This is a genomic window from Nocardia amamiensis (assembly GCF_015477605.1).
GTDB classification, from domain to species: Bacteria; Actinomycetota; Actinomycetes; order Mycobacteriales; family Mycobacteriaceae; genus Nocardia; species Nocardia amamiensis_A.
In genome coordinates this window covers 1-53,908 of the sequence record NZ_JADLQX010000030.1, presented here as the reverse complement: position 1 = coordinate 53,908, position 53,908 = coordinate 1, and the positions used below count along the sequence as shown (strand labels likewise).

Here is a 53,908-nt window from a genome sequence, read left to right as displayed (position 1 = left end):
GCAAGCATGACATCGACTGGCAGGGGCGGATCGCGCTGACCTACGCGGGTCAAGTCGAGTTCCGGTACCGATTCCAGGCCCGGATACCGAGCGCCACCCTGGAATACATTCGCTTCCCCGCGGAGATCTCGGCCCAGCAAGCCTGCCGGCAGCTCAGCGAGGTACTCGACGCTCCCGAGCAATTCGAACTCGGCCTCGTCGACGGGCAGCCCGCCTGGGTGTCGCGGCTCCCGGCGTGATGCTCCGCGGCGTCCGGTCCTAGTGGTCGGCGGTGTGGCCAGGGAGTACGCAGACCGAGTCCAAGCCGAGGACGTGGTTGAGCCTGCCGAAGGCGAGCCATGAGCCGATGCTCATGCTCAGTTCGACCACTTCCACTTGCCTGTAGTGGGCGAACATGCGGGCGAAGAACTCCTCGTCGAGGTTGTGGTGATCGATGGCGTAGCGTTCGGCGTATTCGGCGGCGAGGCGGGTGCGTTCGTCGAACGCGTCGGTGGTGCGCCAGTTCGCGACGGCGTCGGCGAATTCGGGCCCGACCTTCTCGCCGTCGCGCTCGGTGCGCCAGTCCAGGCAGAACAGGCAGCCGTTGAGCTGGGCGATGCGCAGCCTGGCGGCCTCGAACTCGCGCAGGCCGAGGGTGCTGTGCGAATAGACCGATAATGAGAAGTTCGACGCGGCGATTCCGATGCCGGGGACCATTTCGCCCCAGACATAGCCGATCGGGTCCTTCCCCTCGGGAATGTCGATGATCATGGGCGCTTCCTTCCGAGTTTGCCGACTGCCGGTCGCAGCGGAATATCCAGGGCGTCATAAAGTCCGGGCTCCGCGGCTACCAGCCAGTCGATGGCGCCCACCAGGCGGCCGACGGCGGTGGCGTTGCCGCCCGCGGACCGGTTGCCGTCTTCATCGGTCGCCTCGACGGTCACTTCGATGCGCGGGTGGCCCTCGATGATCACCCGGTGCGCACCCGCGCCGCCGTCGGCGGGCGTGGGCCAGTCCGGAGCGCAGGACGGATGGATGCGGGTGACATGCTCCACGACCAAGCGCGGTTGCCCCTCCACGATCCCCTGGACCTCGAATCGCACGGCGCCCTGGGTACCCGCGGCGAACTCCCCCATGGACGAGGTGGCGACGGTCGTGTTCAGGGCGCGACGGTCCAGGGTCTCGCGGATCTCGTCGAGCTCGACACCCAGAGCTCGAGCCATGAGCCGAATCTGCCCGCCCCACACCATCGTCGGCACCGAGGGTGCGAGCATCGGCGGCTGGTAGTCCATCGGCTGGCCCATGCCGACCAGGTAACGCACCGAATCCGGTTGATCGTAGGTGGAATAGTCGAAGATCTCCTGACACCGGATCGTGTCCACCGTGCTGCCGAGCCCGCTGATCAGCAGTGGCAGCACGTCGTTGCCCCACCCGGGATCGATGCCGGAGACGAACAGTGAGCCGCCGCCTTCGGCGATGGCGTCCAGCACCGGCTCGCGCACCTCGGGCGCGGCGTTGCGCGGGTCGTACAACGCGTAGAGCGCGGGCGTGACGACCACCGCGCCCGTGCGCAGCGCCCGCACGATGTCGGCGAGCGCATCGTCGGGGCGGATATCACCGGAGACGGCATAAACGACGGCGCCCGGGCCCGCCGCGAGCACACCGTCGATATCGTCGGTCGCCGCGACGCCGACGATGTGGCCGAGGCCGCCGAGTTCGCCCGCGTCGCGGCCGATCTTGTCCGGATTGTGCACGAGCACGCCGGTCAGATGCAGCGCTGGATGGGCGTCGACGGCTCGGATGGCCGCTCGGCCGACATTGCCGGTGCCCCAGACCACCGTGGAGATCATCGATCGAGCGTAGCAAGCGCTTGGTCGGCTGTTCGGTGTTCCTCGAAAGCACTCGAAAATCCCTCTTTGTCTGCCGGCCGGGATTCCCAGCCGAACGGGCGGTTCGCGAACCACGTCGGCGATACGATGCCCCCATGGCGCACCCTGCCCCGGCTGTTCCGGGGGCGACGGTCGCATCGGGCCGCTCGCCGGTGGGATCGCGGGGCACCGGAGTCGCCGAGGTGGTGGCGCGCTTCGCCGACGCGTGGCGCACGGCTACGACACCGCCGGACTTGGCCGTCTATTTGCCCGACTCCCCCGCGATCCGCCGCGTTTCGCTGATCGAACTGATCAAGGTCGACCTGGCCAACCGCTGGGGCCGCGGAGCCGCGCCGAAACGGCTGGCCGACTATGTCGAAGAACTGCCGGAACTACGCACCTGGCCATTGCCACCGGACCTGATCTATGAAGAATTCCACGTCCGCAGGCACGCGGGCGGATCGGTCGAGGTCGCCGAGTACACCGCCGCCTACCCCGAGCAGGCCGGCCAGCTCTCGGAGATGCTCGCGACCGACGATTACCACAGCACGATGCTCACGGCCGCGACCGAACCGGCGAATCTCGACGACCTGGAGCCCGGCCAGACGATCGATGACTTCGACCTGATGACCGACCTCGGCCGCGGCGCCTTCGCCCGGGTCTTCCTGGCTCGGCAGCGGTCGATGCAGCGACTGGTCGCGGTGAAGATCTCGCACGACAAGGGCACCGAACCCCAGACACTGGCCCAGCTCGACCACGACTACATCGTGCGCGTCTTCGATCAGCGTGTGCTGGCGAGCCGGAAGCTGCGACTGCTGTATATGCAGTACGTGCCGGGCGGCACGCTGTTCACCGTGCTCGAGCGCGTCCGCGTCACACCGCAGGCTCAGCGCGGCGGCCCACTGCTGCTGGAGATCATCGACCACGTACTGGCCGCGAAAGGCGAGATCCAGCCCAGTGAATCGCCCGTGCGCGCGGAGCTGGCCGGGTTGTCGTGGCCGGAGACGGTGGCGTGGCTCGGGCGCCGCTTGGCCGACGCGCTCGACTACGCGGGCCGGGCGGGCGTGCTGCACCGCGACGTGAAGCCGGCCAATGTCCTGCTCACCGCCGACGGCGTGCCCAAGCTCGCCGATTTCAATATCAGCTTCAGCGGCAACGTCTCCGGCGCTAGCCCGGTCGCCTACTTCGGCGGCTCGCTGGCATACATGTCACCCGAGCAGCTCGCCGCGGTGCACCCGGATCTGCCGACCTCGGCGGAGGATCTCGATACCCGCAGCGATCTCTTCGCCTTGGCCGTCGTGCTCTGGGAGTTGCTCACCGGCCGCAAACCCTTCGAGGACGGCGCGGTGACCGGCGGCGACCGTACCGCGCTGGACGGAATGCTGGAGCGTCGATCCCACAGCCCGGAGGCACTGCCCTACGCGGATCTGCCGCCGGATTGCCCGGAGGCCTTGCGACGGGCCCTGGTGCGGGCGCTCGATCCTGACCCGGCCAACCGCTGGCCGTCCGGCGCCGACATGGCCCAGCAGTTCGCGGTGTGCCTCGATGCCCGCGCCCGCGACCTCGTCGATCCGCCGCCCAGCAGTTGGCGAATGCGCGCCCGCGTGCTGATGCACCCGATTCTCCTGCTTGCCATCGCCGTGCCGAACGCATTGGCGATCCTGTACAGCTTCGATCACCATCGCACGCTGATCATCGATAAACTGGACGCGCAGGCAGGGCATCGCTTCGATCAGATCGCGGTCCCGGGCGCCTCCACAGGGTTCCTGATCGGTTTCGTCGTCGTCAATCTGCTGCTCGCCGGACTTTGGTCGATCGCGCGCGGGCTGCGCAAGGGTAGGTCCTATGCCCCACGGACCCTTGCCCGGGCCAGAGCCAACACGCTGCAGCTCGGCACACGCTGTGTGCTCACCTGCTTCGCGCTGTGGGCGATCTCGGGCGTGGTGGTCCCGGTGTCGGTGCAGCTGTCCGGCAATCAGATCACCGCTGCCTCCTATGTTCATTTCTTCGTCAACCAGCTCGTGTGCGGTGCCATCGCGATGGCCTATCCCTACTTCCTGGTGACCTTCTACGCCGTCCGGTCGCTGTATCCGATGTTTCTCCCGCATGGCGGACTCGGCGCGGAAGACGCGCATCGCCTGAGGCAACTCGATGCGACCAGCACATACTTCCTGGCCTTGGCCGCCGCGGTGCCGCTACTGGGCGTGGCCGGCGTGACCTTCATTCCGGTCGAGGACATGCCTGCCGTGATCGTGCCGCTGCGGGTGCTGTGCGTCGGTAGCGCGCTGGCTTTCGTCGGCGTGTACTGGCTGTTCCGAATGCTCGAAAAGGACCTTGCCGCGCTGGAACGCCTCGCGGCCGCGCGGCGATAGCCGGGGGCGCAGGCCGACACCAGCACGACAGGTCTGACACCGCGTGACGCCGAAGCTTCGTGATGACCTCGGCTGGATCGCCGAGTGGGTCGTCGGTGGCGTTGTCGCACAGGGTGTTGCCGAGCGGCAGGGGATAGCGGCGCGGTTCCGGATCGCGGCTAGTACGGTATACGCTGGCCGCCCGGCGCGCGGGGGCGGCGGTCGGGATCGGGCGGAAAGGCGGGCGCGAGCATGAACGATCCGTATTCCTCGTGGGCTGCCCGGAATTCGTCCGAAAATCTGCCACTGGCCGCGCGCTATCAGAGTGCGGACCCGATCCGCTGGCACGGCAGCATGGTGTACCCGATGTACACCGAGCAGATCGGTCCTTCGCCGACTACCGTCACGGTGACAATGCTTTCCGCGGCGCCGCCCGCCGGGCTGCGCGGGCTGGGAATCGGTCTATCCGTCGTCGACGGCTACGTGGACTTGCATGGACGGTCGCTCGCGGGAGTCGATGCGTGGAGCGACGCACTAGCCGAGGGCGTCGGTTTCCATGTGACACCGACGGCCCCGAGCACGCTGGTGACGCTCACGCCGGTCTGGGTGGACGAATTCGGCACCCAGAAGTCCTGGACCGGCAATTACGGCATTGTCGTCGAGCACCGGCCCGAGGGACGAGTCGTCTTGTGGTGCAGCATCGGCGAGGGACCGGCCAACTTCGCCAACCTGGTCGTGGAGGTGTCCACCGCTCCCACCATCGTCGTGCCGGACATACCGGCCACGAACGCGCCCGAGACAACGCCGATGGCGATGAGCGCGCCGATCGCTGCCCCCGCATCGACAGAAGGCCCTCCCACCGCACCGACGATGCCGGTTCCCCGGATCGACGCCGCTGTGCGCGTGGGCGAACCCGCCACAACCGCCGGTGCGGCCGCCGGAGATTCCGCGCAGGCCGGTAACGGCCGCCCACCCGCCAACGGACAGTCGGCCTCGGCCCGACGCTCGGGCAGTCTCTTTACGAACCTACAGTCGTCACGGACCGCACGGCCTGACCCCGAAGCTCCGCGTTCCGCACCGGAATCGATGGGCGGCGACGCGCAAGCCCCAGTGGATCCGCCACCTCTAGCTCACCGCAGCCCGGTTTCGAATACCCAGACCACAGCAGATGCCTCCTTCGCCGCTGCCGGTCCACTGCTGACAAACCCACACTCCGGGGCAGATTCCCCGCTTTCAGCACCGAACACACAGCTCACAGCAGACGCCTCCGCCACTACCTCGGCCCCGGAGTTCGCGCCCACGCCCTCGGCGGCGGAAGTCCCGCGATTACCACCGCTCGACGCTCCCAGCCCGCGGCCCGCGCTCCCAGTAACGGACATCCCGCGCACTTTTTCCAGCTCACAGGTGTCGAACATGGCACAGCACACCGCGGATGCTTCGGAACCTCCCTTCGGCCCGCCGGTTGCGAATACACACCCTGCGCCGTACCCCTGGGACTCAGCTCCCAGCCCGCAGGCACCGAATACGCAGCCCGCAGGCGCGCCGGAGCGTTCGCTAGGCCCGCTGGTAACGACGACCATGCGGAGCGCCGCGAACAGCACGCACCCAGCTCCCGGTTCGCCGTCCCAGAACACGCAACCACCCGTAGGAACTGTCAGCTCCGCCCCTACCCCACCGGTCGATACCGCGACCGATCCGCCGTCGTCCCGGCAGGCCGGCGAACGACCCGCGGCAGTCGATCCGCCGCGGCCGGCGGCCGAGACCACGCAGTCGAGTGACCCCGGCTATCGCGGCGCGCTCTACGATCTCGGCGTCGCCATGTCCACCATGGGCGAGGAAGAACAAGCCTGTGGATTGTGGGTCCAGGCCGCCGAGGCCGGGCACGCGGGCGCCGCGTACGAACTCGGGATGGTCCGGTACCGGCACGGTGACCCGGCCGGGGCCGAATCATGGTGGCGCACGGCCGCCGAACGCGGCGAACCGCGCGCCATCGCCGGACTCGCCGACCTGCTCGACCAGCAGGGCAAGCACGCCGAAGCGACCTCGTGGCGGACCTACGCCGCCGAGCAGCAAGCCTCCGATGTCGTCGGTCAGCCGGCATCCAGCTGAACATATTCGGGTCGAGGAGGCGCGTGGCACCGGGATACCCTCGGCCGTTGCGGCTGCCCGAACGCGAAGGCCCGGAGGAGGACTCGATGGGCTCCGAACGCACCGTCCGCGAGGTCGTGGATTCGCAGTCGGAAAAGAATTGGCGCGCGAATGCGGGACTGCCGTAAGTTGCGGAGCATGTCGATCAGTGCGGGTGTGAACGCGCCGTACGCGGTAGGCGCGTACTACATCCGCCTGCGTGCGGAGGCCTGGGCTCTGCCAGCGCACCGTAGCACTTCGATCTACTGATTCCGTTCGATCGGAATCGACTCCCACGGGTAGCGGCCCCTATGCTCCGCTGTGCCCTGGCATGGGTCCGGGCGAATCACCTTCCTGATTCGACCACTCCGTTCGGAGGACACCCATGTCCCGCCATCGCTCTCTTCCGCGTGCCCGAGCCAGCAGGCTCGCCACCCCGAGCACGCGAATGCGGCTGTCGCAGAACTTTCTCACCGATGCCGGTGCCGCACGCTTGATCGTGTGCACCTCCGGTGTGGGCGCCGACGACCTCGTGTTGGAGATCGGCCCCGGCGACGGCATGCTGACCCGGCATTTGCTCGATACGGCAGGCCGCGTCCGCGCCTATGAGAAGGACCGCCACTACGCGGATCTGCTGCGCCGCAGGTACCCGAACGATTCCCGAATCCACTTGTACCACAGAGATTTCCGCACGGTGCAGGCTCCGCGGGAGCCGTTCGCCGTTGTGGCCGACGTGCCGTTCGCCATCACGACCGACGTCGTGCGCTGGTGCCTGGCCGCGCGGCGGCTCACATCCGCCACACTGCTGACCCAAATCGAGTTCGCCCGTAAGCATTCCGGTGAGTACGGCCGCTGGACCAAGCTCACCGTCAGCCATTGGCCGACGACGGCGTTCGAACTCGGCGCCCGCATCGGCAGGCGCAACTTCCACCCGGTGCCGCGAGTCGACACCGCCATCCTCCGGCTGCGCAACCGGCCCGATCCGCTGCTCCCCCGCGAACTGATCGGCGACTACCGCAGGGTGGTCGAACTCGGTTTCTCTGGAGTCGGCGGGTGCCTGGCCGCGTCACTGCGCCGGGAATTCCCGGCCGGCGCCGTACGCGCATCCTGCGCGGCGGCCGGAGTTCCGCTCGACCAGCCGGTCGGGCTGGTCTCCGCCGATCGCTGGCCGTCCCTTTACCGAGCACTGCGCACCTGACCGGACGGCGACCCCGCCGAACCGGCAGTGCCCGGTCGGCCGAGCGGAGGCCGAACACGGCGAGGCTCGCGCGACGGCCGAAGAAATGGGTACCCGCGGGATCCGCCCGCCGAATCACGAAGGCAGGCGGGCCGGCCGTGTCGTCTCGGCGATGAATATTCGCCGGAGATGACGCGGCCGGCCTACCCCTGCTGGTCGAATCCGGCAGCCACGATGATGCCGATATCGTCCAGCGGCGGACCACCTGCGCGGTCGAGCCCGAGCCGAGCGCTCGGTCAGGCCGACAGAGGCGTGAAGTCGCGGCTGCCGATGTAGCTCGGCCGCGGCGCGGGCGCGGCGAACGGCTCGACGAGGGTGTTCTCCACGCTGTTGAACACCACGAAGATGTTCGAGCGGGGGAAGGGCGTGATGTTGTTCGACGATCCGTGCATCAGGTTGGAGTCGAACAGCAGCGCCGATCCGGCCCGGCCGGTGAACTGACTGATCCCGTACCGGTTCGCCAATGTGGTGATGTCCTCGGTGGTCGGCACCCCGATCTCCTGCTCCTGCAACGACTCCCGATAGTGCTCGGCGGGGGTGCTGCCCAGGCACGGTACGAAAGTACGGTGCGAGCCCGGCATGACCATCAGGCTGCCGTTGATCGGGTAGTTGTCGGTCAGCGCGATCGACAGACTCACCGCGCGCGGGGCGGGCATCCCGTCCTCGGCGTGCCAGGTCTCGAAATCCGAGTGCCAGTAGAAGCCGGTGCCCCGGAAGCCGGGCATGTAGTTGACCCGGCTCTGGTGCACGTACACCTCCGATCCCAGCACTTGCTCGGCCAACCGGAGTATCCGCGGCCGGCGCACCAGCTCGGCGACCGCGGCGCTGAGCTGGTGCACCTCGAAGATCGAGCGCACCCGGTTCGACGACTTCTCCACGATGAGCCGGTCGTCGTCACGCAGCGCGGGATCCGCGGCGATACGGGTGACCTCGCCGCTGAACTCGGCCACCTCTTCGGGAGTGAGCAACTCGTCGAAGATGGCGAACCCGTCGGTGTCGAACGACGCGAGTTCCGGGCTGTCGATCTTCCCCCAGACCGTGGGGTCGGCGCGCTCCAAGTGCGGAACGGGTGTGCCGAGCCGGGTCGGGTAGCGATCGTAGCGTGCGGTCTCGGGCCGAGTATCGGTGTGCTGCAGAACCATTGCTGTGCTCATCCTCCGATGGTCGCGGCGACCAGCGGGTAGACGCCGTCGCTGTCGTGAACCTCCTGCCCCGTGACCGGCGGGTTGAACACGCACATCATCCGCATCCGGGCACGGACCTCGAGGCGGTGGCGTTCGTGTCCGTCGAGCAGGTACATCGAGCCGGGCGCGAGCTCGTAGCTGACGGCGTTGTCCAGATCGGTCAACGTGCCCTCGCCCTCGATGAGCCACACCGCCTCCACATGGTGCAGGTAGTGGAACTCGTGCACCGTCCCGGCGTCGATGGTGGTCTCGTGGAAGGAGAATCCGACGCCGTCACCGCCGAGGATGATGCGCTTGCTGCGCCAGCCCTCGCCCTTGACGTCCCGCTCGGTGCCGGTGATCTCGGCGGTGCTGCGCACGATCATGCGATCGCTCCCATTCCGCCGCACACCGACTCGACGGCGCCGGTGAGAACATGCAGGCCCTGGTCCAATTCCTGCTCCGTGATCGTCAACGGCGGAAGCAGCTTCACCACCTCGTCGGTGGAGCCGGAAGTCTCCACCAGCAGACCACGCTCGAACGCGATCTGGCAGACCTTGCCCGCCTGGGAGGGATCGTCGAACACTACGCCGTGCACGAGACCCCGGCCGCGTGTCGAGACGCCGGGAAAGTATCCGGCCAGGTCACCCAGGGCGCGTGCGATCTTCTCGCCCTTGACCTGGGTCGCGGACTGCAGGGCGTCGTCGGACCAGTAGTGGCGCAACGCGGTGGTCGCGGTGACGAACGCCGGATTGTTGCCGCGGAAGGTGCCGTTGTGCTCGCCCGGCGACCACTCGTCCAACTCCGGCTTGAACAGCACCAGCGCCATCGGCAAACCGTAGCCGCCGATCGACTTCGACAACGTGACGATGTCCGGGGTGATGCCCGCGACCTCGAAGGAGAAGAACGGTCCGGTGCGCCCGCAGCCCATCTGCACGTCGTCGACGATGAGCAGGATCTCCCGAGCCGTGCACAGCTGGGCGAGATGCCGCAGCCACTCGGCGCGCGCCACGTTGACGCCGCCTTCGCCCTGCACGGTCTCCACGATCACCGCGGCGGGGCGGTCGAAGCCCGATGAGGTGTCGTCGAGCACCTTCTCCATCCACTGGAAGTCGGCGGTGGTGCCGTCGAAGTAGCCGTCGTAGGGCATGTGCGCGGCGTGCACCAGCGGCACGCCCGCCCCCGCACGCTTGGCCGCGTTGCCCGTGACCGACAGCGCACCCAGGGTCATGCCGTGAAAGGCGTTGGTGAAGCTGACGATCGTCTCGCGTCCGGTGATCTTGCGCGCGAGCTTGAGCGCCGCCTCGACGGCGTTGGCGCCGGTCGGGCCGGGGAACTGGACTTTGTAATCCAGGCCGCGCGGCGCGAACACGGTATCGCGCAATGCTTCCAGCAGCTCCCGTTTGGCCGCGGTCGACATGTCCAGGCCGTGGGTGATGCCGTCACCAGCGATGTAGTCCAGCAGCGAGCGCTTGAGCACGTCGTTGTTGTGCCCGTAGTTCAGCGCACCGGCGCCGGCGAAGAAGTCCAGGTACTCCTTGCCTTCCTCGTCGCGCAGCCAGCTGCCCTTCGCGGTGGTGAACACGGTGGGCCAAGCGCGGCAGTAACCGCGCACGTTCGACTCCAGACTCTCGAAAACGGTGGTGTCGGCGTTGATCATCGGTGATCCTCCTCGGTGGTGCGGGCGGTCGGTGCGATGCGGTACAGCTCTTCGGGTGCGTGGCTGTCCGGGAAGTCGCCGGCATCGAACAGGGGGCTCTTGGTGATGTCCGCTCCCCTCGCTCTCGCCACCGACGTGAACATGGCGATGGACGCCGGGTTGTCCGGTGAGATCGTCGTCTCGAGTACTGAAATCCCCTGGGCAGCGACGCTGTTGAGCAAGGTGTGCAGCAGCTCGGTGCCGATTCCGCGGCCACGCTGTGCGTGATCCACCGCGACCTGCCAGACGAAAACGGTGTCGGTCGCCTGCGGGCGGATGAATCCGATCACGTATCCCACTATGTGGCCGTCCAGTTCGGCGACCAGCGAGGTTCCGGCGAAATCGCGGCACCACAGCAAGTAGGCGTAGCTCGAATTGGCGTCGAGCACGGCGGAGTCCTTGGCGATCCGCCACATCGGAGCGCCGTCGCCCAAGCGGGGCGTGCGCAGAACCACGGCCGGCCCGATGTCGTTCCGGGACCGGGTGGCTCCCAGAGCGGCCGCGGCGTGTTCGACGCGCGATCGCTCGAGCTCCGCTGGGGACAGGGTTGGCAGTGACATACAACTCCCTCGTCGGGTCAGCAGTACTTATTCAGGCTTGCGAAGCGACTTTGAGCTGAAGTGGTCGACTTCTTTACGGTCGTATTACGGATGGATGTCGCTCAACCGGGGCAGTCGCACGACGAATCGCGCGCCGCCGCCCGGCCGCTCGGTACAGTCGACCCGGCCGTGATGCGTGGCGACGGTCTCGGCCACCAGCGCGAGGCCGATCCCGGTCCCGCCGGTCGAGCGGCGGCTGCGCGCGGTCGCGAACCGTTCGAAGATGCGCGCCCGGTCCGCGAGCGGCACACCGGGCCCCGCGTCGTCCACGGTGATCACCGCGTCGGTGCCGTCGCGATGCACGGTGACCGCGACCACACCGCCGCCGTGCCGGTCGGCGTTGTGCAGCAGGTTGGCCACCGCGCGTTCCAGCTCCAGCTTGCGGCCGCGCACGGTGACGTCCTGATCGACAGTGAGCAGCCGCGCCGGATAGCGGCGATCGGCCAGTGTGTGGGTGAGCAGGTCGCGCACCGACAGTGGCTCGGCGTCGCCGTGGTGCATGCCGGCCTCCACCCGGGCCAGCGCGAGCAGATCGTCCAGGAGCCTGCGCAGGTGGTCGACCTCGGCGGTGACCAGGCCCACCGCACGCTGGGAACGTTCCGGCAGATCGGCGCGATGCCGATTGAGCACGTCGACGCTGGCCATCAGGGTGGTCAGCGGGGTGCGCAGCTCGTGGCTGACGTCGCCGAAGAGGCGATGCTCGCGTTCGATGCGCCGCTGCAGCGAATCGACCATGGAGTTGAACGATTCGACCGTGATGGCCAGGTCTTGGTCCCCGGTGGCAGACAGTCGCAAGTCCAGGTCGCCGGAGGCGATCCGCGCGGCCGTGCCGGCGAGCTGGTGCAGGGGGGTCAGCACCCGCCTGCTCGCCCACCAGCCGACCGCCGCGCCGATCAGGGTGACCGCGACGGCACAGCCGGTCAGCACATTGCGCAGCAGCTCCAGGTCGGCATTCAGGTCGCCGGACGACTCGGCGCCCGCCTGCTGGCGCTGCGCCTCCAGATAACCGCGGCTGATGACGAACACCGACACGACCAGCACCAGCGACATCAACGCGGCGATGGCCGCGAACGCGGCCGTCACGCGACCGCGCAGGCTCCAGGCGCCCGGGCTCCAGCGTTTGGCATCGAAGCGGCGCTCAGCGCCGCACATCGAGGCGGTAGCCGAGCCCGCGCACCGTCACCACGACGCGCGGGTCGGACGGATCCCGTTCGATCTTGGTGCGCAACCTGCGCATGTGCACGTCCACGATCCGCTCGTCCCCGAAGAACCCACGGTCCCAGACGCGTTCGAGCAGTACGGTGCGGCTGAGCACCCGGCCGGGTGACTCCGCCAGCTCACACAGCAACCGGAACTCGGTGAGCGTGAGCCGGATCTCCTCGTCGCCGCGGCGCACCACGCCGCTGTCCTGTGCGAGCACCAGCGGAGCCGTGTCGTCGGCCTCCAGCACCATCTCTTGCGGCGTCTCGCGCTCAACCGTTACCCGGGCGCGCCTGCGCACCGCGCGCATGCGCGCGGTGATCTCCTTGATCTCGAACGGCTTGGTGACGAAATCGTCGGCGCCCGCCTCCAGGGCGGCCACCACGTCATGGGTGTCGTCGCGAGCGCTGACCACGATGATCGGCACGTCGTGGTCGCGGCGGATCTCGCGGATACATTCGAATCCATCCATACCGCCGAGCATGAGATCGACGATCATCACGTCGGGCACGCCGTTGCTGCGCAGATGGGTGAGCGCGTCCTCGGCTTCCTCCGCCTCGTCGACGTCGTAGCCCTCATCCTCCATCGCGAGGCGTAACGCCCCACGGACCCGGTCGTCGTCTTCCACGATCATCAGGTTTGCGCTCAAGACCTTATCCCTTGCAGACATGCGGAAGCGCGTCACGATGCGGATTACCGCATCCCCATACCGACGCGACCTTCCGCTTTCGAGCAACCTTGCTCGCTTTCAAGTACCCGGGGGGCTCGGCCGGTAAACGTCCGGCAGACCGGCGCGGAGCCCCATCGGGTCGTCCGGACACGCTATATGGCCTACCGGTGCGGCGGTGATCGAGTCAATTGGCTGACGTAGATGTGCCGCTGGCGCACAACCGCACAGACCACCGACTTGTTCACGAAAACAGTTCTGCCACAGACACTTTCATATGCAGTCTGCGTAATGTCAACGTGGCCGGGGTGCACACCGAGCAAATCGGAACCCGCGATCGCACTGTGCTCCTCGTCACCGTATGCGGAGGGGGGCCACCGACGGTGACGGGACTCACCCCGGTCGCAGCGGCCCTGCGGCTATCGCGGCGCTTCGAGGCGGTTGAAGTTACTCGGTGATCCGTCGGCATTGCGCTCCTGGTACCAGAAGCGCAGCTTTCTCGCGTCGAAGGTGGCGAACCATTCGTCCCATCCCACCCGGCGCAGCACGGCGCCCCCGTACCCGGGGAAGTCGAATCGCAGCACTCCGAGCCGTCCGTCGTATTCGCTGCCCGGCACGGTCGCGGGCCGGGCGCCACGCTGCTGCGCCCAGCGACGGATGACGTCGTGATTCCTAGTGACGGAAATCCCCTTGGCCTGGGGCGGCGACCCAGAACCACCCGGCCCCGCCAGCGGATTCCGGGTGCCTGGTCGGCGCTGGTCGGTCATGACGAGCTCCTCGAGCCATCGGCATCTGTTGTCCGGCTCCTGACTGACTACCCGGGGGACATACTCCGCAAACTGGTCGGCCGAACCGTCCGTAATCCCAGCATCCGGCCGGTTCGGCCCGCAATCGTTGGGTAACCGGCCGATGGTCGGCCCCTACGCACGGCGCACGCCGCCGAGCGGCGCCGATCATGAAACGAGGAGGAGTGCGATGCGCAGTGTCAGCACGGCGCGGCCGGTCCCGGAGCCCGTTCCGCCGAGGCCCGAGCCGGACCCCGTGCCCCCCATCCCGGAACCGGATCCGGTGCCGCCGATCCCGGAGCCGGATCCCATCCCGGATCCCAATCCCGTTCCGCCGGGTCCAGGTCCGCTGCCGCCGGTGCCAGGACCGGTTCCCCGGCCGCCGACGCCAGGACCGGTGCCGCCGCCTCCGGTGCCCGGTCCCGGCGGACCCTCTCCGGACCCACAGCCGCCTGGGCCTTCGCCGGACCCGACGCCCCCGAATCCGATATAGGCCGGATACTCAGTCGCGCAGTGCCTGCTCACGCAGGGAATTCAACGTCCTGGACAGGATGCGCGAGACATGCATCTGGGAAACACCGAGGCGCTCGGCGATCTGGTTCTGCGTCAGCGACTCGAAGAATCGCATGATCAGCACCTGGCGCTCGCGCTCGGGCAGCTCGCCGATCAGCGGTTTCACCGCCATGAAGTCTTCGACCAGGTGATAGGACGGTTCCTCGGTGCCGAGGCTGTCCAACAGGGGCAATGGCGCGTTCTCGATGTCGTCGCCTGCCACGGCGTCGATGGAGGACGACTGGTAGGCGTTGCCCGCGATCAATGCCTGCGTCACTTCGACCAGATCGACGTCCAGCTCCGCCGCGATCTCCCTGGCCTTCGGCATCCGGCCGAGTCGCTGCGACAGCGTCTCGACGGTCGCGCCGATGCTCAACTGGATCTCCTTCGTCCGGCGCGGCACGCGTACGGCCCAGGTGTTGTCCCGGAAATGCCGCCGGACCTCGCCCATGATGGTCGGCACCGCGAACGACAGGAACGACGATCCGCGCGCCACATCGAACCGATCCGCGGCCTGCACCAAGCCCAGCCGCGCGACCTGCAGCAGGTCGTCGAAGTTCTCGCCGCGCCCGGAGAACTTCCTGGCGATGTGCTCGGCCAGCGGCAGGCAGCGTTCGATGAGTTCCTGGCGCATCGCCTCCCGGCGCGGATCCTCCGGGGCCAGGGCTGCGATCTTCTCGAACAGCGGTTCGATGTTGTCGTAGCTGTCGCCGCGCGATCTCGACTCACCCGTCATCCGCGGCACCCCGCACCCAGCTGAAGTCGATCACCGTCGGATACCCGCCCAGCATTCCGTCGTAGGAGCCCTGGGCCGCGGCGATCGACGCGGTCAGGGTCCGCACGATGTGCCAGCCGAAGCCGGCTTGGCCGATCACCGACTCCGAGACCGCCACCGAGGAGACGTGCACGAACATCTTGTCGGCGTCGTAGGTGAACTCACAATCGAGCATCGAGCCGGGCACCGCATCGAGAATCAGCGAGGTCGCCACCTCGTCCAGAGCGAGCCGGATGTCGGTCACCTCGTCCAAGGCGAAGTCCGCGATCAGGGCGACGGTTTCGGCGAGGGCGCGCAACATGGTCAGCTGCTCCGACTGAGCGGGCACGCGTACCCCGACGGTCGTTGTCTCGGTAGAGGATCGGGAAATCCACTCCCCCATTACCCATCACCACCTTGTCCTCGCAGCCGCCGCGGCGGCCTGGATATCGCCAGGTCTTCCGAGCCGCCGAAACAGCGTCTTCGCCGCGGACGTGAATCGAATGGCCGCCGCGCTCCTCGGTCGTTGACGTACCCTGCGCCGACGGATCGAAACACTGGTCAGTCGGTGTCGATCCGTTCGTGGGCGGTGAGCAACAAGTGGTCGAATTCGGTACGCAGGCCCACTGTGGTGCCGGTCAGCCCCGGCAGGTCGGCGACCAGCCGGGTGGCCAGGGTGCGCAACTTCACGTTGGTCTCCTGCGAACGCCAGCTCAACACTCGGAAGGCCTGCTCCGCGCTGATGCCGTAGACCAGCATGAGTGCGCCTTTCGCCTGTTCGATCACCGCACGGGCGGCATATAGCTCGGGCAGCGCGTCGTCCAGCGTTTCCTGCCGGTGTTCCTCGAGCGTCTCGGTGACGTCGATGTAGTACCCGGACGTACCGACCACCTCACCGGACTCGTCCACCATGCGATCGGCCACCAGGATCACGTGGTGGACCTCGCCGTCGGTATCGATGATGCGATGACGACTGGAGAACGGCTCCGCGTAATCGATCGACCTCGCCAAGGCGCTGGCCACCGCGGCGCGGTCGTCCGGGTGCTTGTGGTTCAACAACAACTCCGTGGTCGGCGTCACCGTCCCCGGCGCGTAACCGTGGATCCCAGCCACCTCGTCCGACCACTCCCATCGCTGGTCGGCGAACCAAAACCGAAAACTACCGACGCTCTGCGGCGTTCCCATCCCAATCACCCGGTCCAGCGCGAGGACTTCCTCGGACTGGACCGACCCACTCTCTCTCACAGCAGAATTATCTGTTGCGCGCGCACGCGGTGCGAGCAGATCCGAACGCGTTCCGACGGCGTGCGTAGGTTCGGGGATCGAGGTCAGCTCAGGCGTCAAGTGCCGCCCGCATCGAGGGATAGTGCGGGAACAGCGACCGCACGCCGGTGACTTCCAGAGCCCGTTCCACGCCCGATCCACCAGCGACGATGCGCAGGTCGGGACTGCTGGACACGGCCCTCCGGAGCGCGCCGAGCCGCACTGCCGCGCGCAAACTCATGAATCTGGCCGCCCGCAGATCGATCACAACGGCATCGCACGGTGACTGCAGCGCATGGTCGACCGTGGCGAAGAACTCAGCCGACACGGCGGCGTCCAACTCGCCTTCGACGCGGACCACTACACACTCGCGGCGGCGATCCACCCGCTGTGCCCACAACCGGTTGTCGCGCCTGCGGCCGGGTCCCGAACCGTTGAGATGCACGCCCTCGGCATGCTCTCGTAGCAGAGAAATGGCAGACAAGTCGAACCTCCCATCTGGGGGATTCCAGCTCTCCGCGACGGCTGGGACGAGGGGCGGCGCCTCGAACGAATCGGTTGTCATGCCGTCCCATCGACCGGCTGCGCCGTGCGTCGAACCGGGGTCGGCTGTTATCTCAACCTCCCTACAGTGTGGCACGGCCCGCCCGTTCCCGACAGCGTTCGGCCAGAGAACCTCGCATCCCCGGAATGCCCGCGAGCGAACGATCCATGCATCGGCCGTGGTCACGACTGCGACGGGGGTTTCATCCGCCCGCCTGAGGGCATATCCGGCACATATTCCCCGAACGTCACGCGATGCCGGTCGTTGGGCAGCCGCGCGCATTCGCGCGCCTGCGCCGCCCGCGACAAGAACGGAGCAACCGGTGAAGATCGCCATGGTTTCCGAAGACGCCAGCCCGCTCGCCGAGGGAAGTCCCGCCGATCCGAGCGGGCGCGGTCCGCACGTGGCCGGACTGTCGGCGGCCTACACCCGCCGTGGGCACGACGTGACGGTCTACACCCGCCGCACCAGTCCGGCGTCTCCCGCCGAGCACGTCGCCGACGGCGGCTACCGCGTCGTGTCGGTCCCGGCCGGACCGCCCACTCCGCTGCCCGGCGACCGGACACTGCCCTACCTCGGGGAATTCGGCACGTTTCTGCGGCGGCATTGGGCCGCCGAGCAGCCGGACATCGTGCACGCACATCACTGGCTGTCCGGGTTGGCTGCCGAGCTGGCGGCGCGGGCGCACGGCATCCCGGTGGTGCTGACGTTCCACGGACTCGGCACGGTGCAACGGCGCTGTGAAGGTCTCGCGGACCCGAGCCCGCGCTCGCGGATCCGTTTCGAGCGGCTGATCGCGACCAGGGCGGCGCACGTGGTGGCGAACTGCTCCGACGAGGCCGCGGAATTGGCCAGGATGGGGGTGCCGCGCTTCCGCACCTCGATCGTGCCCTGCGGCGTCGACCTCACCGCGTTCACCCCCGAGGCAAGCCGTGCCGAGCGGCACGCCACGCATCGGCTGGTTGCGGCGGGAGAACTGGTGCGGCGCAACGGATTCGACGCGGTGATCAAGGCGCTGCGGGAACTGCAGGACACCGAACTGGTGATCGCGGGCGGCCCGTCGACCGGCGACCAGGACAACACCGAAGGCCGGAGGCTGCACCGCGTCGCAGCGGAACACGGCGTGCGCGAACGCGTTCGGCTGCTCGGGCCGGTGGCTCGCCCGGCGCTGCCGCGGCTGTACCGCTCCGCGGACGTCGTGGTGTGCACGCCCTGGTACGAGCCGTTCGGCACGGTGGCGCTGGAGGCGATGGCATGCGGCAGGCCGGTGATCGCCACGCCCGTGGGCGGCCTGCTGGACATGGTGGTCGACGGCGTCACCGGGCGGCTGGTCGCTCCCCCGGAGCCGGACGCGATCGCACGTGCGGTTCGCCCGCTGCTCGAGGACGAGACGCTGCGTGAAACATGGGGCGCGGCAAGCTATCAGCGTGCGGCGGGACGCCATTCCTGGGATCGAGTCGCGGTCGAGACGCTCAGCGCCTACCACCGCGGCGCTCCCGCGCGAGCCGGAGAGGTCGTGTCCTGGGCCAGGTGAGCACGACTGTGCTCAGAGATCGGTCGGTGTGCCGCGCCAGCGCCATGGCGCGATGAGCCACGCCACCAGAAAGAGCGCGGCGAGGATGATTCCAGCGACCACAGCTTCCGCCCTCCCCGCCACATAGTCCACCACGAGCACCACCGCCCCGATCAAGGCCAGCCCCAGTAGCGCGAGGCCCGCCATCGCGCACCGATGCGCCGCGGCGACGACGTTACCCAGCCGGTGCCGCCGGAACAGAATGCGATGCCAGGACACCGGCGCCACCAGGAAGACCGTCGCCCCCACAGCGGCACCCAGGGTCGCGACATACAGCATGCGCATGGCGTGCGACAAGGTGCCGAACGACGCCTCGAACGGCAAGATCAACAATGCCCCGAACAGGAACTGCACGCCGGTCTGCACGACACGCAGTTCCTGGATCAGACTTGCCCAATTGCGGTCCAACTGTTCGAGTTCGGTCTCACCACGCTCTCGACGCGCCCAGGCGTCGTCATTCTCTGGCACTCCGGGTCTCCTGGCGATTGCGTTTCTGGATCGCCTCGACGAGTTCGTCCTTGGTCATCCGGGAGCGGCCGGATATCGATAGCCGTCGGGCGACGGCCAGCAGATGCTCCTTCGGCGCATTGGCGTTGACCCCTTCGGCGGTCTTCCCCCGCGCCCTGGGACCGCCGCCCTCGGCGCGTTCGTCGGAGGGACCGCGACGTGGTTTCGGCTCCCAGTGGTCGCCGACCTTCTCGTAGCTGTGTTTCAGTGCGGCGTAGGCGACGCGATGGGCGCGCTGCTCGTTGCCGTTGTACTGTTCGAGCGCGGCGTCGTGCGCTTCCGCGAAGGTTCGCTGAGCCTTCTCGTCCGACCGGCGCAGGGTGCTCGGCAACTCGGACTGTTTGGCTTCGCCGCGTGCCGTCGTCTTGGGCATGATCGCTCCCTTCCGTGTCACGTCCGGTAGTCCGAAAGCCGCTCGCGACATGTCTGCGCGGGCTCTTCGTATCCGGTCGCATACCCGGAGAAACCTCGATTAACCCGGCGTCCGCCGGGTACCACCGCTGCATGGCCGTCACCACCGATCAGTTGCTGCACGCGCTCACCCGCGCGGTGAACGCGCTGGCCGCGACAGATATCCGATTCGCGGTGGCAGGCGGCTGCGCGGTCTACGCTCGCGGCGGTCCGGAGTCGCAACACGATGTCGACCTCTTCGTCAAACCGGCCGATGTGGGGCGGGCGGTCCACGCGCTGACGCGCGCCGGGCTTCGCGCGTGCGAACCCCCGGAGAACTGGCTGCGCAAGGTATACGCCGACGACATCCTCATCGACCTGATCTATCGTCCGAACGACCGCGAGGTGACCGACGAACTGCTCGATCGCGCGACCGTGCTGCGGATCGGACCGACCAAGGCTCCGGTGATCAGCGGCACCGACCTGATGGTGGACAAGATGCTGGTCTTCGACGCCCATCGGCTCGACCTCAGCCCGATCCTGCACATCGCGCGCGACCTGCGGGAACAGGTGGACTGGGAGGTGGTGCGCGAGGAGACCAAGGCGTCGCCGTACGCGCGGGCCTTCCTGGGCCTGCTGGATGATCTCGGCATCACCCGCACCGGAAAGGTGGACTAATGGAGCAGCCGCAATACGTCGTCGCTCATCTGCGCCGCGCGTTGGCCGAGGATCCGCGCACCGCCGAACTCGGCGTGCAGGTGACCATCCGTGGCGATGTCGTGGTACTCGGCGGCGAAGTGAGCAGCGAAGAACGCAAACTACAGATGGAAACCGTGGTCCGCGAACAACTCCCGCACGCCCGCATCCACAACGATGTTCATGTCACCCGTCCCGCGGCGCCCGTGGAAACCGAGACGCTGGAACCGGACCGATCCGAAAGGAGTTGAGCGGCATGCGGATAGCCGCGGTCGGCGACGTACACATGGGCTTGGATTCGCGCGGGCAGTGGCGTCCCGCGCTGCGTGAGCTGCCCGAGCGGGCCGACATCCTCCTGCTTGCCGGCGATCTGACCCGGCACGGCACCGTCGACGAAGCGAAGGTCGTCGCGACGGAGTTCGGGGACCTCGGCGTCCCGGTCGCCGCAGTGCTCGGCAACCACGATTACCACTGCGATGCCGAGCACGACATCGCTACCGTGCTCGGCGATCACGACATCACGGTCCTGGAAGGGACATCGATGACGCTCGCCGTCGACGGGACAACACTCGGGGTCGCGGGCACGAAAGGCTTCGGCGGCGGCTTCGCGGGCAAGTGCGCCAGCGTCTTCGGCGAACGTCTGATGCGCGAATTCGCCGGGCACACCGTAGAAGTGGCCGCCGCGCTCGGCAGCGCCCTCGCCGCGCTGGATACGGATGTCAGGGTAGCGCTCACGCACTACTCCCCCATCAGCGACACGTTGCACGGCGAGCCCAGGGAGATCTATCCGTTCCTGGGGTCGTACCTGCTCGGCGAGGCGATCGACGCGCACGGCGCGGATCTGGCGTTGCACGGGCACGCGCACGCGGGCGCCGAGCGCGGCACGACTCCGGGCGGCATCCGGGTGCGCAATGTCGCCCAGCCGGTGATTCGTGCGGCGTACGCGGTCTATGACCTGCACCCGGCCGCGGTCTGAGCGCGCTGGATCAGAAGTCGGTCGAGATGGCCTCCACCGTGCTGCCCGCCTCGGTGTTCTCGACGGTGGTGGCGACGTCCGCCTGAGCGATGATGCCGACCAGCTGGCCGTTCTCCAGCACCGGCACGCGCCGTACCTGATGCTGCGACATCACCGACATGACCTTGCGTACGTCGTCGTTCGCGTCGACGGTGACCAGTTCTTCGCCGCCGAGCTCGCCCGCGTCCACCCCGAGGGGGTCCTTGCGCTGGGCGATCACTTTGACGACGATGTCGCGGTCGGTGAGCATGCCCTTCAGCCGGTTGTCCTCGCCGCAGATGGGCAGGGCGCCGACATTCAGCTCCGCCATCCGCTGCGCGGCCGTCACGATCGTGTCGCTGGAGCGGATGCATTCCACGTCGGGGGTCATGATTTCCCGTGCTGTTGTCATCGGTGTCCTCCTGGGACGTATCGAATTGTGCGAGCCCCCGAGAATCGGTCGACTCGCTCACGTCGTACCCGCGTTTCGGATCCCGTAACGCGGGCATCCGACCGATATGGCGGCCCCGGATCGCCGATTCGGAGCACTTCCGGCGCAGGGCCGCCGAGCACCGAAATCGTTGCCGCTGAACAGGAAGGACAATCCGATGCTGCCAGCACCGAACGAATCGAACGCGGGATCCGGCGCCGGTGAGCAGCACGGACGCTCGCATGAGACTTTTCCGGATCACGCACGCACGGTCCGCACGCACGCCGGGGAATCCATCGAGGACGCCCGGAACTGGCCGGGCATGATCCTCGTCGGCATCGGCGTCGTGACCATCGCGCTCACGCTCACCGCCGCCGGCTACGGGTTCGAGGGCTGGGCGGTGGTCGCCGGTGTCGTCAGCGCCGTGTGCGTCATCGCCGGTGTGCTCGTGATCGTCGCCGAGCATCGCCGGATCAAAGCGCGCGAAGGCAGGCGACTGAGGGACGCGGCCGGTCACTGATCGGACCGACGGGCGCTCTGGTCTTGCCGGGCAACGCGGCTGGTGTCGCGACCCCATCACCCATTTCGAGGGAGAAGAGAATGACAGACCATCGCAACCGGGCGTGGACGCGCCTGGTACTGCTCACCTGTGCCTGCGCGGCGGGTACGGCGCTCACCACGGGGTGTTCCGGCAACGACGACAGCGCCCCCGTTCCGGCGACGCCCGCTCCAGGGACCTTCTCGATCACCATGCCGGGCCCCGCGCAGACGCAGGTGCCGAACCCGGACCAGATCACGCCGGAGGCGGCGCAGCAGTTGTGCGACATGGCCCGTTCCGACCTCGACAGCTGGCGTGATCAGGGAAGCGTGGTCGCCAGGGTGAGCTTCAACGGCACCGTGCACAACTGGGCGGTCCGCAACGGAGGACTCAACGACTTGATCGTCACCGACCGCGGCGTCGTCGACACCGTCACCACGCAGAACTGCCCGGACGTGCGCCAGCAGGCGCTGGAGGCGCTGGACGCGGCGGATCTGGCCTCGGCTCTCGCGGGGTTCGGGCGATGACCACCGCGATCGGGCCCGGTCGTCTGGGCATAGCTGTTCTGGCCGTGCTGGCGATGTGCGCGGCAGGCTGCGGGGATGAGCCGAAGAAGGTCGTGAACAAGGGCGGCGACACCCCATGCAATGAATTCGTCGCCCAGGATCCCGATAAGCAGCGCATCACCACGGAGAAGTTCCTCGAGCAGGAGCGCGAAGGTGACGGAACGCCGGACGCCAACACCGTGGACGCCGCGATCGCGGCCATCGAATTGATGTGCGCGGCACAGGCCAACCCGGATACCCCGATCCGGAAGGCGGATCTCACCGGCATTCTCGTGCCGAAGTAGGCCTCTGAGCTGCCCGGCGTCGGAGTGGAAACGGCAGGTTTCGAACTGCGCCTTACGGGCATATCCCGAATACCGCTCCCGCCGTGGGTTACCCAGGCGCCGCCCCAGCGGGAGTACTGCCGGAATCCGATGACGCATGCCCCCGACAACGGCGTCGAGGAGCACATCGGCCGGCGTCTTCGAGACGCGTTCTCCCGGCGTCCGAGCAGGATTTCCGGCGAGCGGCTCGAAGCTGGTGGCACACCCGCCCCGGGTTCGCCAACGACGTCGTCCCGGCGGCGGGTCTCCCCCTCGCGATCACTGTGGAGGCATCCGTGACGGTCACGCTCGCACTCTGCGCGCATGGGCTGCGCGAGCTGCTGACGGTGGTTCCGGCCTTGCGCGCGTTGCACGACGCCCGGTCACCGCACCGGCTGGTTCTCGCGGCGCCGGGCTGGCTGCGTCCCGTCATCGAACTGGCCGATTGCGTCGACGAACTGCATGCGACTCCGCTGCCTGCCGCGTTGCGCTGGAACGCGCCCCCGCCCGCTTTCGCGGTCGATCTGCACGGTGCGGGCGCCGAGAGCATCGGTGCGCTGCTCGCGACCGGCCCGGCGCACATGATCGCCCACCGCCACAAAGACTTTCCTCGGGTGCCCGGCCCGGCGTGGCGGCCGGGCGTGCCCGAGCCCGCACGGTGGTGCCGACTGCTGGAGTACGCGGGCATTCCGGCCGATCCCGCTCGCCTGGACATCGCGCCGCCGCCGGAGAGCATCGGCGAGCGCGAATCCATCGTCGTGCACCCTGGAGGTGCGCCGGCGCGGCGCTGGCCCGAGGAGCGGTTCGCGGCCGTGGCGGCCGACCTCCGCGACTGGGGATACCCGGTGCGCCTGGTCGGCAGCGCCGCGGACCGTCCGCTCGTGCGCCGCATCGCGCAACAGGCCGGATTACCCGAAACCAGCGCGCTGGCGGGTGAACTCACGCTGCGCCAGCTCGCCGCCACGGTGGCGGGCGCGGCGCTGGTGGTGAGCGGCGACACGGGTGTGGGGCACCTGGCCACCGCGTTCGGCATCCCGTCGGTGCTGATCTTCGGGCCGGAATCGCCGGCGACCTGGGGCCCGCCGCCGGAACGCGAGGCGCATACCGTCCTCTGGGCAGGCCGCCTCGACGATCCGCTGGCCGACGCGCCCGCGCCGGGGCTGGCCCTGATCAGCGTCGCCGAGGTGGTCGCCGCCGCGGATCGGCAGCTCACCAGCCAGGTGCGGGTGTGAGGAGCGTGTCCTCGGGCGTTTCGGCCTATCGAGACCGGCTATTTCGGGGTTATGACCTCCCTCTGGCTGCACGGCGCACAGATCCCGGCACGATTGCGGTTGACGCCGGGCTCGCGCTTCGACACGGTCGTGATCGGCGGCGGGCTCACCGGCCTGGTGACGGCGCTGCTGATGGCGGAGAACGGCATCGAGGTGGCCGTGGTCGAAGGCAGACGCGTCGGCGCGGGAACGACCGGTTCCACCACCGGAAAGATCAGCCTGTTGCAGGGCACCCGGGCTCAGCAGATCGCCGCGCACCACTCCGATCACGCACTGCGCGCCTACGTCGAGGCGAATCGCGCGGGACAGGAATGGTTGTTGCGTTTCTGCGCCGAGCATCGCGTTCCGGCCGAGCGGGTCGCCGCGCTGACCTACGCGCAGAACGAGGACGAATTGTCCGCGGTGCGAGCCGAATTCGCCGCGACGCAGAAAGCGGGCCTGGCCACCGAGCTGCTCGACGAAGTCGATGTTCCGTTCCCGGCGCACGGCGCCGTCCGCCTCGCCGATCAGGCGCAGCTCGATCCGATGGCGCTGCTCGCGGCGCTGGCGGCGGAGGTGGAGTCGCACGGCGCGCCGATCTACGAGTCCACCCTGGTACGCGGCGTGCACCACGGCGAGCGGGGCGATCTGGTGGTGTCCACCGAACACGGTGAACTCGCCGCGCGCAAGGTGGTGTTGGCTACGGGAACACCGATTCTCGATCGCGGCGGATTCTTCGCCCGGCTCACCCCGCAGCGGTCCTATCTGGCGGCGTTCGCCGTGGACGAGCCCATTCCGCACGACATGTACATCAGCGCGGGCAGCCCGACGCGGTCCCTGCGCCGCGTGCAGGGACCGGACGGCGAGTTGCTGCTCGTCGGCGGCAACGGCCACGTCGTCGGCCGCGGCGGATCGACTCGGCGCAAGGCCGACGACCTGGTGAGCTGGGCGCGGACCTGGTTCCCCACCGCGACACCAGTGCACCAGTGGTCCGCCCAGGACTACGCGCCGGTCGACGAACTGCCCTATGTGGGCCCGGTGCTCCCTGGGCAGAACGACATCCAGCTGGCCACCGGATACGCCAAGTGGGGGCTGACCAACGGCGTCGCCGCGGCTATCGCGCTGGCCGGTCGGCGTGTCGGCGATCCACCGGACTGGGCGGGCGCGCTGGCCAGTTGGCGCCCGAGTGAACTGAAGGCGCTTCCCACGGCGACGAAGGTGAACGGCGCGGTCGCCCAGCACCTTTCCGCGGGCTGGCTGCGTGCCGTGACCCGGCACGACGGCGCGGCCCCTGCCGAAGGCTGCGGCGCGGTGCTGCGTGAGGGCCTGCACCCGACGGCGGTGTGCACGGTGGACGGCACCACGACGCGGGTCTCGGCCATCTGCCCGCACCTGTACGGCATCGTGAGCTGGAACGACGCCGAACGCACCTGGGATTGCCCGCTACACGGCTCGCGGTTCGCGCCCGACGGCACGTTGCTCGAGGGTCCGGCGACGCGATCCCTAACTCCACTCCAAATGCCGCGCGGTACCTCCTGAGCGGCGTCAGCCGCCCAGGGGGCGAGCGTCGGCGAGGATCTTGTCGACGGTCTGCTCTACTGTCAGGTCCGACGTGTCCAACCAGAGCCCGATCCGCGGTGTGCCTTCCCGCAACACGGCGTCCAGACCCCTGACGGTGAACTCGTCGTAGGCGTCCTTGCCACGCCCGGCCTCACGGGCGGTGACCACCTCGGGGCGCGGCGCCAGTACAACGACGTACAGCGGACGCGTGATGATCAGATCCGCCATCCACGGCAGGAATTCCCCGAGGACTACGTCTTGCACGACTACCGTGAACCCCGCGTCGGCGTACGCGTCGGCAGTGCTCGCGGCCAAGCTGTAGCGCAGTCGGAGCTGGGCGAGCGCCTCCGGCGACGGCTCAGGGCTCATCTCCGCACGTCCGTTCACGACGAATCGGCGGAAGGTGTCGCCGCGAACGTGCGCGGAACGCGGGAGCCGTTCGGCGAGTGCCTGTGCGACGCTGGACTTGCCCGCGGCCTGGATCCCGGTGATCAGAAAGACGGCAGACGCCATGATGATCATGATCGCGCACCACGGCGTCACCGTCGAACGAATTTCCGGTCGCCTGGTCGCGATTGCCGGGCACAACCTGATCGGGGTCTGGGTACGTCCAGTCGTCAGCGAGCGGGCGCGCTGGCCTTCTGCTCGACGTAGCGGGTCATCGCCCAGTTCAGCCCCCGCATCGCGAGAGCGTATGCGGGCGGGAAGTAGCGCTGGGCCCAGAAGCCGACGCGGATGTCGGTCGAGGTGAAGATCAGATACCGATTCCGCTCGACGCCGCGCACGATCGATCGGGCCGCCGCCTCCGGCGTCACAGCGTGCCGCATGAACAGCGACATCCCGCGCTGCACCGCCTCGGCCGTCCGGTCGACGCCCGCGATATCGACGCTGTCGACCATCGGTGTGGCCATGGCCCCCGGACACACCAGGCTCACTCCGATGCCGTGCCGGGCCAGATCGAAGCGCAACACTTCCGACACCCCGCGCAAGCCGAACTTGCCCGCGCTGTAGGGCGCATGCCACGGCAGTCCGAACAATCCCGCCGCAGACGACACGTTCACCAGATGCCCGCCGCGTCCGGCGGCGATCATCTGGGGGACGAACGCTTCGATTACATGAATCGGGCCCATCAGGTCGATGTCGATGGTGCGCCGCCATTGCGCGTGCGTCAGCCGGTCCACGGTTCCCCAGGTGGCGATTCCGGCCACGTTCATGACGATGTCGACACTGCCGACCGCGGCGTGGGCCTCCGCCGCCAGCGCGACGACCTGGTCGTAGTCACTGACGTCGGCGGCCGTGGCGACGTGCACGGTCGCGCCCGCCGCACGCGCGTCGGCGGCAGTCTGTGCGAGTCCGTCGGCGGCGATGTCGGTGAGCACCAGCGCGGCGCCTTCGGCCGCGGCCGCGAGTGCCGTACTCCGACCGAGGCCGCTGGCCGCGCCGGTGATCAAACAGGTCTTACCGCCGAACTTCGTCATAGTCGACGACCATACGCAACCATGAACATCACTGTCTATGGAACTGGAGAACGGCGTTTCGCCACCTTCTGGCGGCTGTCACCGGTCGTCATCCCGGCGGCCCCGCCACGGCACCGGAGCCAGCGCAACAGTGATGTTGTCACCGCCGCCGCAACCCAATGCGAACTCGGCGAGCGCGTTGGCCGCCGCCGCGGGAGCGGCTCCGGCCACCTTGTCGGACAAGGCGGACGCTGCGGGCAGATAGTTCCACAACCCGTCCGAGCACAGCAGCAGCATGCCCGGCCCCGTGGCACGCATCGTCCGCACGCAATTGTCCGCCCAGGGTTCTGGCGGACTGTCCGCACCCAGCCAGCGGATCAGCGTGTGGGCCCGCGGATCGGCCATCGCGGCGCGCTCGTCCAGCGCGCCGGCATCGACCAGGGCTTGCGCCCAGGAATCGTCGACGGTCAACCGCCGCGAAGCCTCGTCACCCGCCTCCGCCAGCCAATACGCCCGGCTGTCACCGACATTGGCGACGGTGATCTCGGTATCGGCGCCGCTGTACAGCACGATGGCGGACACGTAGGTGCACGATGGAGCCGGACCATCGGGAACGTCGACCTCGCGCACGGCCTGCGCCGCGGCGGCGAGACCGCGCATGATGGCGTCGGTCGCGGGCTGTCCGGCGGCGAGCGCGGCGGCGGTGGCGCCGACGCCGGCGCGTACTGCCGCACCGGAGGCCACCTGCGGCCGCGCCGAGGTCGAGACTCCGTCGCTGACCGCGATCACGACGGCCGTCGATGATCCGGTGATCGCACTGTCGAGCACCCCCGCGGCGACGGCATCCTCATTGCGCCCATGGACGATTCCGCGATCGGTGAGTACCGCGACCGCGCCGAGATCGGCGGCGGAGCGATCCGGCAGCCGCCGGCGCCGTCCACAGTGCGCGCATCGCTCGTCAGTGTCGAATCGGGTTCCACCGCACTGCGCGCACGGGGTCGGATCGTGGGCGGGCAGCGCGACGTAGCGGTAACCGAGTTCGCGGTCGCAGGATGGGCAATGGCGGCTGTCCATCCCGACGGCCGCACACCCGGCGCAGCGTAGGTCGCTGCCGTCGTCGCTCATACCTGCGCCTCGCTGACGCTCGGCTCCGGCACGAGCGAGAGCCCGGCTGTGTCCATCGTTCGCTCGCTGCGCTCACTCACGGCCCGCGCCTCGCCGACGCTCGGCTCCAGCACGCTCATGGCACGATCCCGAGGTCGTCCGGCGACGCCGTCGCGATCCGACCATTGTCCGCAAGTCGTTGGCCCAACCGTAACCACAGTCTCTCGTTGTTGGTGCGAACGTCCACACCGTCCTCCTTCGTCTCCCCGCCCGGCCAACTCCGATCGCGATAGTACGGGAGCGTTCCGGGTGCGAGATCCCAGTGCTGGATCGGCGGGGCCTGCAGACGAAATCGCGGTAGCCGAGGGTCTGCCTGCGGCCACACTCGGCGCGGCAGCATACGGCCGACACGCACGCCGCCCGCCGGCGTCGCTCAGATCGACTCAGGATGCGCGACAGGGCTCGAGGCCGCGGGAGCGGAAGGTCTGCGGCGGGCAGCCCTGCCAGCGACGAAACGCGCGGATGAAGGAGGCCGCTTCGGCATAGCCGAGCCGGGCAGCCACCTGTTCGGTGGTCATATCGGTATGCGTCAGCAACACTTCCGACATCGTCTGCCGCACTTCGTCGAGCAGAGCTCGGAACGACGTTCCCTCTTCGTGCAAGCGCCGCGACAGTGTGCGCGAACTCAGGTACAGGCCGAGCGCCACCGTCGCCTGATCGGGGATCTCACCCGGATTGCGCACCAGCAGATCACGCACCGAGGCGGCGACGCCGGTGCGGCTGCGGCGCCGGTCGAGCAGATCGCGGCACAGTTGCCCGCAGGTGTCGCGCGCGGCGTCGTTCGCCGGTGGCAGCGGCTGATCGAGCAGGCCGCGGTCGAAGACCACCCCGCTCACCGTCGCACCGAAAATCGGTACGATGCCGAATATCTCGCGATAGCGCTTGATGTTGCGCGGTGCCGCGTGCCGGAAACTCACCCGCCGGACGGGGACGCCGGCGGAGTACAGTTCTCGATCGAAGGCGGGCAGCCCTGCCAGCGTCATTTCGGCGAAGAACGCCCGCATGCCCGGCGGGATCTCGGCGTCCTGGAACAGCAGTCGCGCTTCGCCGTCGGCCTCCTCGAAGGTCAGCCGGCCGAGCGGCACGGTGCGACCGGCACTGCGCTGCGCCACCTCGATCAGCTCACGCAGCGTCCGGCTGCCGAGCAACGCGAGGCCCCACGGTCCGCGCAAGCGGAACTGCTGTCGAGCCGCCGCCACGAGACCGAGTCCGGGTGCAGACTGCGTGACTATGACGGCAGATGAGGACTGGGAGTCGGACGTATGGACGCTCCCATTTCCTTTCGAGGAGCACTGGCGGCCACAACGGCCGTACGCGAGCCGATCGAAGTCCGGAGGGTACTACCGCACCAGCCGAGATCGGGCGCTCACGCTGCCGTACGTGGAGAGCAATCCGAAAGCGATGACGTCTCTCGTCATCACCGATCACGACGGCGGCCGGGCCGATGAGATCGCGGCCTTGTGCGGACTGCCGGTGCCCAGCTACGTCGCCATGAATCCATACACCCGCGACGGACACATCGTCTATGCCCTCAAGAAGCCGGTGATTCTCACCGACCCCGCGCGGCGAGATCCGGTGCACCTGCTCGCCCGCGTCGAGGCGGGCCTGAACAACGTCCTGGCCGGTGATGTCGCCTACGCGCACCGCTTCACCAAGAACCCGACCCACGATGACCATCTGACGCTCTGGGGACCGGACTACGCGCTCTACGAGCTGCGCGACCTGTGGGAGCCCATCGCCGCACTTGGCGCGCTGCCGAAGTACCACACGACCACCGAACGCCGAAAAGCGCTGGCGTCCAGTGGCACCGGCCGGAATGTCGATCTGTTTGAGCTCACCCGCCGCTGGTCCTACCGTCGCCGCGGCGACTACGACGACTGGAACTCCTGGCGCCAGGTCGTCGACGACTACGCATGGGACCGCAATCTCGACATTATCGGGGCCGCCTACACGAAGGGCCCGATGGAGCCCGGCGAGGCTCAAGCCCTCGCTCGATCAGTATCAGCCTGGACCTGGCGGCGGATAAAGCGCACGTTCAGCGAGGAGCAGGCACGCCGCGGCAGTCGGGGTGGTGCGGCGACCGCCGCGAGCCTGAGCGTAGACGAGCGGCAGCAGAGGGCAAGCAAAGCTGGCCGGATCATGACCGACGCGCGGCGAGAGGCAAATCGGAAGCGCGCAACGAAGTACGATGAGGCCGCGTTCATTGCCGCAGCCCTGGAGGGATGACGATGGGTGCAAGGAACCCTGTCCGGCGTACGAAGACCGCCCGCGAGCTCGCCGAGACGTTCGGTTCGTCCACACGCACGGTCCAGCGGATCATCGCGGAGCCACGGGCCGACTACGAAGCACGAGCAATCGAGAAGCGCCGGCGGGCCCAGCAGATGCGTAGCGAGGGCGCGAGCTATCGCGAGATCGCCGACGAGCTGGGTGTCGGAATCGGGTCGGTGTCGGCACTCCTCCGGACGCCCATTCCCGTTGAGGCGAAGTCCGCGTAACCCTCCAAAAAATTCGAACACATGTTCGATTTTCTCGCCGCCGATAAGTGAACCTTATCGGTGGTCAGAGGAGAGGGTTCGTATTTCGTTCGTGATACGATTGCTCGTGTTCGAGTTCTTGTGGACCGACGAGTCCGAAGCGCACATCGCGCGGCACAACGTCGAACCCGAAGAAGTTCACGAGGCAGCTCGGCGCCCGTTCCACACCTACGACGGCCGCGGGGAGACCACGATCCTTCTCGGCCGGACATATGCCGGCCGGTACCTGTTCGTCGTTCTCTGCGATGCCATGGACGGCCATCTCTATGTCGCGACGGCCCGCGACATGACCGCTGCCGAGCAGCGTGAGTATCACCGGAAGGCCAGGTAACACCCCATGAACATCAGCACCGACGACAAATCCCGCGCCGCCCGCGACTACTACGACACTCACGACGCCAGCGACGAGATCGCGGCGGCGGATCTCACCTCGCACGAGCCGGCCGAAAGCTCCGCCCTGGCCGGATACAGCGTCCGGCTTCCTGTCGAGGTGTTGAACCAGGCGCGGGTGCTCGCGAAAGAGCAGGGTGTCTCCACCGGGGCGTGGCTGCGCGAGGCCATCGAGAACGCCGTTGCTGCCCGCAAGACCACCACCGACACCGTCCCGGTCTCCGCCCTGCTCGGCCTGGTCCAGCAGTACGCCACGGCAGCCGAGCCAGCGCCAGCCCGCACCGTGCGGACCCGACAGCTTGTTGCTCGAATCTCGCGGACCGGCACTTCGGCTACCCGATCCACCACCGGCGCCTTTCGAGTTGCGGCTCCAGCGAAGAAGAAGTCGAAGAAGAAGTAGAGGCGATCCGAATACGCGCAAAAGCCCGCCCTCGCTGATTTGCGATCGCGGAGGTTCGGGCGGGCCTGGCCATCACCTCTGAACACGACACCGCAGGCTCAGCCCTGGCGTCACGACCGAACCTGCGGCGTTTCGACCAGTGCCCGAACGCGCAAGCTCAGACCCCGGTCTCACCCGAGAGGCTGCCACTTTGGTCCGGCATGTCAAGTGCCGATCCCCGACCACGACACACTCGGGGCGGGGATGCCCATAAACCCAGGTGAGCAGGGGTAACCTCGGCAGAGCCTCGATCCTCGTGGTCGAGAGAACCCGCGTCACTACCGCTTCGGCCCCGGCCCTGCACCGGGGCCGAAGTCGTGATTCTCGTGTGACGCAACAGGATCCCCCGCAGGGGGCCTCCGGGGGGGGCGGCGGGTGCCCACCCCCCCGGGTGGGGCCAGCCGGATACCCCGTCACACCCCGAAGGACACGCCGAGACACGCGCGAACCGGCGGTTTCAGCAACCAGGACGAGCAGGACCATTACAATCTCCGCCGTCACGGGCTCGGCTCCAGTCACTCGTGACAACGCAAGAGGATGGCTACACGCCCAGGGGCCCGCCCGGTAACCTCACTCGCGCCGGGCGGGTCCCCGGGTGTATCCGCCCGGCGCGAATCCCCCGTGATCCACACATTTCACGCGGTGATGGCCAGGCCCGCCCAGAACATGACCGGTAACCCACCAGGGCGGGCCTTCATGCCGCACAGACCTCGCCCGTGCTCGACTGGGCTCGACTGGGCTCGACTGGGCTCGCCCGTGCTCGACTGTCGACGGACACACCATGTCCACGGCCCCTTTCTGGCGTATTCGGTTCCTACCCCTGATAACCCCCTCGGGGTATGCGATGGCACACCCTTTGCACCCATGCCTCGGCCCGTGGGGTCCAACTCCGCCGGATCTGGCGGTAAGCCCGGCCTACCGCACATAGTTTCCGGAGTCGGCCCGACCCCGCCGCAGCATTTGTCCAGTTCGTAGACGGGGCTATCGCGCATAGGCCGCAGCTATGTGCGGTAACCCGCTACCGCCAGTTTTCGCAGAAATGGACTGCTACCAGGGAAATCAGCAGGTCAAGGCGCTGCACATCGGGCAAGCGCCGGATCTCGGGAATCTGGACCCCACGGGCCTAGGCCAAGTTAACGTGTCGTTACCGGCGGTCAGTCGCGGGTCTTGTACGTGATGAGGTTGCCCTCACTGCCGCGATCCATCATGCAAAGGTCGTAGACATTCGGGTCGTCCGCGAGCTGCTTGAGCTTGATTTCGGACGCCTGGTCTCCCGCGGTGGTCGCCGGAAACTCGAGCTCATGCTCTGCCATGGCTTCATATCCCTCTCGTGACCGAAAAAGGCTGTTCGACTTCAGGAAGGTTAGGCGATTGGAGCGGTGAAATCGGCCGAGCGTCGGGCCGAACGGGAGTTACCGGCACTAACGCCAGTCTTCGCTCAACTGGACCGCACATGCCGCCTCCACGCGCGAAACTACCTCGATCCACCCCCTGGAACCGGCCACCCACCCCACACCCGGGGGTGCCAGGGGGTCTCCGGGGGCGCCCAGGGAGGGGTCCACTTTTCAGCATAAAAGTATCCATATGGTTAGTTTTATGCTCGCTATGCAGGTATTCTTGTTCGTGTCAGGAAATCCTGACATCATCGCATCTGAGAGGCAGGGGAGACATGGGACGGGTCACCGAGGACGGTCGGCACGAGGGCGTGGTCGTGCACATCTTCGCCGATGGTTGGTACGGGTCGGGATGGTCGGGTGGGCCGACCGTGACTGAGCGCGGCGATGGCACGGAGCTCGATGTCAGTGAGTGGCAAACCCGTTCCTGGGATGAGGTGGTCGCCTTCCGTGCGATCTGCACCGACTGCTCCGATTCCCGATACCGGCGGTGCTGGAGCGGCCCGGAGTGGACGCGGGTCACGACCGAGGCCGAGCAAGACGCCGCCCACCAGCGCGTATACGCCCCGGGCCCGTGGGGTCTCAGCGAGGACGCCCAAGACCTGATCATGCGCTCCTGGGAGCAGCACATCGCGCCCTTCCGGGGCACGTACCCGGTCGAGCTGGCCGCCGCCGAGGTCACCGCCGCGCAGGCCCGGCTCACCGAGGCCGTGCGCCAGGCCCGCGCCGATGGGGCGTCGTGGGACGCGATCGGCAAAGCCGCGGGCATGAGCCGCCAGGCCGCACACGAGCGGTGGGCCCGATGACCGAGACCAACCCTCGCCGCATCTGCCTTCCCGCAGGATTCACCCCCGTCGGACGGAAGGTCCGCGCCTGGTGCATGTGCGGGTGGTGCACCACACCGCGGGTGAACCAAGACCGCGCGCTGGATGCCCTGCTGAGCGAGCACGGCTGGACCGCCCCGATCTGCGCGCTGTGCGAGACCGACTACCGCCCCCACGTGCCCGGAAGAAACGGCGGGTTCGACGGTTGGCTCGAGCTGCGCAGACTGGTCGAGATCCTGACCGACCCCGCCACCGGCGACAAGTTCCTGGCGTGCGCTGGAATGCCGCAATCCTGCCGAGACGGAGCCAAGCAGAAGCAACTGCAGCTGGACCGCGACGTCGCGGACGGCTTCGGCATCGAGCTGCCCCGTCCCACGCTGCGCCTGGTCCGTGGTGGTGACGCTGCAGATCGTCGGGACGGGTCCTCGTGAGCGCGCCCTCGAGATCCGGAGCACGGTCCGGTAAAGTATCCATATGGATGCTCTTCGTTCGCCGGTGATGTTCTACGGCAGCGATGCGGACCCGCGACACCTCCTGAACACCGAGAAAGCTACCCATATCGAAACCTTGCACGGCCTGACCGAAGATCAGCGGTTCCTGCTCGCGGCCATGGGCAGCGGGCAGATCGCCTACGCGCTCGGCTCGCACTGGGGCATGGAGTACCTGTTCGACTCCCACGCCGGCGGAACCATCCACACGGCGGTCGAAATGCTGCGCCCGGAATGGGAACACGGCTGGTACGACGTCATGCGCGGCCGGATCGAACTGGAGGTTGGCGGCGAGGTCGTGGTGAAGCTGACGCGGCGCCGCATGGAGACCTACGCCGCGGCCCTACCCGAGGATCTCCGCGCCACGCTGTACGCGAGCTACCGCAACCGCGACGACGACGTGCTCGACCGGATGGTCTGGGACGCCCTGGCATTGCCGCCCCGGCCCGACCTGCCACCGGTCCGGCCATCGACCCGCCCACGCGGTTATAGTTCCCATATGGAAACTATTCCGGAGGCGGAGACCGACGAGCAGCCCGACGACGAGGACGGCGGCGGTGAGGAAACCGCGTCGTGCCACTACTCCACCGGGCGCCTGACCTCGGCGCAGGCCCGCACGGTGAATACGTGGCGCCAGCAGCTGACCCTCACCGATCCGCAATGGAACACACCCAATCAACGGCCGCTGGCCAGCAGTTCCGACTGCATTGCCGCCGCGGTGACCGATCTGCTGGACAGGGCGCGGCCGGGCCACCTCGAGCTGGTCCGCTACGCCGACCGGATGCGCGAGCAGCAGCGCGCCAACCGCGCGGGCACGTTCCCGGCCGGATCGGTGGTCAGTTTCTATCTGCCGCCGTCCTACGCCGATCGGCTCGACCAGCTGCTCACCGACGCCCAGCAGCATCACGCCGACACCCTGGACCAGGCCCGCGAGCAAGTGCTCGCCGAGCTGCCCGGCCGGGCGAATGCCACTACTCGCGTCATGCGGATGATGTCGGTGGTCGGAAGCCTGAACATCCCGATCAAGGCGTACCGGCTGCCCGCGGGCACCCTCGCGCGCATGGCCATCGACCGGTGGGCCGACAAACCCGCCGCCACCGTCGTCGCCGCCGCCGTCGCCTACGGCCGCGAGTACCACGCCCAGCAGCACCGGGCCCGCAAAGACATGGGCGTCGGCTGACCGCGCCATTCGGCTCGGGGTCTACAGGTTTTTCATCATCGCGTCTTCGTTGATCCCGGGCGCGGATCGCACGGCGGCGAGGACGATGGCGGCCAACTCCTCGGGCCAGTCTTCGGCCTCGATCAGGTGATGCTCGCCCGCGTACCACACCATGGCCAGCACCGCGGCGGCCAACTTCCGGTGCAGATGCTCACGCATCCCGGTGACCGGAGCAGCGTCGCCCGCGGCTTGCGTGATCAGTCGATCCGACAACGCTCCCAGTTCCGGGCGCAGAGCGCCGCGCCCGGAGAACACCATCTTCAACCCCTGGCGGGCCCAATGATCCAGTAACCGTTCGTAGGTCTCCCAGTCCCGCCCGCCGGCCTGGACGTACCGCGACAGCATCTGCGCAATATCCCCGGCCTCGGTGATGGTTTCGGTGAACGAACGCAGCAGAACAGCAGCCTGCTCATCGGTCAGATCACCATCGCGTTTAGGACCTCGAGCGTCACTCACCCCGGTAACCGTAGTCACAACCAGCCACCACCCGCAGCGGACGTCGCTCGATCGGCACCGGCGGGCCCGAAACCCGACTGGTCAACACTCGCAACCGTTTCAGGACAGACGTCCCGAACTGTCCCGCAGTCCATCACAGTGCGCTCTTGCCGCGACCTTTCGGCCGACCAACCTTCCGCGGTGCCGTCCATATCTGCCCATACACGCCCGTACCTGTGTACGGGCGCGTGTTACTCGGGTATGGGCGGCAACGCGGCCAGTCGTGCGGCGAGCTCGGCGGCGCGCTGGCGGGCCAGCTCCTGCGCGACGGCGTCGACCTGTTCGGCGCCTGCCAGCAGCAGCGCCGACAAGGCGACGTGCCGCGGTGTGCCGTCGCCGAGCAGCTGCACGATCTTGTCGGCGGCACGCTCGAGGGCGTCTGCCGCCTCCCGGGTGATGTAGAACGAGGCGCGGCGCATCCCCTCCGGATCAGGACGGGTACCGCCCTTACCCGTCCGTACACGCTCTCCACCCGCCCTTACCTGTGTATGGGCAGGTGTGGACGGCGGCGGGTTCACCGGAACATTCAGGTCGATCCGCGACCGCAGGACCTCGTTCGGATCAGTGCCGGACAGATCCGGGCCCGGCAGCTGCCCGCGACCGCGGCCGGTCACGACGTCACCACCGAAGCAAGCTCCGGATCGAGACGGCCGACCAGCGCACGGAACCCGTTGGCGGTCTCGCTCTCCGGCGCGTGTGCGATCACCGTGGTCCGCAACCGCCACGCCTCGCGGACCTCCTTGAGGTCCTTGAACACCGCCAGCACACCCAACGGGTGCGCCTGGAACGCCTCGAGCGTCGACGTCGCGATGCGCCCCTTGCGTCCGTCGTAGAGGTTCACGATCAAGCCCGCGACGTCGAGCTGGATGCCCAGCGCCTCCTGCAAGGTCGTGATCTGCCGCAGGAACAACCGCAACGCCCGGATGCTCGAGTCCTCCGCCTGCACCGGGATCACGATCGTTCCCTGCACCTGGTCGTTGTCGGGACGGCGGCGGGTGGCGACCAGCGCGTTGTCGTTGAGCGCACCCAGCGACGGCGGGCAATCGATCACCACGTCATCGAAGATCCCGACCAGGGCATCGAGGAACCGGCTCAGCAGATACTCCCGGCCTGAGCGGCCGTACATCTGCGGTTCCAACAAGAACATGTCATCGCTGGTCGGGATCACGAACAAACCGCCGGCGACCTGCTGCACCAGCTCGGCAAGCTCGCCGCTCCACTGCCCCAGCAGCGCCCGAGCCAGCGAGGCCCCGCCCGCCGGCTGCGCGCCGACCGCTTCGGTGAGATGCCCTTGCGGATCCCAGTCGATGGCCAGCACGCGGCGACCGTGTTCGGCCAATCCGGCGGCCAGGTTGATCGTGTCGACCGTTTTGCCGACACCACCCTTTTGGTTCGCGACTGCATAGATGCGCATGGGTCTGGACCGTAGCGGCTCAGCACGCCCATACCGAGGTGTACACGCTACATACGCGTGTATGGGCAATGTATGGGCGACACATAACCGCCCATACACATCTCCGATCTGCCGACAAGACGTGTCCACGAAAACGGCCGTTTTTGCCCGTTTTCGCCCGCGGGCGGTAGACCGGATTCCCCGCCGATCAACCCCGCACCTGCACGACTGCCGATCGATAGCTGTTTCCGATGCTGCAAAGTTGCTGCCGGACAGGCCAACTCAGCGGCTCGGCACTGGCCCGCCTGCATTCGAGCCGCGGTAGACCAGCCGACTTCCGCGGGCGCACCCGTGCCCCTCTGGGTGGCCCTGCCTCCCGGCGAGGGCGGGGTGCTGGGGCAGAGCCCCGCCTCGCAGCCCTGTGGCTGCGCAGCTTTCCTCGGTTCATAGCGCGCGCTTCGGGCTCGTGCTGGGTGCTCCTCCGGTATGGCCTGGGGCGACTCGATCACGACGGCGGCGGGCGTCAAGGGTGCGGCCGCCAGGCCATCGCCGCAGGCGACGCGAAGCGCCCTTGATGGTCGTTGTCGTCGTGATAGCCCCGGATAAGGCCATACCGGAGGAGCACCCAGCACACCCCGCGCGCCGGACAGCGCGAGCTTCAGCTCGCGGACGCGGGCGCCCAAGCGCTCGCGCACCACCTCGATGACAAAGCGCGCCAGGCATTTCCGGCGCCGATCCCGAGCCGCGGTTCAGTAGACCGCAGCCGACGCAGACGAGTCGACCAGCTGGAATCGTCTCCCAACGCAACCCACTCGCAAACCTACCGATACCCACTCCAACGCAACCATCTCTTCTTTTCACCTCACCCCCGCCTACCTCCCTGACCTGATTTGATCTTGAATCCCTCCACCCACCCAGTTCCACATCTCGTGCGCACGAAGTGGGTATGAGATGTGGAACTGGGTGGGTGGAGGGATTCAACGACGCGCAGCGTCGTCTCCGCAGGTCAGGGAGGTAGGCGGGGGTGAGGTGCACCTGCGAAAAGTTGCGACAAGTTGTCTCCCCTTTTCGCAGGCGTTTTACCCGGTTCTCGCCGGGTTTTCGCACTCAGGCAGATCGCAAGATCAACTGCCGGACCCGCAATCAGAGCACGGGAATCCAGCCCCAGTCTCTGGTGCTGGGCTGGAGGGATGGAAGGATTTCGAGATCCGCTTCGGAGTCTCCCGTGCAGATCTCTGTTACCGGTCGGCAATCGCCTGGAATGGCGGCGCGGTGCGCCGTGCGCGGCCTTCGGCCGCGTGTCCCTGGTGCGGGGTCGCCTGCATTGTGTTCCCGCGCCACTCACGCCTCAAGGGCGCCTGCGGCGTCGGCTACGCCGATGGCCTGCGGCCACCCTTGACCCGTGAGCCTCTGCGCGGGAAGAGCAGGCGTTATCGGGGCAGGCCGGTGGCCTGCCCCGGCGGAGGCGCACGCGCCCCCGCACCAGGGACAAAACCCCGCCCGGCGTTCCGGTCGGCGGGCGGGAGGCGAAGAATAAGACGGGCCTGGACGTGATCCCGCTTCAGGCACGCGAAGGCCCCTGCCGACTGGGACTCGGCAGGGGCCTTCTTGCTGGTCAGATACGGTTCAGGCGGCTACTCGTCGTCGTCCTGGCCCAGGTACGCGGCGACCTCGGCCAGGGACGCGTCGGTGGGCGGCTCGTACTTGGCCTTGTACAGCTTCGGCGGCGCGTAGTCGGCGTTGAACGCCTGCCCGGTGCCGGTGTACTGGATCGTCACGCGGGCACCGTTGCGCAGGTCGTCATCACCCGCGGCGAGGATCGCCGCCCGCAGAGCCTTCTGCAGGTTGCCGCGCACGAACAGCTTGCGGGCGCCGTCGTCGTCCGGATCGGTCTGCCAGCCGGTCAGGATGACGACCTCCAGCTGCCGGATCGGGTTGCCCTGACGCAGCTTCGGCTTGCCAGTCTTCGGGTCCTTCTGCACGGCCAGCTCTTGCGAGACGACCAGACCGGCCACGGTCGTGCCGGGCTCGTCGGCCTTGCCGAACGCGCTGCGGATGACCTTCGGCTCCTCGGTCATGATCCACGATGTCATAGCGGTTACTCCTTGGTTATCGGTGATGGGTGGTGGGGTTATCCGGCGATCAGCCGGACGTTCGAGGGTGCGGGCAACGCCAGCTGCTCGCGGTGGGTGTCGCCCTCGGTCTTGAGGCGGGCGAGGATCTTGCCGACCGAACCGTGGTGCAGACCGACGATCGGGGCGATCTCGCGGTAGGAAAGGCCGGCCTGATGCAGCCGCAGAATCTCCGCGTCGCGTTCGGCTGTCGCATCGACTTCGACCGGTGTCGCCTCCACTTCGGCGGGTGTCGCCCCGGTGTCGCCCCAGTTCGGGGCGGTGTCGCCGAAGGTGTCGCCAGTTGTCGCCGGTGCGACGGGTGCTGTCGCCTTCGGTTCCGGGGCGCGGGGGACCTCCATCAGCGCGGTGAGCGCGTGCGTGACCGCCAGCGCGGCGATCGGGGCGGCACCTGCCACCGCTGCGGCAGCGGGAGCGGGCAGCAGCAGACCGTCGGCCTTCCAGGCGTGGACGCCGTTTCCGATCAAAGACACCAGCTCAGCGGCGGCGAGTTCGGCCCAGAAGAACCGTCGAGTCGCGGCCGGGATCACCACGCCGATCTTCTCGCGCCGGTTCAACGCCACCAGCGAGAACGCGGCCTGGACGATCGGGCCGTCCACGATCACCGGGGCACCCCACGCCAATCGGGAGTCGATGCCGGACATGACCGCCACGCCGTGCAGCGCGATCGCAGACCAGAAGAAGGCCGCGATGCTCACTGCCGCGAGCGACAGCAAGGCGACAGCCTCAGCGGCGTTCCACGACGGCGGCGACGGCTGCGGCGACACATCGCCAGCGGTGTGCGACGCGGCGACGCCAGACGGCGACGCGGTGGCGTCGGGGGGCGACAGGGTGGCGCTCATCGTTCGATCCCTTCTCGATTGCGGTTGCTGACAAGGCCCGCGAAGGCGTGCCCGTAGATCGGCTGCGGGACCAGGCGCTCACGATCGGCGTGCAGCGCGTTCTCACTCGCGAGATCCAGCGCGTTGTCCAGATCGCTGGCAAGCTCCCGGTTACGGTCCTCCAGATCGGCGACGCGATGCTCGGCGGCATCCCGCGCTGTGGTCACCGCGGCGAGCTGTTCCTCCAGCACCGCGGCGCGTTCGTTGGCCGCGATCAGCCGGGCCTGAAGCTCGGCGTAGGACTCGCCGGCGACGGTCGGGCCGTACGGGCGCAACGGCTCGAACCCGCCTGCGGGAGCATCGGTCTCATGGATCGTGGTCACCGCTCCATCTCCTGTCCCCGGTTCCGGCCGTTGACCAGGCCCGCGAACGCGTGCCCCGGAATCAGGGCCTGCCGCTCCTGGACCACCTCAGCGGTGTGGGAGGCGGGCCACCGGCCGTGGCCGGTCATATCGTTGGCCTGCAAATGACTGCGCCACGTGATCGGGTCCATGCCGGGCGGTGCCTCGACCTGCATGGTCGGCTCTTCGTCGCCGATCGGCACCGCGTAGTCGCCCTCGCTGCGCAGCTGGTCCAGCTCCGCCCACCGGGGCCCGACGATCGGGTCAGCGGCCCATCGCTGTTCGATCGCGCGGGCTTGCGCCTGCAGCTCGATCGCGCGCGGGTGATCACGCCACGGGGCGTCTTCGGCCTTATCCCACCGGATGTAGGCGAGGGCGTAATCGGTGCGCCACAACGCCTCCTGCGGGTCCTGGACGCGGTTGGCGTAGTAGGCCGTGACCGCGTCATCCAGACCGTCTGATCGGGCGAGATCGATCATCAGCTCGGCCACGGTCCGGACCGCGGTGCTCATCGCTCCATCTCCTGTCCCCGGTCACGGCCGTTGACCAGGCCCGCGAACGCGTGGCCCGGAATCGAGTGCCGCTGCTGGGCCAGCTCCGCGGTGCGGGCGGCGGCGAACGAGCCGGACACCGGGACCGGTGCCGCGTTCGGGTTGGCCTCGGCCGGATCCGACCAGGAGTCGCGGCGTTCGGCGGCGGCGAGCTGCTGGCGGGCCTGCTCGATGGTGCGCGGCTGCACGATCCAGCGGCCGTTGCCGGTCAGTTCGCGGGCGTGCTGCTGGCTGCGCCAGTCGATCTCGCTGATCGCGAGGAAACCCTGAGCGCGGTCCGCGGCGATCTGCTCGCACAACCGGCGCATAGTGTCCGGCGAGGACTTCCAGTCGCTGTGCGCATCCTCCAGGTACCGGTAGGCGTCGCCGAGTTCGTCGCCGCGGCCGGTCCAACGGGCGGTTATCTCGTCGACCTGGTCGAAGATCCGGTCGACGTCCTGGTCGGACTCGGCGTGGAACGCGGTCTCGCTCAGGTCCTTCGCCCGGTCGAAGTCCGCCCGCATCAGCACCTCCTCCTCGTTCTCGACCCGCCCGGCGTAGCGGGTGATGTACAGGTCGTCCAGCTCGTTGGTGCTCACAGCTCCATCTCCATTTCCCGGTCCCGGTTGCGGTTGTTGACCAGGCCCGCGAAGGCGTGGCCCTTGATCGGCTCGCGGCCGTTGGTGTGTCCGTTGGTGGCGGCCTCGGCCCCGGCCTGCTCGGCTTGGCGTTCCGGGCTGCCGTAGCGCTCATGCGCCGGGGTGCGCTCGGCGAGCTTCGCCACCGCCTCGTCGCGTTCGCCGCGCAGCGTGTCGCGTTCGGCGGTCAGCGCGGCCAGCTGTCGCGTCAACCGCGCGTTCTGCTCGGTCAGGTCGTTGTTGTGCTCGATCGACAACCGATGCCGATTGCTCAGCTCGTTGTTGCGGGAGGCGGCGTCAACCAGATCGCCGGACAGCTGCTCGATCTCGCGACCGCGCTGTGCGAGGTCCTCGGCGAGCTGGTCACGCTCGGCCGCGATCTGCTGAGCCGACGCGGGCAACTGCTCGTCGCGCTCCTGCTTGTTCGAGGCTCGTTCGATGCCTTCACGCCATTGGGTGACCTCGTCGGCGACCATGGACCGGCCGCCCTCGGCGCGGAACACCCGCTCCGGACGCCATTCGTCGGCGCGATCGTAGGCGGCGACGTGCACGGTGGTGCCGGGCGCCGGCCGAATCCCGGTCAGCTGCTGCGCGGTCCAGCGCGCGGACTCCACCTCGCTGGCATGAGTGCCGCGCTCGTGCACCACCTGGTTGGCGTGCTCGGGCAGGTAGGTGACCGTGCTGCTGAAACGCTCCTGCTTCTGCTCCCGCTCGGTCTCGCGGGCGGCCTGCAGCTTGAACGATTCGCGGTGCACCTGCCCGCTCAGCGTCCGCTCCCGCAACACGGCCTCCCGGTCGGCGAGCTGCTCGGCGACGGTCTCGGGGCGGCCCCAGTTGGTGTATTGCGTCGCGGCGGTGTCGTTATCGCGGGTCTCGACACGGAGGCGGGTGCCGTCCGCCCAGGCCGTGCCGTTGATGTTGCGCTGCAACCAGCTGGTCGCGGCGTACTCGGTGGCGAACGGACGGGATTCGGTGAGATTCCCGCCGTCCGGGTCGGTCCACGTCATCTCCGCGGTGTAGCGGTGGCGGTGGTCCTGGGCGGCGTCGATGCGGGCCAGCAGCGCCTCCTCGAGATTGGCGCGGCGCGCGGTATCCAAGCCCTTCTGCCAGTCCTGCCGTTCCTGGTCGGCGCGCTGCCGGGCACTGACCGTCTCGCGAGCAACACGCGCCCGGTAGTGCAGCGCCTCCAAGCCCTTGACCTTGTGCGCGCGGGAGAACAGGTTGCCGGTCTTGTACTCCGGGAACACCGTCGCCGCGTCCAGACCGTCCAGCGCGATGCCCTGCTCGGTGCGGGTCAAATGCCCGTCACCGACGAACTGCGCGGCCAGCCGGTCGCGATGCTCAGCCAGCGAGCGGGCGTCGCGGGCGCGGCGGTCGTGATCCACGCGCGGGTCGTTGGCACGCTGTGCGACCGTTTCGGCGTGCACGCGGTAGCGGTCGACGGCCTGGTTGGTCCAGGCCAGGTGGTTGGTGCGGGACTGCTGCTGCTCCCGGCGCTCCTGGCGGACCAGACGCGAGATCTCCTTACGGGCACGGCGGCGCTCCAGCCAGTTCGCGGCCTGGGCGTGCCGCTGCATCGCCGCGCGCATCGCGGCACTGAACTGCCGTGCCTGCGCGAAGATCTCGTCTTCAACGCTGTAGTCGGACATATCAGTTCTCCTTCTCGGTGGTGAGGGTGTCGATCGGGAAGTCGGGCTCGGCGGTGAGCACCGCGGCGCGCAGCTGCTCGGGGAAGGCGCTCCAGTGCCGGAACCGGTTGGTGAATTCGGCCAGCAGCAGCGGCAGCATCGGCTGCTTGCCGCTGATCAGCGCGTAGATCTGCTGGTCCACGCCCGGCACACCCGTCCATACGGCGGAGTCGAAGTCACCGCCCCACAGCTTCGCGAGGGTGTGGGAGTCGAACCGGGACAGGAAATCGGCGGTGCCGGTGGCGGGTCCGGTCGGGGCCTCCACGACCAGGCGCAGCGCCAGCTCCCGCAGCTGCACCCAGTAGTAGTCCTGCATCGACGGCAGCGGCCCGAACTGGGCGCCGTCGGCGTCGAGCACGGCCAGCAAGATCTCCGGCGGCAGCGTCCACAGCCACGCCGGAAGCTCCGGCGTCCTCTGAAAAGTGCTGGTGGTCATTGGGTTTGTTCTCCTTCGGGGTTACTTCGACGCCTGTCCGGCGCGGAACGGGCGGACGATGACGGCGGCGAGCTGACGGGCACGGCCCTCGACCGCCCACGCCATCGCGACCGGGACCGGGACGCCGAGAATCTCGGCGATCCAGTGCCACTCGGCGGCGTCGCGGCGGATCTCGGCGAGATCGGCGCCGAGCGTGGTCACCGCTTCGGTTGCGGTCAGCGAGCAACGGCCCCACCGCAGCGCGGCCTTGGGCAGACGAGAGGCGAACAGGTGCCCGCGCGCGGCCTGGGTGGCTTCGGCGAACCACGCCGCGCTTTCGGCTTCTCCGGCGGCGCGGATGTCGTCGGCGTAGTAGCTGCGGAAGGCCTCCCAGCCGTGCGGCCAGATCCGCAGCGTGCGGGCAATGACCTGCTCGTGGGTCAGGGCCTCGATTTCCTCGGAGTCCTCCGGCTCCCAGTGCGGGTTCTGCTCCACGCAGGCCCGCAGGTAGCCGCGAGCGGTAGTCACCTCGGCGGTTGTCGCGAAAGGCAACAATCGGTCGAATTCCATGTGTTCGGTTCTCCTTCGGTGTGGGTTATGCGGACTCCGCCGCGTCGCTGCGGCGGCGGGTGGTGTGGCGTTTGATCCAGCTGGCCGAATCGGCGAGGACGTAGCCGCTCAGGCGCACCGACTCGACGGGGCCGGGGCGGCCGGCGCACATCCACACCGAGAACCCGGTCAACCCGGCGCCGTAGACGGCAAGCGGGCCGGTCATCGGCAGGGTGGACACGGCGACCACGAACCCGGTCGTGGTGCCCAAAGCCGGTGCCCACAGCCGCAGCCCGTCCCGGATCCGGGTGGCGCGGTCGATGCGCGGGGCCAGCGTGCGGCCGATCTGGCCACCATCGGGGACGACGGGCTTGTGCTGCTGGATCTGCTCGACCAGCTTCTGGGTGGTGCGGTTGGCCAGTTCGGCGGCGTGCGGAGCCAGCAGGTCCATCTCGGCCTGCCGCTGCTCGTCGGACAGCCCGGAGATTTCCTCTCCGTGGTCCTCGGGGTTGATGTTCGGAACAGACATGCGTGGTCTCTCTCTCGGGTTCAGGCGGGACGGCGGTTGATCAGCGCGCCCAGCAGCCGGGCATCGGGGCCGGACCATCGGCCGAAGCTGGCTCCTCCAGCTGCGGCGGCCAGCACGGCGGCGCGTTCGGCGAGCAGGCTCGGGTCAAGCCGGAATTCCTCGGCGGTGTCGTGGTTCGGGTCGGACATGGTTGTGCTCCTTCGGGTTTCGTGTGTGCGGGTTCAGGCGTGGCGGTGTTTGGTCAGGTCGATGACCGGCGCCAACGAGACGGGATCGGGGGTGACGGTCTGCATCTCGGACAGGCCGGGCAGCGGGCGCAGCGAGGACAGCTGCCGCTCATCGAGCGGGGTGACGCGGCCGAAGCGGGCGACGCCGCCGGAGACGTGCACGACGTCGCCTTTGGCCATGGCGCGCAGCCGGTTCGGGTGCACCAGCAGCTTGTCGTTGGCCTGCACGTTGCCCTCGTCGCCTGCCTCGGAGCCGCCGATGAGCTTGCGGGAGAAGTCGAAATCGCGGCGGGTGCCGTAGATCTCAGCGAGCTTGTCGCCCTTCTCCTGCCCGCCGAGCAGCGAACCACCGGAGGCGGCGGTGACCAGGGCCTCGCGGGCGTCGTCGTCGTGACCGAGACCGTTCCAGGACTGGGCGAACCACCACGAGCCGATCCCGGCCTTGCGCAGCCGCTCCACCCACGCCTTGGCGCGGGTCTTGCCATCGGAGACGGCGGAGAACTCGTCGACGGCCAGCAGGGCCTGGCGGCCGTGGTCTTTGTCGGCGAGCTGCTCGAGCATGCAGCCCAGCGCCGCGAACTGGGCGCGAGCCCGGTCGGCGGCTTTGACGCCTTCGAGGATGATGTAGAGGAAATCGAAGTCGGTGACCTGCTTGTCGCCCTCGAACGAGTCACCCAGCAGCCGGTAGAGGATGCCGAACTCGCTGCGCGCGGAATCCATCACCGGCTGTTTCCCGGCCATCGTGGAGGCGATCTCGCGGTCCACACCCGGCACACCAGCCCACGGCACGGTGTCGTCCCACACCCCGCCCCACAGCTTGGCCAGCTTGACCGGATCGAACCGGGACAGGAACTCGACCCAATCCCGGGGCGGGTTGTGCCCGACCGGTTTGCCGTCGACAACCTTCTCCGGGGCGTCCACGATCAGGTGGATCAGGGTCTCGCGCAGGTTGTGGAAGTAGCGTTCGGTGTCGGTCGTCGGTGTCGAGCCGCCGGAGATCATCGCCGACAACACCGACCGCAGGTCATCGAGATCCGCGATGCCCCACACGTTCAGCTGCGTGTGCAGCGGGTCGGTGTCCTCGACACCCACAACACCGATCCGGTCGGCAGGGACACCCAGCGCCGCGAACCAGCGCGCCATCGTCCGCGCGGACTTCACCGACTCCGGGCCGCCGTTGCAGTCGATCACCAGCACCAACGGCCGGCCGGGCCGACGTGGACGCCACCACTGCTGATGCCGAAGCCAGCCGGTCACGAACCACGACACCAACATCCGGTTCATCAGCGTCGACTTGCCCTTACCCGAGGACGCGACGACGGTGCCGTGCTCGTTGAACTTGATCCACGGCACGATCAGCCGGGTCTCGGTGCGCGCCAGCAGCGTCCGCGTCCGCGACTTGGCTGGGGCCTGGGTCGATTCCACGGCCAGGCGGCCGAGAACCGGCTGCGGGTTCAAACCGCCGGTGGAGAACGGCAGCCGATACCGCGACATCCGCGCCGCGGCACGCTGCTCACGCTGGGTGCGCAGCGACAACGCCCGCTCGGTGTCGGCCGGGGACTGCAAACCGTGGGTCGCGATCCGCACCCGCCGGTTGGTGAACGCGATCATCGCCGTCAGCCACACCGCCGGGATGAGCAGCACCGTCATCGCCGCCAACCCGTGGGCGGGGTTGCCCGACACCAGCTCCGCCGCGCCCGCGGTGAACTGGGTCAGCGGCGCCGACCAATCCATACCGCCGAACACGATCGCCGAGCCGGGCATCGCGACGGTCGCGCCGATCGTCCAGTTCCGCAGCCGGGCCGGGGACCACGCCAACAGGTTGGCGACCAGGAAGATCGCGCCCGCCGACACCAGCCCGAACACCGCGCAGGTGCCCGCGATCATCAACGCGTCGAGGAAGCCGTCGAAGGTGATCTCCGGCAGGGTGATGCCGAACAGGTCACCGTCAGGGGCGTTGTCGCCGAAGATCGGCGGGGCCTTCGGCTCGATCTCGATGTGCGGGGCCTCGCCGGTACCCGGAACCTGGGACAGCTCCGGGGCGGCGGGCACCTGCGACGGGTAGGTCTTGGCGCACTCGGGACGGAAATCGATCACCTTCTGGCACACCGCGTCCGTGTCGCGGTGGATGGGGAATTCGGTGCTCATCACGACACCGCCTCTCCGGTGTCACGGCCACCGGGCGCGGCCTGGTGGATGCGATCAGAGGCACCGCCGGAGATCAGCGACAGACCGGGCCGAGAACCCGGAACCGTGCTGGTGGTGCCGAATGCCTCGGCGAGGGTGGCCACGCGGATCGACGGGCCTTCCACACCCGCTGCGGCGCGGGCGGCATCAGCGATCACGGTGCGGATCTCGCCGTTGCGGCAGTAGTAGATGAGCTTGTCGCAGTCGGCTTTCGCCGCTGCCTGCTTGGCTTTGGCGACCGCGATCCGGGCGGCGGCGGCGTTCTTCGCGGTCAGCTCGACCTCGACCGCCCACAACCGGCCCTGCTCGTCGTAGTAGCGGCCATCGTGGATGTGCGGGCGCGGCTCACCAGCCCGCACCGGCCCGACCTGGGCGCGCAGCTCCCGCTCGGAGATCCACCGCTCGAGATCCAGCCCGACCAGCGCCAACCGCAGCTCCAGCACGGTGCGCACATGCGCGGCCATCTTCGGTGTCGGCGTCCAGAACTGCGTGCTCAGACCCGTCAGGCCCTCCGTCGCCGACCGGGTCGGGAATACCCACGTCGGTCCCGGCACCGGCCGCAGCTTCAACGCCGAAACCAGCCTGGTTTCCCGCCACTTCGCCACGTGCCGGTACGCGCTCGACATCTGTACACCCAGCATCTGGGCGACCACATCCAGTGGCGCCCCGTACATGAACGCCAGAATCGTCAACACGGTCATCGGCACCGGACCGATCCGATATGCCGTCATCTATCGCTCCCATCCATCACGGTCACGGCCACGGCCGTTGACCAGCCCCGCGAACGCATGACCCGCAATCGGGGCCCGCGCAGTCGGGGTTGTTGTCGAATCGGCCCACGCCGGGCCGGGGTCATTGATCTGCTCGAACTCGCCGCGAGCAATGCCGTGCCGCTCCGCGGCGCGCAGCTGCCGCTCCCTCGTGGCCTTCGCCAGCGCCTCAAGCTGGGCGGGCGTCGCTTCCCGCTTCGCCGCGGCGAGGTTGATGTCGTAGAGGTAGGCGGTCAACGGCTCCCGCGACCGGCGCGGACGCTGCACCTTGCCCGCGATGTCCTGCCCATTCGGGCGCAGACCCTGAGCAGCCAGCTGCCGACGCGTACGGAGATGCGAAGGCGCGCAACGCCAGTCGTAAACCGGGATGCTGTCCTGCGGCTCGATCGTCGTCATCGACCGGCCACCATCGCTGCCAGGATCGACCGCACGGCATCGACCGGCATCGACCACAAATCCCGACCGGTGTGGGGGGCGCTCCCGATCCGTTCCCGCGTAACCGTGTCGAAGATCAGCACACCGCGATCCACGCGCGGTTCGAGCTCGCGGCGGCTCACCGCTGCCACCCCGCCGGAGTCGGAACCGGCTGAACCGGAACACGATTCACGTGCACGCAGTCGGTACGAGTGACCTCATCCGCGCGGCAGATATTCGGCGACGGCACATAGGACTGCTGATCGATCCACGCCGCCGAGCAGCCAGCCATCGCGACCAGCACACCCAACGCCAGCAGTACGACACGCACCTGCAACGGCAACGCTCCGAACATGCTCGCGCCCGCACGGGCCACAGCGGCGTCCGTCTTCACGACCGGGCCGATCATCGCTGGAACCTTCGCCGCCGCAACGGTCCGTTACGGTGCACCAGCACGCGCCACATGACCACACAGAACGCCGCGGGCAGCAGCCACCCGAATACCAAGCTCGGGGCACTGGCCAGCGCGAAAATACTGGTCAGGGCCGCTATCAAGACAAGAGTGGACTTCACGGGACCACCTCCCCGAATGTTTGGACAGAACAAAGCATGGATGTATTGTTACGTCCAAACATCAGCCAAGTCAAGGATTTGGACAGAACAAAAAAGGAGGGAAGTCGGGTGCCTACTCCGAACCCGAGGTGGCGCGAAATTGCCGCTGACCTGCGGCGGCGCGTGGACACCGGTGAATGGCCGCCTGGGGAGACGCTGCCGTCGATGCGAGAACTCGCGAGCCATTACGCCGCGAACAGTCATGCGACGGTGAACCGTGCGATCATGCACTTGATCGGTGAGGGAATCCTGATCACAGACCCGTTGGCACCACGCCGTGGAGTCCGGGTCCGAGCCCGGCCCCGATTGGTTCGTGCCATAGACGCACACTTCGCAGGCGACGGCGCAGACCGCACCTTCGAAGCCAGCACCGGCGCCGACGACGTCGACGTCCAAATCACCTACACCAGGCAAGCTCCCACGGATGTCGCCGAAATGCTGGGAAACGAACCGGTGCTTGTCCGGACGTTCCGATATCTGATCCAGGGCACCCCGCACCAGATCATGCGGAGCTGGATGCCCGAGTCCGTCGCCAATCGGGCGGGCCTGCGTAGCCCGGACGACGAAGTGCCGGGAAAGAGCACCAACACTTGGCTGACCGAGGCCGGCGTGCAACTGAAGCACGTTGTGCTGACCATCGAGTCACGATTGCCGACAGAAGAAGAGGCTCGTGATCTGGCGATGCCAACAGCGCTGCCGGTCATGGTCCGGAACCGCACCGTGTACGACACAGACTTGGTAGCCGCTGAGACCTCGACAACGATCGTCGTCGCCGACCAGATCGTCTATCGCGCCGAATTCGATCTGAACTGACTGGAGACTCATGCTTATCTCGGTGATCACACCCGCGTACCAACCGCGGGCGGACTACCTCGCAGCGGCGTACGACTCGCTTTGCGCTCAGCAGCTGCCGCGCGGATGGGAGTGGGAGTGGTTGGTACAACTCGACGGCGAAGGCGACTTGCCGCTGCCCGCGCGTGCCCTCGCTGATGCACGAGTGCACGCTGCTGCCGGACCCCATGGCGGGCCGGGAACAGCACGGAATCTTGCTCTCGAGCGGGCATCGGGTGTGCTGATCCGCAATCTGGACGCTGATGACGTTCTGACACCGACAGCGTTGGCGGATAGCATCGACGTCCTTTCCGAGAATCCCGATGTGGGATGGACGGCTTGTCGAGCCTTGGATCTATTCGACAACGGCGAGTTGGTCGCCTTCGAAGGCGACCCGCCGGAAGGCCGTCTCCAGCGTGGGCACGTCTATCGGTACTGGCGCAGCCATGACTGGCTCCTCGACGTACACCCGACGACGCTATGCATTCGCCGCGAGCTGCTCGTCGCGGTGGGCGGTTGGATGGCGTTGCCAGTGAGCGAGGACACCGGGATGTTGCTTGCCATCAGCACGTTGACCGATGGGTGGTTCATCAGATCGGTTGGGCTGCATTACCGACAGCATCCTGGGCAGATCACTCGTGTTGTTCGGGATCCAGCGGACAAGCAGCAGAGACGAAATCTCCTTGTGGAACGGGTCGAAGCCATGATGACGCTCGCTGCGGCACTCAACCGCGCGGCCTAGTTCAACATCGGATCCAGCGGGCGAATTGGCTGCCATCCTCAGCGAAAAGGACGTGGGAGCAATGCATTGCGGTGTCGGTTACCCTCGCCGATACCGCAATGCGATCCGATGAACCGCCTACCAGAACTGGCGATGTCGTTAAACACAACTCGTCCAACTCGCCGGCGCTGATCAGCTGACCGAGCAAGGTCGGGCCGCCTTCACACAGAATTCGCGTCAAACCGCGCTGAACCAGTGCTGCAAGGAGTGCGGATGCGTCTGGGGCGCCAGCGTCCAGCTCGATCACATCACCGCCCGCATCCCTCAACGCTTGCTTGGCCTCAACTGGTGCATCCGCTGAAGTGAGGATTACTGGCGGAACGACTGTGTCGGTGAACAACGGCGAATGCGGGTCGAGTTTGGCCCGGCCCGAGACGACAGCCAACGGCGGCACTGGCGCCAGGCCAAGCCTGAGTCGCCATTCTCGGATTTCGGAGTTCACCCGCAGGCCGGTATACCCTTCGACCCGAACAGTGCCCGCGCCAACAAGAACCACATCGGCAAGATTGCGCAGCAAGGTCAGAATGTGCTGGTCATCACGGGTGGTGAGGCCGCCAACGCGGCCGTCCACGGTGACAGCACCATCGATACTCGCTACGAAGTTCGCCCGCACCCACACCCGCCTGTCAACCGGGTAGGCGTACAACTCCGCGAGCTCCGCGTCAGAAAGATCAGCGAAGCGCAAGAGTCGCGGCATGCTGACAGCATCAGCGGTCAACAGGAATCTCGATCCAGCGAGTGAAGGTATCGGCCAAGTCGGGGGCGCCGCTGGACCGCAGGTGCTCACTCAGCCGATTCCGGCCAGCGCGCACGGCGGCAGTGACCGCCGCTTCCGTTTCAAACGGTCCAGCTGCTACGGACGCCACGTTGTAGACCGCCCGCCAATTCTCGCCGTGGGGTGGCCCAACCACATGCGCGGCGGCTAGTCGCTCGATCTCGGGCGGGATTTCGAGCCCTCGTGAGCGCGCCGCCGCGATGACTGCCTCTGGGGCGACATGTTCACTGTCCAGGTCCATCACTGGATCCAGGCGCAGACCGTCATCCATGGTGAAGCGATAGCCGGCTGGCGAACTATCATTCAGCCAGTCCAGAGCACGTTGAGCCACAGTCTCCAGCACCTCAACGAGTTCGGGCTCAGGCACGGTACAAGTGCCCACCGGGAGGCTCTCCGGCATGTACACGACTTCGGCACGCATCAATGCGCGGGTTTCCGCTGGCGTTTCTGCCTGCCCGCCCCATCGGCGCTTGCGCACGATATGAATAACATCGAGCAGCATTTCGTCGCGTGTCAGAACCCGTCCCACCTGGCCAGGTTGCCCGCGTTGGGCCGCGGGCATCGTCCAGCGGCCGACGTGCCATCTGGAAAGCGGGACTGCGGGACCAGCGGTCATAGCGGCCAGCCTATCCAAGCGAAAGGCCGGCCTCGCGGATCGCCGAGATCCGCTGATGGACTGCTGCCCACAGCTCCGTTTGCAGGCGCGGCCAGTCGTCCTGTCGAGTCGTCTGTGCACCGTGCTGGCGATACAGCCAGGTCACGGGCGCAACCCAGCCTGGAGTAAGAGCCGCCAAGGCGGCGAACAACATACTGTCTTCCCATCTCGGGTTGGCTGCCCAACCACCGAGTGCTCGCACGGTGGCGGTACGCATAGTCAGTCCTGGGCACGCGATCGGCACCATGTCGTGTTCTCGGATGAACTGTTCGACCACACCGATCTCGATCCGGCCGGGCCCGATCAGTGGCGCGAACGGCAGCCGAGTTCCGTTCGGAAGCAGGTCGTCTGCTTGGGCCGATACCCAGTGCACGTCAGGGTGCGCAGCGAAGGCGTCGATCGCGACATGCAGCGCATCAGGGAGTAGAAGGTCGTCCGAGTCGAGCGAGTGCAGCAGCTCTCCGGAAACGCGAGTCAGTGCGAGGTTGCGGGTCGCCGCAATGCCCAGTTGTTCCCCATTCGGCGCATACCGAGCGAAGTGGTACCGGCTCACCACGTCAGCAAGGTGCGGTGTTGGGCCATCCTCCTGAACAATCCACTCCAGTTCCCACTCGGGAGGAAGTTCCTGCTTCGCCAGACTGTCACCAGCATGAACAAGAAGATCTGCTCGACCACCATGCACTGCGGTGATCACGGACAGCATCGGCACCGCGTCAGGCTACTGGCTGACCCAGTTCACCGCGGTCGCAGCCGCCACACTCATTTCGGTGTTGCTTCATGGCCTGCGCGGCCATGCGTCCGGCGGGCTTCCTTCATCTCGGCTTCGTAGATATGGCGACGTCCGGCGAGCAGCTCGTCGCGGGCGGCGCGCTCGATGCGGCGGAACAGGTCGTAGTAGCCGTCGTCGTACTCCTCGACAACCTGGAATGTCCATCGCCCCGGAAGGACGTTGCGCCCGATCAGCTCGGTGGATATCCGCTCGGCGAGCTCCAAGTGCCCCGCTTCGCGGAAGAGTTCCACCGCTCGATCAAGGGCAAGATCGGCACCACCGGTTAGCTGGTGGAACGCGTACAAATGCCCGCGGGCCCGCTCAGTCGTTTCCAGTGCTTCCGATAGTTTCCCGACCGCCGCAACTGTGGTGTCGTCAGCGTCATCAGGGCGCCGGTGCCGACCCGCTGGACCATCATTGCCATCACGCCGACTATCTGTCATGCGCTGAGGCTATCGCTGCACTTACGTCCTGGTGTGGCACTCCCCAGACATGTCGAGAATCCCAACTGCAAAGTATCCATATGGATCAATAGGCCGGAGTATTCAATAATACGCATATGCGTATTTCTCTATATGTCCGCACTTGCTGTGGGTGTAGCCATGCCGACCCTGAATTACCTGATTAGGCTAAGTCGGCGTGTCGTACTTAATCACGGAGGGGTCAGGGTGCAGACTGCGTGACTATGACGGCAGATGAGGACTGGGAGTCGGACGTATGGACGCTCCCATTTCCTTTCGAGGAGCACTGGCGGCCACAACGGCCGTACGCGAGCCGATCGAAGTCCGGAGGG

At 67.8% G+C, this 53,908-nt stretch carries 67 protein-coding genes (1 of these 67 cut by a window edge); 23 read left to right on the top strand and 44 right to left on the bottom strand.

The window, feature by feature from the left end; translation table 11 throughout:
* Positions 1-239, top strand: partial view of a hypothetical protein gene (locus IU459_RS29730; RefSeq protein WP_195132906.1) — the final stretch only. It extends 478 nt beyond the left edge of the window; 239 of the gene's 717 nt are visible here — the last part of the coding sequence; its start codon lies beyond the left edge, outside the window; it ends in the stop codon at positions 237-239.
* A gap of 19 nt (positions 240-258) precedes the next feature.
* Here IU459_RS29730 and IU459_RS29725 read toward each other — a convergent pair whose 3' ends face one another.
* On the bottom strand, positions 259-750 hold the full coding sequence (locus IU459_RS29725) for a carboxymuconolactone decarboxylase family protein (protein WP_195132905.1): 492 nt from the start codon (positions 748-750) through the stop codon (positions 259-261).
* Positions 747-1,829 (bottom strand): NAD(P)H-dependent amine dehydrogenase family protein, encoded by a 1,083-nt coding sequence (locus IU459_RS29720; protein ID WP_195132904.1) that lies wholly within the window; start codon positions 1,827-1,829, stop codon positions 747-749. Before IU459_RS29720 ends, IU459_RS29725 begins: the two co-directional genes overlap by 4 nt.
* A 134-nt stretch (positions 1,830-1,963) precedes the next feature.
* On the opposite strand from IU459_RS29720, the gene IU459_RS29715 reads away from it, so the two are divergent.
* The 4 genes from IU459_RS29715 to erm all read left to right on the top strand — a co-directional run bounded on the left by IU459_RS29715 (position 1,964) and on the right by erm (position 7,523).
* Complete coding sequence (locus IU459_RS29715) at positions 1,964-4,219, top strand: serine/threonine-protein kinase (protein WP_195132903.1); 2,256 nt, start codon at positions 1,964-1,966, stop codon at positions 4,217-4,219.
* A gap of 231 nt (positions 4,220-4,450) precedes the next feature.
* Positions 4,451-6,307 (top strand): hypothetical protein, encoded by a 1,857-nt coding sequence (locus IU459_RS29710; protein WP_195132902.1) that lies wholly within the window; start codon positions 4,451-4,453, stop codon positions 6,305-6,307.
* A 23-nt stretch (positions 6,308-6,330) separates the two neighbouring features.
* A complete protein-coding gene (locus IU459_RS29705; protein ID WP_195132901.1) occupies positions 6,331-6,474 on the top strand; it encodes a hypothetical protein in 144 nt (47 codons plus the stop codon).
* Between the two features lie 236 nt (positions 6,475-6,710).
* Positions 6,711-7,523: a 23S ribosomal RNA methyltransferase Erm gene (gene erm, locus IU459_RS29700; RefSeq protein WP_195132900.1), complete on the top strand. Its 813-nt coding sequence runs from the start codon at positions 6,711-6,713 to the stop codon at positions 7,521-7,523.
* A gap of 275 nt (positions 7,524-7,798) precedes the next feature.
* Here erm and thpD read toward each other — a convergent pair whose 3' ends face one another.
* From thpD to IU459_RS29645, 11 genes are all read right to left on the bottom strand, one after another.
* Positions 7,799-8,716, bottom strand: a complete 918-nt coding sequence (thpD, locus tag IU459_RS29695) for an ectoine hydroxylase (protein ID WP_228838708.1) — start codon at positions 8,714-8,716, stop codon at positions 7,799-7,801.
* Positions 8,713-9,111, bottom strand: coding sequence for an ectoine synthase (locus IU459_RS29690; protein WP_195132899.1), 399 nt, complete (start codon positions 9,109-9,111; stop codon positions 8,713-8,715). Before IU459_RS29690 ends, thpD begins: the two co-directional genes overlap by 4 nt.
* Entirely contained in the window at positions 9,108-10,385 is a 1,278-nt protein-coding gene (gene ectB / locus IU459_RS29685) for a diaminobutyrate--2-oxoglutarate transaminase (protein ID WP_195132898.1), read from the bottom strand. Before ectB ends, IU459_RS29690 begins: the two co-directional genes overlap by 4 nt.
* Positions 10,382-10,984, bottom strand: coding sequence for a diaminobutyrate acetyltransferase (gene ectA, locus IU459_RS29680; protein ID WP_195132897.1), 603 nt, complete (start codon positions 10,982-10,984; stop codon positions 10,382-10,384). The genes ectB and ectA overlap by 4 nt, the downstream gene beginning before the upstream one ends.
* An 84-nt stretch (positions 10,985-11,068) precedes the next feature.
* Complete coding sequence (locus IU459_RS29675) at positions 11,069-12,106, bottom strand: sensor histidine kinase (RefSeq protein WP_324199079.1); 1,038 nt, start codon at positions 12,104-12,106, stop codon at positions 11,069-11,071.
* Positions 12,107-12,161: 55 nt separating this feature from the next.
* Complete coding sequence (locus IU459_RS29670; protein WP_195132895.1) at positions 12,162-12,872, bottom strand: response regulator transcription factor; 711 nt, start codon at positions 12,870-12,872, stop codon at positions 12,162-12,164.
* A 437-nt stretch (positions 12,873-13,309) separates the two neighbouring features.
* Positions 13,310-13,657 carry a hypothetical protein gene (locus IU459_RS29665; protein WP_228838707.1) on the bottom strand — a complete coding sequence of 116 codons (348 nt, stop codon included), beginning with the start codon at positions 13,655-13,657 and terminating at the stop codon, positions 13,310-13,312.
* A gap of 520 nt (positions 13,658-14,177) precedes the next feature.
* Positions 14,178-14,963, bottom strand: coding sequence for an RNA polymerase sigma factor SigF (locus IU459_RS29660; protein ID WP_040778876.1), 786 nt, complete (start codon positions 14,961-14,963; stop codon positions 14,178-14,180).
* Positions 14,953-15,330, bottom strand: a complete 378-nt coding sequence (locus tag IU459_RS29655) for an anti-sigma factor (RefSeq protein ID WP_324199078.1) — start codon at positions 15,328-15,330, stop codon at positions 14,953-14,955. The genes IU459_RS29660 and IU459_RS29655 overlap by 11 nt, the downstream gene beginning before the upstream one ends.
* 212 nt (positions 15,331-15,542) lie before the next feature.
* Positions 15,543-16,226, bottom strand: coding sequence for a PAS and ANTAR domain-containing protein (locus IU459_RS29650; RefSeq protein WP_440446541.1), 684 nt, complete (start codon positions 16,224-16,226; stop codon positions 15,543-15,545).
* An 88-nt stretch (positions 16,227-16,314) separates the two neighbouring features.
* The gene (locus IU459_RS29645) at positions 16,315-16,728 is read right to left on the bottom strand and encodes an STAS domain-containing protein (protein ID WP_195132893.1); all 414 of its coding nucleotides are present in this window, start codon (positions 16,726-16,728) and stop codon (positions 16,315-16,317) included.
* Positions 16,729-17,110: 382 nt separating this feature from the next.
* Here IU459_RS29645 and IU459_RS29640 point away from each other — a divergent pair, with 382 nt between their 5' ends.
* Entirely contained in the window at positions 17,111-18,322 is a 1,212-nt protein-coding gene (locus tag IU459_RS29640) for a glycosyltransferase (protein ID WP_195132892.1), read from the top strand.
* A 12-nt stretch (positions 18,323-18,334) separates the two neighbouring features.
* Here IU459_RS29640 and IU459_RS29635 read toward each other — a convergent pair whose 3' ends face one another.
* Both IU459_RS29635 and IU459_RS29630 read right to left on the bottom strand, forming a co-directional pair.
* Positions 18,335-18,829 carry a DUF6328 family protein gene (locus IU459_RS29635; RefSeq protein ID WP_195132891.1) on the bottom strand — a complete coding sequence of 165 codons (495 nt, stop codon included), beginning with the start codon at positions 18,827-18,829 and terminating at the stop codon, positions 18,335-18,337.
* Entirely contained in the window at positions 18,816-19,241 is a 426-nt protein-coding gene (locus IU459_RS29630; RefSeq protein ID WP_195132890.1) for a ChaB family protein, read from the bottom strand. Before IU459_RS29630 ends, IU459_RS29635 begins: the two co-directional genes overlap by 14 nt.
* Before the next feature lie 131 nt (positions 19,242-19,372).
* Here IU459_RS29630 and IU459_RS29625 point away from each other — a divergent pair, with 131 nt between their 5' ends.
* From IU459_RS29625 to IU459_RS29615, 3 genes are read left to right on the top strand one after another with little or no spacing between them, the layout of a single operon-like run.
* On the top strand, positions 19,373-19,936 hold the full coding sequence (locus IU459_RS29625) for a nucleotidyltransferase (RefSeq protein WP_195132889.1): 564 nt from the start codon (positions 19,373-19,375) through the stop codon (positions 19,934-19,936).
* Positions 19,936-20,205 carry a BON domain-containing protein gene (locus IU459_RS29620; protein ID WP_195132888.1) on the top strand — a complete coding sequence of 90 codons (270 nt, stop codon included), beginning with the start codon at positions 19,936-19,938 and terminating at the stop codon, positions 20,203-20,205. Before IU459_RS29625 ends, IU459_RS29620 begins: the two co-directional genes overlap by 1 nt.
* Before the next feature lie 5 nt (positions 20,206-20,210).
* Positions 20,211-20,930 carry a metallophosphoesterase family protein gene (locus tag IU459_RS29615; protein ID WP_195132887.1) on the top strand — a complete coding sequence of 240 codons (720 nt, stop codon included), beginning with the start codon at positions 20,211-20,213 and terminating at the stop codon, positions 20,928-20,930.
* A gap of 10 nt (positions 20,931-20,940) precedes the next feature.
* Here IU459_RS29615 and IU459_RS29610 read toward each other — a convergent pair whose 3' ends face one another.
* On the bottom strand, positions 20,941-21,360 hold the full coding sequence (locus IU459_RS29610; protein WP_195132886.1) for a CBS domain-containing protein: 420 nt from the start codon (positions 21,358-21,360) through the stop codon (positions 20,941-20,943).
* A gap of 196 nt (positions 21,361-21,556) precedes the next feature.
* Between IU459_RS29610 and IU459_RS29605 the strand changes: the two genes are divergently transcribed.
* The 5 genes from IU459_RS29605 to IU459_RS29585 all read left to right on the top strand — a co-directional run bounded on the left by IU459_RS29605 (position 21,557) and on the right by IU459_RS29585 (position 25,573).
* Positions 21,557-21,898, top strand: coding sequence for a hypothetical protein (locus tag IU459_RS29605; protein ID WP_195132885.1), 342 nt, complete (start codon positions 21,557-21,559; stop codon positions 21,896-21,898).
* Between the two features lie 80 nt (positions 21,899-21,978).
* On the top strand, positions 21,979-22,443 hold the full coding sequence (locus tag IU459_RS29600; RefSeq protein WP_195132884.1) for a hypothetical protein: 465 nt from the start codon (positions 21,979-21,981) through the stop codon (positions 22,441-22,443).
* Positions 22,440-22,766, top strand: a complete 327-nt coding sequence (locus IU459_RS29595; protein ID WP_195132883.1) for a hypothetical protein — start codon at positions 22,440-22,442, stop codon at positions 22,764-22,766. The genes IU459_RS29600 and IU459_RS29595 overlap by 4 nt, the downstream gene beginning before the upstream one ends.
* A 314-nt stretch (positions 22,767-23,080) precedes the next feature.
* The gene (locus IU459_RS29590; RefSeq protein WP_195132882.1) at positions 23,081-24,016 is read left to right on the top strand and encodes a glycosyltransferase family 9 protein; all 936 of its coding nucleotides are present in this window, start codon (positions 23,081-23,083) and stop codon (positions 24,014-24,016) included.
* A gap of 51 nt (positions 24,017-24,067) precedes the next feature.
* On the top strand, positions 24,068-25,573 hold the full coding sequence (locus IU459_RS29585; RefSeq protein WP_195132881.1) for an FAD-dependent oxidoreductase: 1,506 nt from the start codon (positions 24,068-24,070) through the stop codon (positions 25,571-25,573).
* Positions 25,574-25,579: 6 nt separating this feature from the next.
* Here the strand turns inward: IU459_RS29585 and IU459_RS29580 are convergent, their stop codons facing one another.
* The 5 genes from IU459_RS29580 to IU459_RS39830 form a co-directional block, all read right to left on the bottom strand.
* Complete coding sequence (locus tag IU459_RS29580) at positions 25,580-26,107, bottom strand: AAA family ATPase (protein WP_228838706.1); 528 nt, start codon at positions 26,105-26,107, stop codon at positions 25,580-25,582.
* Positions 26,108-26,211: 104 nt separating this feature from the next.
* The gene (locus tag IU459_RS29575; RefSeq protein ID WP_195132879.1) at positions 26,212-27,072 is read right to left on the bottom strand and encodes an SDR family oxidoreductase; all 861 of its coding nucleotides are present in this window, start codon (positions 27,070-27,072) and stop codon (positions 26,212-26,214) included.
* 78 nt (positions 27,073-27,150) lie between these two features.
* Positions 27,151-28,176, bottom strand: coding sequence for a PP2C family protein-serine/threonine phosphatase (locus tag IU459_RS29570; RefSeq protein WP_228838705.1), 1,026 nt, complete (start codon positions 28,174-28,176; stop codon positions 27,151-27,153).
* Entirely contained in the window at positions 28,173-28,295 is a 123-nt protein-coding gene (locus tag IU459_RS39450) for a hypothetical protein (protein ID WP_267469910.1), read from the bottom strand. The genes IU459_RS29570 and IU459_RS39450 overlap by 4 nt, the downstream gene beginning before the upstream one ends.
* Before the next feature lie 303 nt (positions 28,296-28,598).
* Positions 28,599-29,447: an AraC family transcriptional regulator gene (locus IU459_RS39830; protein WP_324199082.1), complete on the bottom strand. Its 849-nt coding sequence runs from the start codon at positions 29,445-29,447 to the stop codon at positions 28,599-28,601.
* Between IU459_RS39830 and IU459_RS29560 the strand changes: the two genes are divergently transcribed.
* The 4 genes from IU459_RS29560 (at position 29,446) to IU459_RS29545 (ending at position 31,539) form a co-directional block, all read left to right on the top strand.
* Entirely contained in the window at positions 29,446-30,441 is a 996-nt protein-coding gene (locus IU459_RS29560) for a replication initiation protein (RefSeq protein ID WP_195132877.1), read from the top strand. The genes IU459_RS39830 and IU459_RS29560 overlap by 2 nt on opposite strands.
* A gap of 2 nt (positions 30,442-30,443) precedes the next feature.
* Entirely contained in the window at positions 30,444-30,710 is a 267-nt protein-coding gene (locus IU459_RS29555; RefSeq protein WP_195132876.1) for a replication protein RepB, read from the top strand.
* Positions 30,711-30,801: 91 nt separating this feature from the next.
* Positions 30,802-31,080 carry a hypothetical protein gene (locus IU459_RS29550; protein WP_228838703.1) on the top strand — a complete coding sequence of 93 codons (279 nt, stop codon included), beginning with the start codon at positions 30,802-30,804 and terminating at the stop codon, positions 31,078-31,080.
* Positions 31,081-31,086: 6 nt separating this feature from the next.
* A complete protein-coding gene (locus tag IU459_RS29545) occupies positions 31,087-31,539 on the top strand; it encodes a hypothetical protein (RefSeq protein ID WP_195132875.1) in 453 nt (150 codons plus the stop codon).
* A gap of 1,193 nt (positions 31,540-32,732) precedes the next feature.
* Here the strand turns inward: IU459_RS29545 and IU459_RS29540 are convergent.
* The gene (locus tag IU459_RS29540; protein ID WP_195132874.1) at positions 32,733-32,891 is read right to left on the bottom strand and encodes a hypothetical protein; all 159 of its coding nucleotides are present in this window, start codon (positions 32,889-32,891) and stop codon (positions 32,733-32,735) included.
* Positions 32,892-33,247: 356 nt separating this feature from the next.
* On the opposite strand from IU459_RS29540, the gene IU459_RS29535 reads away from it, so the two are divergent.
* From IU459_RS29535 to IU459_RS29525, 3 genes are read left to right on the top strand one after another with little or no spacing between them, the layout of a single operon-like run.
* Positions 33,248-33,778: a hypothetical protein gene (locus IU459_RS29535; protein ID WP_195132873.1), complete on the top strand. Its 531-nt coding sequence runs from the start codon at positions 33,248-33,250 to the stop codon at positions 33,776-33,778.
* Positions 33,775-34,227: a hypothetical protein gene (locus IU459_RS29530; protein ID WP_195132872.1), complete on the top strand. Its 453-nt coding sequence runs from the start codon at positions 33,775-33,777 to the stop codon at positions 34,225-34,227. Before IU459_RS29535 ends, IU459_RS29530 begins: the two co-directional genes overlap by 4 nt.
* A 43-nt stretch (positions 34,228-34,270) precedes the next feature.
* The gene (locus IU459_RS29525; RefSeq protein WP_195132871.1) at positions 34,271-35,464 is read left to right on the top strand and encodes a hypothetical protein; all 1,194 of its coding nucleotides are present in this window, start codon (positions 34,271-34,273) and stop codon (positions 35,462-35,464) included.
* A 21-nt stretch (positions 35,465-35,485) separates the two neighbouring features.
* On the opposite strand, the gene IU459_RS29520 is transcribed toward IU459_RS29525, so the two are convergent.
* From IU459_RS29520 to IU459_RS29435, 18 genes are all read right to left on the bottom strand, one after another.
* On the bottom strand, positions 35,486-35,959 hold the full coding sequence (locus IU459_RS29520) for a hypothetical protein (protein ID WP_195132870.1): 474 nt from the start codon (positions 35,957-35,959) through the stop codon (positions 35,486-35,488).
* Between the two features lie 230 nt (positions 35,960-36,189).
* Positions 36,190-36,612, bottom strand: a complete 423-nt coding sequence (locus tag IU459_RS29515) for a hypothetical protein (protein ID WP_195132869.1) — start codon at positions 36,610-36,612, stop codon at positions 36,190-36,192.
* Positions 36,609-37,412 (bottom strand): ParA family protein, encoded by an 804-nt coding sequence (locus IU459_RS29510; protein ID WP_195132868.1) that lies wholly within the window; start codon positions 37,410-37,412, stop codon positions 36,609-36,611. The genes IU459_RS29515 and IU459_RS29510 overlap by 4 nt, the downstream gene beginning before the upstream one ends.
* Before the next feature lie 1,613 nt (positions 37,413-39,025).
* A complete protein-coding gene (locus IU459_RS29505; RefSeq protein WP_195132867.1) occupies positions 39,026-39,484 on the bottom strand; it encodes a hypothetical protein in 459 nt (152 codons plus the stop codon).
* 38 nt (positions 39,485-39,522) lie between these two features.
* Entirely contained in the window at positions 39,523-40,365 is an 843-nt protein-coding gene (locus IU459_RS29500; protein WP_195132866.1) for a DUF2637 domain-containing protein, read from the bottom strand.
* A complete protein-coding gene (locus tag IU459_RS29495) occupies positions 40,362-40,727 on the bottom strand; it encodes a hypothetical protein (protein ID WP_195132865.1) in 366 nt (121 codons plus the stop codon). Before IU459_RS29495 ends, IU459_RS29500 begins: the two co-directional genes overlap by 4 nt.
* Positions 40,724-41,257 carry a hypothetical protein gene (locus IU459_RS29490; protein ID WP_195132864.1) on the bottom strand — a complete coding sequence of 178 codons (534 nt, stop codon included), beginning with the start codon at positions 41,255-41,257 and terminating at the stop codon, positions 40,724-40,726. The genes IU459_RS29495 and IU459_RS29490 overlap by 4 nt, the downstream gene beginning before the upstream one ends.
* Positions 41,254-41,874 carry a hypothetical protein gene (locus IU459_RS29485; protein ID WP_195132863.1) on the bottom strand — a complete coding sequence of 207 codons (621 nt, stop codon included), beginning with the start codon at positions 41,872-41,874 and terminating at the stop codon, positions 41,254-41,256. The genes IU459_RS29490 and IU459_RS29485 overlap by 4 nt, the downstream gene beginning before the upstream one ends.
* The gene (locus tag IU459_RS29480; RefSeq protein WP_195132862.1) at positions 41,871-43,562 is read right to left on the bottom strand and encodes a hypothetical protein; all 1,692 of its coding nucleotides are present in this window, start codon (positions 43,560-43,562) and stop codon (positions 41,871-41,873) included. The genes IU459_RS29485 and IU459_RS29480 overlap by 4 nt, the downstream gene beginning before the upstream one ends.
* Before the next feature lies 1 nt (position 43,563).
* Positions 43,564-44,037, bottom strand: a complete 474-nt coding sequence (locus IU459_RS29475) for a hypothetical protein (protein ID WP_195132861.1) — start codon at positions 44,035-44,037, stop codon at positions 43,564-43,566.
* A 21-nt stretch (positions 44,038-44,058) separates the two neighbouring features.
* Complete coding sequence (locus tag IU459_RS29470; protein WP_195132860.1) at positions 44,059-44,586, bottom strand: hypothetical protein; 528 nt, start codon at positions 44,584-44,586, stop codon at positions 44,059-44,061.
* A gap of 25 nt (positions 44,587-44,611) precedes the next feature.
* Positions 44,612-45,094 (bottom strand): hypothetical protein, encoded by a 483-nt coding sequence (locus IU459_RS29465; protein WP_195132859.1) that lies wholly within the window; start codon positions 45,092-45,094, stop codon positions 44,612-44,614.
* 20 nt (positions 45,095-45,114) lie between these two features.
* Complete coding sequence (locus IU459_RS29460) at positions 45,115-45,282, bottom strand: hypothetical protein (RefSeq protein ID WP_195132858.1); 168 nt, start codon at positions 45,280-45,282, stop codon at positions 45,115-45,117.
* Positions 45,283-45,315: 33 nt separating this feature from the next.
* Entirely contained in the window at positions 45,316-47,469 is a 2,154-nt protein-coding gene (locus IU459_RS29455) for a hypothetical protein (protein ID WP_195132857.1), read from the bottom strand.
* A complete protein-coding gene (locus tag IU459_RS29450; protein WP_195132856.1) occupies positions 47,469-48,239 on the bottom strand; it encodes a hypothetical protein in 771 nt (256 codons plus the stop codon). Before IU459_RS29450 ends, IU459_RS29455 begins: the two co-directional genes overlap by 1 nt.
* Positions 48,240-48,674 (bottom strand): RRQRL motif-containing zinc-binding protein, encoded by a 435-nt coding sequence (locus tag IU459_RS29445; RefSeq protein WP_195132855.1) that lies wholly within the window; start codon positions 48,672-48,674, stop codon positions 48,240-48,242.
* A 157-nt stretch (positions 48,675-48,831) separates the two neighbouring features.
* On the bottom strand, positions 48,832-49,101 hold the full coding sequence (locus IU459_RS29440) for a hypothetical protein (RefSeq protein WP_195132854.1): 270 nt from the start codon (positions 49,099-49,101) through the stop codon (positions 48,832-48,834).
* On the bottom strand, positions 49,098-49,265 hold the full coding sequence (locus tag IU459_RS29435) for a hypothetical protein (RefSeq protein WP_195132853.1): 168 nt from the start codon (positions 49,263-49,265) through the stop codon (positions 49,098-49,100). The genes IU459_RS29440 and IU459_RS29435 overlap by 4 nt, the downstream gene beginning before the upstream one ends.
* Positions 49,266-49,301: 36 nt before the next feature.
* Between IU459_RS29435 and IU459_RS29430 the strand changes: the two genes are divergently transcribed.
* Complete coding sequence (locus IU459_RS29430; protein WP_195132852.1) at positions 49,302-50,117, top strand: GntR family transcriptional regulator; 816 nt, start codon at positions 49,302-49,304, stop codon at positions 50,115-50,117.
* 22 nt (positions 50,118-50,139) lie between these two features.
* Positions 50,140-50,877 carry a glycosyltransferase family 2 protein gene (locus IU459_RS29425; RefSeq protein ID WP_324199077.1) on the top strand — a complete coding sequence of 246 codons (738 nt, stop codon included), beginning with the start codon at positions 50,140-50,142 and terminating at the stop codon, positions 50,875-50,877.
* Between the two features lies 1 nt (position 50,878).
* Here the strand turns inward: IU459_RS29425 and IU459_RS29420 are convergent, their stop codons facing one another.
* From IU459_RS29420 to IU459_RS29405, 4 genes are all read right to left on the bottom strand, one after another.
* Positions 50,879-51,613, bottom strand: a complete 735-nt coding sequence (locus tag IU459_RS29420; protein WP_195132850.1) for a pyrimidine reductase family protein — start codon at positions 51,611-51,613, stop codon at positions 50,879-50,881.
* A 10-nt stretch (positions 51,614-51,623) separates the two neighbouring features.
* On the bottom strand, positions 51,624-52,220 hold the full coding sequence (locus IU459_RS29415; RefSeq protein ID WP_195132849.1) for a hypothetical protein: 597 nt from the start codon (positions 52,218-52,220) through the stop codon (positions 51,624-51,626).
* Between the two features lie 97 nt (positions 52,221-52,317).
* Positions 52,318-53,049 (bottom strand): glycosyltransferase family 2 protein, encoded by a 732-nt coding sequence (locus tag IU459_RS29410; protein ID WP_228838712.1) that lies wholly within the window; start codon positions 53,047-53,049, stop codon positions 52,318-52,320.
* A gap of 56 nt (positions 53,050-53,105) precedes the next feature.
* Positions 53,106-53,558, bottom strand: coding sequence for a hypothetical protein (locus tag IU459_RS29405; RefSeq protein ID WP_195132847.1), 453 nt, complete (start codon positions 53,556-53,558; stop codon positions 53,106-53,108).
* Positions 53,559-53,908 lie beyond the last annotated feature (350 nt).

Excerpts from the sequence above, each read along its gene's own strand:
- IU459_RS29720 (WP_195132904.1), bottom strand. The coding sequence starts at position 1,829 with ATGATCTCCACGGTGGTCTGGGGCACCGGCAATGTCGGCCGAGCGGCC.
- IU459_RS29410 (WP_228838712.1), bottom strand. The coding sequence starts at position 53,049 with ATGCTGTCCGTGATCACCGCAGTGCATGGTGGTCGAGCAGATCTTCTT.
- IU459_RS29475 (WP_195132861.1), bottom strand. The coding sequence starts at position 44,037 with ATGACCACCAGCACTTTTCAGAGGACGCCGGAGCTTCCGGCGTGGCTG.
- IU459_RS29690 (WP_195132899.1), bottom strand. The coding sequence starts at position 9,111 with ATGATCGTGCGCAGCACCGCCGAGATCACCGGCACCGAGCGGGACGTC.
- IU459_RS29630 (WP_195132890.1), bottom strand. The coding sequence starts at position 19,241 with ATGCCCAAGACGACGGCACGCGGCGAAGCCAAACAGTCCGAGTTGCCG.
- ectB (WP_195132898.1), bottom strand. The coding sequence starts at position 10,385 with ATGATCAACGCCGACACCACCGTTTTCGAGAGTCTGGAGTCGAACGTG.
- IU459_RS29450 (WP_195132856.1), bottom strand. The coding sequence starts at position 48,239 with ATGACGGCATATCGGATCGGTCCGGTGCCGATGACCGTGTTGACGATT.
- IU459_RS29665 (WP_228838707.1), bottom strand. The coding sequence starts at position 13,657 with ATGACCGACCAGCGCCGACCAGGCACCCGGAATCCGCTGGCGGGGCCG.
- IU459_RS29535 (WP_195132873.1), top strand. The coding sequence starts at position 33,248 with ATGGGACGGGTCACCGAGGACGGTCGGCACGAGGGCGTGGTCGTGCAC.
- IU459_RS29560 (WP_195132877.1), top strand. The coding sequence starts at position 29,446 with ATGACGGCAGATGAGGACTGGGAGTCGGACGTATGGACGCTCCCATTT.
- IU459_RS29615 (WP_195132887.1), top strand. The coding sequence starts at position 20,211 with ATGCGGATAGCCGCGGTCGGCGACGTACACATGGGCTTGGATTCGCGC.
- IU459_RS29525 (WP_195132871.1), top strand. The coding sequence starts at position 34,271 with ATGGATGCTCTTCGTTCGCCGGTGATGTTCTACGGCAGCGATGCGGAC.
- IU459_RS29585 (WP_195132881.1), top strand. The coding sequence starts at position 24,068 with ATGACCTCCCTCTGGCTGCACGGCGCACAGATCCCGGCACGATTGCGG.
- IU459_RS29470 (WP_195132860.1), bottom strand. The coding sequence starts at position 44,586 with ATGGAATTCGACCGATTGTTGCCTTTCGCGACAACCGCCGAGGTGACT.
- IU459_RS29625 (WP_195132889.1), top strand. The coding sequence starts at position 19,373 with ATGGCCGTCACCACCGATCAGTTGCTGCACGCGCTCACCCGCGCGGTG.
- IU459_RS29725 (WP_195132905.1), bottom strand. The coding sequence starts at position 750 with ATGATCATCGACATTCCCGAGGGGAAGGACCCGATCGGCTATGTCTGG.
- IU459_RS29455 (WP_195132857.1), bottom strand. The coding sequence starts at position 47,469 with ATGAGCACCGAATTCCCCATCCACCGCGACACGGACGCGGTGTGCCAG.
- IU459_RS29445 (WP_195132855.1), bottom strand. The coding sequence starts at position 48,674 with ATGACGACGATCGAGCCGCAGGACAGCATCCCGGTTTACGACTGGCGT.
- IU459_RS29600 (WP_195132884.1), top strand. The coding sequence starts at position 21,979 with ATGACAGACCATCGCAACCGGGCGTGGACGCGCCTGGTACTGCTCACC.
- IU459_RS29545 (WP_195132875.1), top strand. The coding sequence starts at position 31,087 with ATGAACATCAGCACCGACGACAAATCCCGCGCCGCCCGCGACTACTAC.
- IU459_RS29575 (WP_195132879.1), bottom strand. The coding sequence starts at position 27,072 with ATGACGAAGTTCGGCGGTAAGACCTGTTTGATCACCGGCGCGGCCAGC.
- thpD (WP_228838708.1), bottom strand. The coding sequence starts at position 8,716 with ATGAGCACAGCAATGGTTCTGCAGCACACCGATACTCGGCCCGAGACC.
- IU459_RS29605 (WP_195132885.1), top strand. The coding sequence starts at position 21,557 with ATGCTGCCAGCACCGAACGAATCGAACGCGGGATCCGGCGCCGGTGAG.
- IU459_RS29595 (WP_195132883.1), top strand. The coding sequence starts at position 22,440 with ATGACCACCGCGATCGGGCCCGGTCGTCTGGGCATAGCTGTTCTGGCC.
- IU459_RS29580 (WP_228838706.1), bottom strand. The coding sequence starts at position 26,107 with ATGGCGTCTGCCGTCTTTCTGATCACCGGGATCCAGGCCGCGGGCAAG.
- IU459_RS29510 (WP_195132868.1), bottom strand. The coding sequence starts at position 37,412 with ATGCGCATCTATGCAGTCGCGAACCAAAAGGGTGGTGTCGGCAAAACG.
- IU459_RS29610 (WP_195132886.1), bottom strand. The coding sequence starts at position 21,360 with ATGACAACAGCACGGGAAATCATGACCCCCGACGTGGAATGCATCCGC.
- IU459_RS29660 (WP_040778876.1), bottom strand. The coding sequence starts at position 14,963 with ATGACGGGTGAGTCGAGATCGCGCGGCGACAGCTACGACAACATCGAA.
- IU459_RS39450 (WP_267469910.1), bottom strand. The coding sequence starts at position 28,295 with ATGAGCGTGCTGGAGCCGAGCGTCGGCGAGGCGCGGGCCGTGAGTGAG.
- IU459_RS29715 (WP_195132903.1), top strand. The coding sequence starts at position 1,964 with ATGGCGCACCCTGCCCCGGCTGTTCCGGGGGCGACGGTCGCATCGGGC.
- IU459_RS29460 (WP_195132858.1), bottom strand. The coding sequence starts at position 45,282 with ATGTCCGACCCGAACCACGACACCGCCGAGGAATTCCGGCTTGACCCG.
- IU459_RS29555 (WP_195132876.1), top strand. The coding sequence starts at position 30,444 with ATGGGTGCAAGGAACCCTGTCCGGCGTACGAAGACCGCCCGCGAGCTC.
- IU459_RS29570 (WP_228838705.1), bottom strand. The coding sequence starts at position 28,176 with ATGAGCGACGACGGCAGCGACCTACGCTGCGCCGGGTGTGCGGCCGTC.
- IU459_RS29710 (WP_195132902.1), top strand. The coding sequence starts at position 4,451 with ATGAACGATCCGTATTCCTCGTGGGCTGCCCGGAATTCGTCCGAAAAT.
- IU459_RS29480 (WP_195132862.1), bottom strand. The coding sequence starts at position 43,562 with ATGTCCGACTACAGCGTTGAAGACGAGATCTTCGCGCAGGCACGGCAG.
- IU459_RS29420 (WP_195132850.1), bottom strand. The coding sequence starts at position 51,613 with ATGCCGCGACTCTTGCGCTTCGCTGATCTTTCTGACGCGGAGCTCGCG.
- IU459_RS29465 (WP_195132859.1), bottom strand. The coding sequence starts at position 45,094 with ATGTCTGTTCCGAACATCAACCCCGAGGACCACGGAGAGGAAATCTCC.
- IU459_RS29540 (WP_195132874.1), bottom strand. The coding sequence starts at position 32,891 with ATGGCAGAGCATGAGCTCGAGTTTCCGGCGACCACCGCGGGAGACCAG.
- IU459_RS29490 (WP_195132864.1), bottom strand. The coding sequence starts at position 41,257 with ATGAGCACCGCGGTCCGGACCGTGGCCGAGCTGATGATCGATCTCGCC.
- IU459_RS29620 (WP_195132888.1), top strand. The coding sequence starts at position 19,936 with ATGGAGCAGCCGCAATACGTCGTCGCTCATCTGCGCCGCGCGTTGGCC.
- erm (WP_195132900.1), top strand. The coding sequence starts at position 6,711 with ATGTCCCGCCATCGCTCTCTTCCGCGTGCCCGAGCCAGCAGGCTCGCC.
- IU459_RS29405 (WP_195132847.1), bottom strand. The coding sequence starts at position 53,558 with ATGACAGATAGTCGGCGTGATGGCAATGATGGTCCAGCGGGTCGGCAC.
- IU459_RS29505 (WP_195132867.1), bottom strand. The coding sequence starts at position 39,484 with ATGACATCGTGGATCATGACCGAGGAGCCGAAGGTCATCCGCAGCGCG.
- ectA (WP_195132897.1), bottom strand. The coding sequence starts at position 10,984 with ATGTCACTGCCAACCCTGTCCCCAGCGGAGCTCGAGCGATCGCGCGTC.
- IU459_RS29530 (WP_195132872.1), top strand. The coding sequence starts at position 33,775 with ATGACCGAGACCAACCCTCGCCGCATCTGCCTTCCCGCAGGATTCACC.
- IU459_RS29430 (WP_195132852.1), top strand. The coding sequence starts at position 49,302 with ATGGATGTATTGTTACGTCCAAACATCAGCCAAGTCAAGGATTTGGAC.
- IU459_RS29500 (WP_195132866.1), bottom strand. The coding sequence starts at position 40,365 with ATGAGCGCCACCCTGTCGCCCCCCGACGCCACCGCGTCGCCGTCTGGC.
- IU459_RS29440 (WP_195132854.1), bottom strand. The coding sequence starts at position 49,101 with ATGATCGGCCCGGTCGTGAAGACGGACGCCGCTGTGGCCCGTGCGGGC.